Source organism: Flavobacterium profundi (assembly GCF_006491645.1).
Classification (GTDB): Bacteria; Bacteroidota; Bacteroidia; order Flavobacteriales; family Flavobacteriaceae; genus Flavobacterium; species Flavobacterium profundi.
Genome location: NZ_VDCZ01000014.1, coordinates 57,040 through 100,115, shown reverse-complemented (window position 1 = coordinate 100,115; position 43,076 = coordinate 57,040). Strand labels below are relative to the sequence as shown.

Below are 43,076 nucleotides of genomic sequence, written 5' to 3'. Positions count from 1 at the left end.
AACAACGAAAGAATTAAATCAAATCTAAACAAAATGAGCCCGATAAAATATCGAGCTCATTATTATCAAAATTAAGTTTAAATTTGTCTAACTTTTTGGGTGCAGTCTAATTTGAGACCTTTTTTGTTTATATGATTTTTTTAATGACCCTTAATTTATGCGTGTGTCTATTGGTTTCAGCATTGTAAATTCCTAAGTGGTCCAGTCTGTCAATTCTTACTTTTCCTGATGCATGTATGATATAATTGTCATCCATCATGATGCCTACATGGATAATATTTCCTTCCTCATTATCAAAAAAAGCTAAATCTCCAGGTTCACTTTCCTCAATGAAACTTAATGCTTCCCCTTGAGTGGCTTGTTCAGATGCATCTCTTAATATTTTGTACCCATTTAATTTATAAACCATTTGAGTAAAACCAGAGCAGTCAATACCAAAAGGTGTTTTTCCGCCCCATAAATAAGGAGCGTTTAAATACATGAAAGCAGTCTTTACTAAATTCGATTTGTCTTTAATGCCACAAATTTTTATTCCTTCAAAAGAATAATTTTCAGTATTAATTTGTTCGTTGTCTAGAAAAGAAAGACAGCTACCTAAAGGTATTGGAATTAATTGATTTTTTGGAGTAGAAATGTATTCTATTAAATCTCCATTTAAAACCATTGGAGATTGTTCAATAGAATGAAACTGTTTTTCAGAAATAGTTTGAAATTGTTTGTTGTCAATCCAGCCTATATAGTTGTCAAAAGCAGTCTCTATTTTCACCCATTTATCTAATTGCTCAATAATTGTAAAATGGTCTCCAAAAAGGAGTTGAGAAACCTGTTCGCTTCTGTCTGAGGGTTCTAATCGAAGAGGGATAATAGCTAGATTACAAATTCCAAACATTGATTTGCTAGTAAAATGAAATAAATTATGAGTTAGACAAATCTACAATTCCTAACTCATAATTCATAATTTAAATTTAAGCTCTTTCAATTACAATAGCAGAAGCACCACCACCACCATTACAAATTGCAGCAGCACCTAATTTTCCATTGTTTTGTTCTAATACATTGATTAAAGTAACAATGATTCGAGCTCCTGAACATCCTAAAGGATGACCTAAAGATACTGCTCCACCGTTAACATTTATTTTATCTTCTTTTAAGCCTAAAATTTTAGCATTGGCTAAACCAACTACTGAAAAGGCTTCATTAAATTCAAAATAATCAATCGCGTCAATAGTTACACCAGCTTTGTCTAAAGCAATAGGAAGCGCTTTTGCAGGAGCAGTAGTAAACCATTTTGGTTCTTGTGCAGCATCTGCATACGATTTAATGTAAGCAAGAGGTTTTAATCCTAAAGCATTCGCTTTTTCTTCACTCATTAATATTAATGCAGCAGCTCCATCGTTAATAGTTGATGCATTAGCAGCTGTAACAGTTCCTTCTTTTGTGAAAACCGCTGATAAACTAGGGATTTTATCTAATTTTACATTGGTATATTCTTCGTCTTTTGAAACAATTATAGCATCGCCACGTCTTTGAGGTACTTCAACAGGAACAATTTCAGTATTAAATTTACCAGCATCCCAAGCAGCTGCAGAACGTTGGTAGGATTGAATAGCAAACTGATCTTGCGCTTCTCTAGAAATATTATGTTCCGTAGCGCATAAATCGGCACATACACCCATCACATTATTATCATAAGCATCGGTAAGACCGTCTTTTTGCATGCCGTCTACTAAGGTTGTAGGGCCAAATTTCACACCGTTTCTCATGTGTACATAATGCGGAATTAAACTCATGTTTTCCATTCCACCTGCAACAACTACTTCAGCATCTCCACACATTATCGCTTGCGCACCTTGCATCACTGCTTTCATGCCACTAGCACAAACTTTATTAACCGTTGTACAAGGAACAGTATCTGGAATTCCAGCATAAATGGCAGCTTGTCTAGCAGGAGCTTGTCCATTTCCAGCCTGAACCACATTTCCCATTAATACTTCATCCACTTCTTTTGGGTCTAGATTAATTTTATTTAAAGCTCCTTTTATTGCAGTTGCTCCTAACTTTGTAGCTGGTACAGAAGATAAGGCACCCATAAAGCTACCAATAGGGGTTCTTACTGCAGCAACTATAACAACTTTTTTCATGATATGACTTTTTTAATTGAATTGCGAATTTACTATTTTTATTGATAAAAATTGCATTTTTTATAATTTTGAGTAGTAAAAAAATGAGCTTTACAAAGAATATGAAACTAGTTTGAAAAAATATTTTTTTTGTATCTATTTGAATTTTAGTAGTTTTAAAAAAAAATAAAAAAAAACACAAAAAAAAACTGAATAAATGTTGTAAATTAAGATAGGAAGGTATACATTTGCAACCGCAAAAAAGGTCAGTTCTTTGTAAGATTATTGGAGAGGTGCCGGAGTGGTAACGGAGCAGATTGCTAATCTGTCATCGGGTAACCGATGCCAGGGTTCGAGTCCCTGTCTCTCCGCTTTTTTTGTTTTCGGGGTGTAGCGTAGCCCGGTTATCGCGCCTGCTTTGGGAGCAGGAGGTCGCAGGTTCGAATCCTGCCACCCCGACTAAAAAAATAATGGTCTCGTAGCTCAGCTGGATAGAGCAACTGCCTTCTAAGCAGTAGGTCTCAGGTTCGAATCCTGACGGGATCACAAAAAAGCCTAGCAATCGCTAGGCTTTTTTGTTTGTATATAATTTGAATTTCTTTACTCAATACACTCTAGATTTTCAATAAAATAAAGACTGGGTTTAACTCTTTCATTTAAAATTTCCGATTGCAATTCATCTGAAATAATATAATCTTTAGATTCACCTGCATAATGCACTCTCATCACGGTTATCCTTGATTTTTTTAAGGACTCGTAATTGGTTTTGGTAAATAAGAAATAAGCATTAAGTATTCGAATATTGCTTTTTTCAGAATCAATATAAGTTAAATTAGAACAAACATCTTCTACAGCACTAATCAAACTAATGATTTTTCCGTCTTCTAATTGAAGAATAACTTTTGATTTGTTGTTAAAGCATCTAACGGGAATGAAATCCTGACTTTTTTGAATTTGTTGAAATTCTAAAGTAGGTATGCCGTTGTTATTGATTAATTTAAATTGAATAAATTCTTTGGAGTTACCAAAGACTTTCTCGTACATCAATTTTCCGTTGGTTGCTTTAATGTAGGTTGAATCTGTTTTTTCTTCAAAATCATAAATACAATCTTTTTTTTGACTGAAATGGAGTAGTGGTAAACATAAAAAAATATAAAGAATTCTTTTCATTGGTATTAAATTTTTGAACAAAGCAAAACTATTTTATTATTTTGAATATCGGTAGTAAAAAAAGCAAAAACTGAACCACCTTCTTTAATTTTATGTTTTTTTCTTATTTCATCTACTTTTATAGGAAAATTTCGAGTAGTAATATTCATTTTTTTATCCTGAAGATGGGTTTTAATTTCTTTTTTTTGAAATGGAATTATAGAATCGATTTGAAATGATCTGCCTGGAAATTCTTTAACAAAATCCGATGTATACAGATGCGAATGTGGGTGTAATTTATCGATTTCAAATAGTTGTGAAACAGCATTAAAGTTTCCTGATTTTAAAATAGCTACATTAGGCTCATATAAGTATTTTTTTGGAAGGGAATATGTTGCTTGGTAAGTTTCATTTAAAGAAGTTGTAACAATATTGATATCGTTTTTTTCGATATTTACTGCGTTAATATGGATTGCTCCAGTGTACTCTTTTTCAATTTCCCAAAGCAATTCTTTCACTTCATTTTCAAGTGCTATGATATGTATTTTTTTTACGAAATCTAATTCCGTTAAAGCAGAGTGAATGTCTAATAAAGGTGCGGTTTTGATTAAAATGTGATTGGAATAATTAAAATATTTGGGCAACAATACAGGAACATTGGGTTCGCAATCGTTTAATAAAAAAACTTTTCCTTTGGAATCATTTCTTCGAGAAGGATCTATGTATATCCAACTGAATTTACGGTCTAATTTTTCTAAAATGACGCTACTTTCGCCAATTTGACACGTACAATTTTCGATTTGTAATTGCTTGAAATTATGGCTTACAATTTGAGATAATTCAGTATTGATTTCGCAATGAATTACTTCTGTAAAAACTTTGGAAAAATAAAAATCATCTACTCCAAATCCTCCAGATAAATCGATTAAACTTTCTCCAGAAATAAGCGAGGCTTTATATGCAGCTGTTTTTTCGGAAGAAGTTTGTTCAATTGAAACTTTGGAAGGATATAGGATTTTTGCAGTAGCAAACCAAGTTGGTAACTTGAATTTCGCTTTCTGTTTGGCTACAATTTGATTTATGATTCGAATGTAATCAATATCAAAATTGTTTTTTTGTAACGCTAACTGATTGGTATCGCTATCTAAATTAGTATTGATAAAATTTTGAATATCTTCTTTTAATAAGATTTCTAAAGGATCATTCATTAAATATCTTTCGTTAAGGCTTTGATGATTCTATTGTCTGGTAAAAATTCTTTTCCAATTACTTTTAAAGCGGTATAAGTAGGCACTGCGATTATCATTCCGGTAATACCAAATAAAATTCCTGCACAAATGATGACTAAGAAAATTTCCAATGGATGCGATTTGGTGCTTTTTGAAAAAATAATAGGCTGACTCAAATTATTATCAATTAATTGAACCACAAGCATTCCGCAAATGACATATAAGGTGTTTGGTAAAGTGGTATGAACAAAATCGGTTCCAATACCACTAATCATTATTAAGAGCGAGGCTACAATTATTCCTAGAAGCGGACCTAAATAAGGTATAATGTTTAAAACGGCACACAAAAGAGCAATTATAAAAGCATTTTGAACGCCAAAAATTAAAAAGATAATAAGGTAAAGTATCAAAATAATGAATAATTGCAATAACAAACCTATAAAATAGCGAGAAAGTAAATGTTGGATTTTCTCCATAGAAGTCAATATTTTTAGTTTGTGATTTCTAGGAAGAACGAACTTAAAAATACGAAAGGCTTGCTCTTTTTCTTTCAATAAGAAGAAAGAAATGAAAAGAACAGAGGCAAGTCCCATTCCAAAATTGCCTACAGTGTTTATGATTCCATTGAAAATATCAGGAATAAAATTGAAATTAATTTTTGAAGATAGGGAAGATGAATCAAATAGTTGTTTTAGATTAATATGGTGTGATTCTAAATACACACTTATATTGGTAGTCATATCATTAAAACTTGTTTCTAGGGAATTGATATCTAATAACGAAAGATTCTCTCCTTGCGATAAAATTAGAGGAACAAATAATAAGATAAAGCAAATGATGAGTAAAAGAAAAAAAAGCAAAGTTGTAATTACCGCTAAAGTATTTCCAAATTTTAATTTGTTTTTTAGAAATTGAACTAAAGGATTGGCAATTAATGAAAAGACAACTGATATGATTAAATAAACGATTACAGTAGCTATTTTGTATAAAAGAAATAAAACAATGCTTATTCCAATCAGTATAAAAACTGTGCGTAATAATCCAATAGAAAGTTCTTTTGATGTCATGAACCAAAAATAAAAAAAACTCGCTAATTACTAGCGAGTTTTAAAATAAAATATTTTTTGTTTCTTATCTGAAAGAAGCTCTTGAACCTCCAACGTTAAAAATCGCTAACATTCTGCTTTTTTGGCCGTTAGAAAACATGTACATTCCTCTATCATCTGTATAATCCATATAGTTCATATACATTTCTAATGGTGTACCTGAACATGTAGATCTGTGACCTACAGGTGGTACTCCATAATTAGCTGTATTGTGAGTTGGAGTATCAGAAACTAGATCTGAACCACAAGTTGCGTCTCCCCAAATGTGACGTAAGTTCATCCAGTGACCTACTTCGTGAGTTGCAGTTCTACCTAAGTTGAATGGATACGTTGCAGTTCCTGTTGTTCCAGTGTATTTTGAATCTAAAACAACGCCATCAGTTGATGATGAACCACCAGGAAATTGTGCATAACCTAAAATTCCGCCACCAATTGTACATACCCAAATGTTTAATTTAGTAGTTGGTGAAGTCGGATCAATACCACCTCTTTTAGATTTTTTCATAGCGTCTCTTGTTCCCCAAGAAGATTTAGATGTTGATTTTCTGTTAATTGCGTCTAACACAAAACGGATTCCTACATTAGCACGTACACTTGAATACGGATTGTTTGCTGTGTTGAAGTCTGAATTTTGTGCGTTAAAATCTTTATTTAACACATCAATTTGTGATTGTAACTGAGCTGTAGAAATATTTTCAGCAGATGTACGATACAATACATTAAATACAACAGGTATTTCCATAACGCCATTTACGATTCTACCTTGACTAATCATTTCAGCAGTTTTAATCTCAATGTCCTTCATTCTTTGAGCTAATCCTGGATCTTCTTTTAATTGCCATTGTAAAACTTCATCAGATGCACAACCTCTGTGAGCTGTTACTGAAGCTTCTGGTGTTTCCGTTACCGAGTTATCTTCGTTATTACAAGAAAATAAAAGCATAGCTGCTGTAACTGTTAAAAAAATTTTTTTCATAATGTAAATTGTTTGGTTGTTAATATATTTACATTGCAATTATATAACATTAAATATTAATAATGTTATTTTTTTTATATAAAATTTTTACATATTATTTGTAAAAACTGTTAATAATGATAATTATATGTAATTTAAATCCTTATTTTTAAAGGGTTTTACGAATTCTGTAATTTGAATAAAAAGTTAATAAAATGCTAAAAAAAGATTATTTAAATATCATTTTTTTGAATAGTCTTTTACTTTGGTGAATGGTTTTTTTAAGAAAAATAATACATTTTTTTAAATTCGTTTACAGCATATATTCTTGATTAATTTTTTTATGAAAGGAATTGAAATAGATTTAAATAAAAAAAGCCATCAAATTTTTGATGGCTTTTAAATGATATTTATTTTGTTTTTATCTGAAAGAAGCTCTTGAACCTCCAACGTTAAAAATCGCTAACATTCTGCTTTTTTGACCGTTAGAAAACATGTACATTCCTCTATCATCTGTATAATCCATATAGTTCATATACATTTCTAAAGGTGTACCAGAACAAGTTGATCTATGACCTACAGCTGGAACTCCATAGTTTGCAGTATTGTGAGTTGGTGTATCAGAAACTAAATCTGAACCACAAGTAGCATCCCCCCAAATGTGACGTAAGTTCATCCAGTGACCCACTTCGTGAGTAGCAGTTCTACCTAAATTGAATGGATATGTAGCTGTACCTGTTGTACCAAAATATTTAGAATCTATAACAACTCCATCTGTAGAAGATGATCCACCTGGGAATTGTGCATATCCTAAAATTCCACCTCCAATTGTTGCAACCCAAAGGTTTAATTTTGTAGTTGGTGAAGTAGGAGCCATACCGCCATTAGCAGTTTTTTTACAAGCATCATTAGTACCCCAAGAAGTTTTAGTTGTTGATTTTCTGTAAATTGCATCTAATACAAAACGAATTCCTACATTAGCACGTACACTTGAATAAGGATTGTTTGCGGTATTGAAATCTGAGTTTTGCGCATTAAAATCTTTATTTAATACATCAATTTGAGATTGAATTTGAGATTGTGAAATGTTTTCAGCTGAAGTTCTGTATAAAACGTTAACTACTACTGGAATTTCAATTACTCCGTTTACAATTCTTCCTTGAGAAATAGCTTCTGCTGTTTGAACTTCAATATCTTTCATTCTTTGTGCTAATCCTGGATCATCCTTAAGTTGTCTTTGTAAAACTTCTTCAGAAGCACATCCTCTGTGGGCAGCTGCTGCAAGTTCTTTAGAAGTTGCTTCTCCATCAACGTTCTTGTCTTCATTTTGACAAGAAAAACCTAAAATTAGCACAGACGCTAATACAACGATTTTTTTCATAATTATTTGTTTGTTAAGTGTTAAGGTTATGTTATTTTTATAACAGCACAATATTATGTCAAAAAAAGTTTCGTTTTTCAAAAATATTTGATGTAGGGATATTGTTTTCTAAAAAAGATTTCTATATAATTGCAAAATCCTCAAATATAGTATTAAACTTTTGAGTATGTTTTAAAGGTTTTAGTATTTGAATGCGTAATTAATAATGTTAGCACCCATTTTTAGGGCTTTTTCTCTAACTTCTATGGGATCATTATGAATTTCAGGATTTTCCCAGCCATCACCTAAGTCGCATTCGTAAGTATATAAAAGAACTAATCTGTTTTCGATAAAGATTCCGAATGCTTGCGGTTTTTTATTATCGTGCTCATGAATTTTTGGTAAACCATTTGGAAAAGAGTAAGGACCTTGGAAAATAGCATGAGATATGGGAATTTCTTCTAAAGCTTTTTGTGGGAAAAGTTTCTTGATTTCTTTTCGGATATATTCATCCATGCCATAATTGTCATCGATATGAAGAAAGCCTCCTGAAATAAGGTAATTTCTTAAATTTTCAATTTCATTGGGTGAAAAAATAACATTACCATGTCCTGTCATATGTATAAAAGGGAAAGAAAAAATTTCAGAACTATTGGCTTCAACCGTAGCGATTTTGGGTGTAATTTTTGTATTGATGTTTTGATTGCAAAACTGAACTAAATTTGGTAGAGCGGTAGGATTTGCATACCAATCACCACCACCAGAATACTTTAAAACTGCTATTTCTTGAGCGGAGCTTAAATTAAAAAGAAGAAGTACTATAAATAAATATCGATTCATATTATTCGTTTATTAATGCTACAGTATGGCAAGCCGCTACAGCAGCAGTTTCTGTTCGTAATCTAGTATTTCCTAAGGTTACTGGAATAAAATTTTTAGATAAAGCTAAATCGATTTCATGTGTTGAAAAATCACCCTCAGGTCCAATTAAAATTAAAATATTTTCATTACCAACCACAACATCTTTAAATGCTTTTCTATCTTGTTCTTCGCAATGTGCAATACACTTTAATTGTGGATGGTTTTGCGATAAGAAGTCGGTAAAACGAATAGGTTCATGTATTTTTGGTAAATAATATTGTAAGGACTGTTTCATAGCAGCTTGAATTATTTTTTCAGCTCGATCCGTTTTAAAAACTTTTCGTTCCGAGTGATCACAGATAATGGGTGTTATCTCATCGATGCCTATTTCGGTAGCTTTTTCCAAAAACCACTCATAGCGATCGTTCATTTTAGTTGGAGCTACCGCAATATGAAGTTTGTATTTTTTGGCTTCAAAAAATTGTACTTCCTTTATTGCAATTTGACACTTTTTATCCGATGCAAGTGTAATTTCACCTGTAAAAAGAGATCCATTTCCATTAGATAGCTGAATGGTATCACCTTCTTTTTTTCTTAGAACTTTAACGATATGTTTACTTTCTTCTTTATCAAAAGTAAATAAAGTGTCTCCTTTTTGTATATTAGGATTATAAAATAATTGCATATTAGAATTCTATTCGTGCTTTAGAAACAATGTCATTGGTGTCAAAATTATTTTCAAGATAGTTATAATATCCTACAATTCCAATCATGGCAGCATTATCAGTAGTGTATTCAAATTTTGGAATATAGGTTTTCCATCCCCATTTGCTTTCTGTTTCTTTTAGAGTTTTACGAATACCACTATTTGCAGATACACCTCCACCAATAGCAATTTGCTTTATTCCAGTTTGTTGTACTGCTAATTTTAGTTTGTCTATTAAAATATTGATAATAGTATGCTGGATAGAAGCACAAATATCATTTCTATTTTCTTCAATAAAATTAGGGTTTACCGCTTGATTTTTTTGAATAAAATAAAGAATTTGAGTTTTTAAACCACTAAAACTAAAATCCAAGCCGTCCACTTTTGGTTTAGTAAACCTAAAAGCTTTCGGGTTTCCTTCTTGAGCATATTTATCAATTAAAGGTCCTCCTGGATAAGGTAAGCCTAATATTTTTGCTGATTTATCAAAAGCTTCCCCAACAGCATCATCTGTGGTTTCTCCTATAATTTTTAAATCGAAAAAACTATTTACTTGAACAATTTGGGTATGCCCACCACTTATGGTTAAAGCAAGAAAGGGAAAAGTCGGTTTATCAAAATTCTCTTCGTCAATAAAATGCGCTAAAATATGTGCTTTCATATGGTTCACCGCAATGAGAGGGATTTGTAAAGCCATACTCATAGATTTGGCAAAGGAACCTCCAACTAGTAAAGATCCCATTAATCCAGGACCTTGTGTGAAAGCAATACAATTTAGGTCATTTTTAGTAACGTTTGCTTTTTTTAGAGCGACATCTACAACAGGAACAATATTTTGCTGATGTGCTCTAGAAGCTAATTCTGGAACTACACCGCCATATTCTTCATGAATAGCTTGTCTGGCTACAATATTTGAGAGTACTTTATCGTTGCATAGTATAGCGGCTGAAGTATCATCACAAGAACTTTCAATAGCAAGAGTATATATGTTTTTTTTCATCTTAAAAAGGGCATGAAATTTGCATAAGGTCAATTGTAATTATCTTACAAAAATGATTATTTTTGTAGATTATTCCATAGTTTTTCTTTTTCGTGACAAATTTAAACAATTTATAGTATCAAAAAATTTAAAAAAATATTCCTCAGAACAATTCTGTTTTTACTGATTTTTATATTGGTATCTGGAATACTTTTATCTTTGCCATTTGTACAAACGGCTTTAGGTAGGTATGCAACCAATCAAGTCAACAAGGAATTTGGTACTGATATATCTATTGATAAGGTTACTTTAACCGCTTTTGGTTCTGTAAAACTAAAAGGAGTACTAGTAAGAGATCATCATAAAGATACCCTTTTTTTTATTAAAAGATTAAATACTTCTTTATTAAGTGTAAAAGAATTATACAATAACGGTCATCCTTATTTAGGTGCTGCAATTTTGGATGAACTCACTTTTAATTTAAAGCAATACAAAGGTGAAGATTTTACAAATATTGATAAATTCATTGAATCTTTCGACGATGGCAAGCCTTCAACAGGTAAATTTAGAATGAAGGCTACTAAATTGACTTTAGTGAATAGTAAATTGACCTATATAAATGAAAATTTGCAACAACCAAAAATTTTAGACTTCACACAATTAAATGGAAATATCAAAGATTTTTATATTAAAGGATCTGATGTAACTACTTTTATTGAAGCCTTAAATTTTAAAGATCATAGAGGTCTTTTTGTAAAAAACTTAACTGCAGCATTTACCTATACAAAAAAGAATATTTTACTAGAACAATTAAACTTGCTTACGCAAGAATCTTCTTTAAAAGGGAAAGTAGAACTAAGATATAAACGCACTGATTTTGCTGATTTTAATAATAAAGTAATTTTTGATGTTCAGATGGATGAAGCGATGATTGCTTCAAACGACTTAAATTATTTTTATAATGAATTTGGGAAAGATAATGTTTTTGATATCGACACACATTTGATAGGAACTTTAAACAATTTCACGACTCAAAATTTACATCTTAGAGATAGTAATGATTCGAATATTTCAGGTACCGTTCAGTTTAAAAATTTATTCAATAGGGAAGAGTCTTTTTATATTAAAGGTGAATTTAAAAAAATTAATTCCAATTATTACAATCTAACTGCCATTTTACCTAATATTTTAGGTAATAGTTTGCCGTCTTCTTTAGTGAAGTTAGGAAATGTAAATTTGGTTGGAGATGTTGAATTAACTTCAGATTATATCAATTCAGATGTTGCTATTAATTCTGTTTTAGGGACCATTATAACCAATTTATCTATTCAAGATTTATCTAACATCGACAATGCTACTTATCAAGGAAATGTCACGTTAAATGATTTTAATTTAGGAACTTTTATTAATGAGCCAGAAATTGGTGAAGTAACCTTAAATTTAGATGTCGAAGGACAAGGATTTAATGAAAAATATCTAAATACAAATGTAAAAGGGAAAGTCGATCAGTTTTACTATAATCACTATAATTATACTAACATTACTGTGGATGGTAAAATGAAAATGCCTTATTTTAAAGGATATTTTAATAGTAACGATCCTAATCTGCGTATGGATTTTGATGGTTTGGTCGATTTAAGTTCCAGAGTAAAGAATTATAACTTTAAAGCCAATGTGGATTATGCAGATTTACATGCTTTACAATTTTCTAAAATTGATTCCACTTCTATTTTTAAAGGGAAAGTTGAATTTTTAGCGAAAGGAAATACCTTAGATGATTTAGAAGGCGAACTTCAAGTTGAAAATGTATCGTATCAAAATGATAGAGATAGTTATTATTTTGAAGATTTTCAATTGAATTCTAGTTTTGATAAAAATCGTGTGCGCACAATAACCATTAATTCGAATGATATTATTAGTGGTAAAGTAGTAGGTAAATTTAAAATAAATGAAGTTAGAAAAATTGTAGAAAATGCTGTTGGTAGTTTGTATGCCAATTATTCTCCAAACAAACTTCAAAAAGGGCAGTTTTTAGATTTTAACTTCACTATTTATAATAAAATTGTTGACATTTTTGTGCCTGAAGTTTCCATATCTGAAAACACCAAAATTAGAGGTAAAATTAATGCCGATTTAGGAAAATTTGAATTTGATTTTTCTTCACCAAGTGTTTTGGCTTTTGGAAATTATTTTAAAAAGATAAAAATTGATATCGACAATAAGAATCCGTTATATAATACCTATATTGAAATGGATTCTATTCGTACGAAAAATTATAAAATATCAGATTTTAATTTGATTAATTTAACCATGAATGATACTCTTTTTGTTCGTTCTGAATTTAAGGGAGGTGCTAAATTAGAAGATAATTTTTCATTAAATATTTATCATACTATTGACGAAAATAAGCAATCGGTTATTGGTTTCAAGAAATCGGAAGTTAATTTCAAAGATTATTTATGGTTTATTAATGAAGAAGAGAATAACGATAATAAAATCATTTTTGATAAAAAATTCAAAGATTTTAAATTTCAAAAAATTAGATTATCTCATAACAATCAGAACATGGATTTTTATGGAGAGATGAAAGATTCTACCTATAAAGATTTCAATTTGACCTTTAATGATGTAGATTTAGACAAAGTCACGCCTTCTTTAGATAGTATTTCTTTAGATGGGAAGTTGAATGGTTTTATTAAATTTCAACAAGATAAAAATTACTATAAGCCGCTTTCTAATGTTCATATTGATAGTTTAAAAATAAATACCTATCCTGTTGGAGATATGTATTTATTAGTGGAAGGGAACGATGCGTTTAATGAATTTGATATTGATTCCTACATTGTTCAGAAAGGAACAGAACGATTTAACTTAAATGGAACCTTAAAATATCGAGACAATCAATCCACGTTGGATATGGAAGCTATTTTTAGCCGTTTCGATTTAGCTCCTTTTGGCTCTTTAATAGGAAATGTTATAACAGATGTACGTGGTGATGCTACAGGTAGTGCGACCATTAGAGGATTGGTTACAGATCCTGAAGTGGATGGTCGTTTGTATTTAAATGATGCGGGTTTAAAAGCTCCCTATTTAAATGTGGACTATGACTTTGAGAAGAACGCAATTGTTGATATAACAGAAAAAGAGTTTCTTTTTCGAAATATTGTCATTACCGATACACAATTTGATACGAAAGGTGTCTTAAGAGGGTCTGTAAAACATGATAAATTTTCAGACTGGGAATTGGATTTAGAAGTTCGTACCAATAACCTTTTGGCTTTAAATACGAAAGACTCTGAAGATGCGTATTATTATGGTACCGCTTTTTTAAATGGATCCGCAAGAATTAGTGGAAGAATAGAATCGCTATTGGTTACCGTAACTGGAGAATCTGAAAAAGGAACTTCCATTAAAATTCCAGTTCGTGATGCGGAAGATGTTGGTAAAAAACCCTATTATACTTTTATTAAAGAAGAAGATTTGCGTTCCAATAAAAATAATAGCATTGGTAATAATAAATACAATGGTTTAGAACTGAGTTTGGATTTTGATATAGATACCGATGCTTGGATTGAAGTAATTTTGGATCGCGAGTCGGGACATTCTATGAAAGGGAATGGTTATGGTTCAATGCGAATGGAAATTAATACTTTAGGAAAGTTTTTGATGTATGGTGACTTTCAAGTGCAAGAAGGAGAATATAATTTCAAAAAAGCTGGTTTAATTGATAAAAAGTTTGTGGTTAAAAAGGGTAGTACGATTCGCTGGGAAGGTGATCCACTTGGAGCAATTTTAAATTTGGAAGCGATTTATAAAACCCAAGCCAATCCATCAGTTTTAATTGAAAGTTCCTCTTTTAATACGAATCGAAAATTACCTACTGAAGTTTCTATCGTTATTAATGGTAGTTTAAGCAATCCTGAACCCGATTTTAATATCAATTTCCCTACAGTAAGTAGTGTTTTTAAAAGTGAAATCGATTATCGTTTGCAGAATAAAGATGTGCGTCAAAATCAAGCATTTGCCTTGTTGGCATTTGGTTCTTTTACTACACCTGAAAACGCGGGAAGTGTAGCTTATGGTTCTCTATTTGAAAAGGCGAGTTCTTTATTTAATGATATTATTTCCGATGAGGATTCTAAATTGCAAGTAGGTGTGAATTATGATCAAGCAGATAGAATCAATCAAATATCAGGTCGAGTAGGATTAACATTAAGTACTCAAATTAACGATAAGATTTCGATTAATGGAAAAGTCGGAGTTCCAGTTGGTGGTGTAACAGAATCTGTATTAGTTGGAGATGTAGAAGTACAATTACAATTAAACGAAGACGGCTCTTTACGTGCTCGAGTATTCAATAGAGAAAATGATATTAATTATAATATTGGTGAAGGAATTGGGTATACACAAGGTTTAGGACTTAGTTATTCCTTAGATTTTGATACATTCGGAGAAATGTTTCGAAAAATATTCACTAAAAATAAAGATAAAAACGCTACTTCATCTTCTAATGACGACATACCTGATTCAGAAGAATTATGGGATAAGTATTACTACATTAGAAAAAATAAAGAAATAGAAGATGAAAAAGAAAAAGAAAAAGAAAAGAATAAGGAATTAGAAAATGTTCCTGAAATAGAGTAATTCTTCAATTTTTATATTAAAAAACAAAAAGTTATTAACGAAAACGATTGAATTTTAGTATAAAATTTAATATTTGATAAAAATAGCCAAATATTCCATTTTCCTTTTTTAAATTTACGATAAATAATAAAAATAATGTTGCCAAATATTAAGAAAATAGGTGTGCTTACCTCTGGAGGAGATTCACCAGGAATGAATGCTGCCATTCGTTCAGTGGTAAGAACTTGTGCTTATCATAATGTAGAATGTATTGGTATTTACAGAGGGTACCAAGGAATGATTGAAGGTGATTTTAAAGAAATGGGACCTCGTTCGGTAAACAATATCGTTAACAAAGGCGGAACCATTTTAAAGTCGGCTCGTTCAAAAGAATTCATGACTGTGGAAGGTAGAAAGAAAGCCTATGAAAATTTAAAAAATGCAGGAGTAGAAGCTTTAGTAGTAATTGGAGGAGATGGTTCCTTTACTGGAGCAGAAGTATTCAATAAAGAATATGGTTTTCCAGTAATGGGAATTCCAGGAACCATTGATAACGACATTTTTGGAACGAGTCATACCTTAGGATATGATACAGCTTTAAATACAGTTGTTGAAGTTATTGATAAAATTAGAGATACTGCTATTTCACATAACCGATTATTTTTTGTGGAAGTAATGGGAAGAGATGCTGGTCATATCGCTTTAAACTCAGGAATTGGTGCTGGAGCTGAAGAGATTTTAATTCCAGAAGAAGATTTAGGATTAGATCGATTATTAGAATCTTTAAAAAGAAGTAAAGAATCTGGAAAATCTTCTAGTATAGTCGTGGTTGCTGAAGGTGATAAAATAGGTAAAACTGTTTTTGAATTAAAGGATTATGTGGAAGAAAACATGCCTGAATATGATGTTAGGGTATCGGTTTTAGGACACATGCAAAGAGGCGGTTCTCCTTCTTGTTTTGATCGTGTATTAGCTTCAAGATTAGGGGTGAAAGCTGTAGAGTCTATTTTAGAAGGTAAGTCAAACTTCATGGTAGGATTACTCAATGATAAAGTGGCATTAACACCTTTAGAACAAGCCATTAAAGGTCATACTGAAATAGATAAAGAATTACTTCGTGTATCGGATATTATGTCTACTTAAAGCAAGCAACAAATTAAACCAAAAAATAACGTATTTAAATTAAGAGTAAAAAATGTCAAAAGTAAAATTAGGAATTAACGGATTCGGTAGAATCGGTAGAATTGTTTTTAGAGAATCATTTAATAGAGATAATATAGAAGTTGTAGCCATTAACGATTTGTTAGATGTAGAGCATTTAGCTTATTTGTTAAAATATGACTCGGTTCATGGTCGTTTTAATGGAAAAGTAGAAGTGAAAGACGGTCAATTATATGTAAACGATAAATTTATTCGTGTTACAGCTGAAAGAGATCCAAAACTAATCCAATGGGATGATGCAAAGGTAGATGTTGATGTGGTAGCTGAGTGTACGGGTATTTTTACCACTTTAGAAACCGCTCAAGCTCATATTGATGGTGGTGCTAAAAAAGTAGTTATTTCTGCACCTTCGGCAGATGCACCTATGTTTGTAATGGGAGTAAACCATACGGAAGTAAAAGCTACAGATACTATTGTTTCTAATGCTTCTTGTACGACAAACTGTTTGGCTCCTTTAGCAAAAGTTATTCATGATAATTTTGGAATCGTAGAAGGATTAATGACTACAGTTCATGCTTCAACGGCTACACAAATGGTAGCTGATGGTCCCTCTAGAAAAGATTGGAGAGGTGGACGTGCTGCTTCAGTAAATATTATTCCATCTTCTACTGGTGCAGCAAAAGCGGTTGGAAAAGTAATTCCAGCTTTAAATGGAAAGCTTACAGGAATGTCTTTCCGTGTGCCTACAGTTGATGTTTCTGTTGTTGATTTAACGGTTAAATTAGCAAAAGAAACAACTTATGAAGAAATTTTAAAAGTACTTAAAAATGCTTCTGAAACTTCAATGAAAGGAATTTTAGGATATACAGAAGATGATGTAGTTTCTCAAGATTTTGTAGGTGATACTAGAACATCGGTTGTGGATGCTAAAGCTGGAATTGGGTTAAACTCGACTTTCTTTAAATTGGTTTCTTGGTACGATAATGAATATGGATATTCTTCTAAATTATTAGATTTATCAGTACACGTTATGTCTGTAAAATAATAGTATTATAAAAATCCTGCAGTACCTTTTGTAGTGCAGGATTTTTTATCTCATTGTAGGGCTACTATTAATCACCAAATACTTGTATTTGGACTTTTAACCAACCATACTAACCAAAACAAAATGAAATTACTTGTAGATAGTGGCTCCACTAAAGCCGATTGGATAGCTATAGATGATAACGGAAAAGTTATCTTTACTACCCAATCTTTAGGATTAAATCCTGAAGTATTGAGCAAAGAAGAAATTATTGCTCGTTTAGAAGATAAATTTGATATTTCTCATAATAAAGCAAAAGCATCTAATCTCTATTTTTATGGTGCTGGATGTGGAACCGATAGAATGAAAAACTTCTTGGCATCTGTATTTGAAGAATATTTTACAAATGCAAAAGTAACCGTTCATGAAGATACCTATGCTGCGGTTTATGCTACCACTCCTAAAAATGAAAAAGCCATTGTTTGTATTTTAGGTACAGGTTCCAACTGTAGTTATTTTGATGGGAAAGTGTTACATCAAAAAGTGCAATCTTTAGGTTATATTGCTATGGATGATTGTAGTGGCAATCGTTTTGGTAGACATTTAATCAGAGGATATTATTTCAATAAAATGCCTCAGGATATGGCAAAAGATTTTGAAAAAACTTTTAATGTAGATCCTGATTTTATCAAAAACAAATTATACAAAGAACCTAATCCAAATGCGTATTTAGCTACGTTTGCTAAATTTTTAATCAAGCATAAAGACAATGATTTTTGTAAACGATATATCAAAGAAGAATTAGAGGCTTTTATTGAAAATTATATCATGCAATTTGAAAACTATAAAGAAGTTCCGGTTCATTTTGTAGGTTCTATTGCTTTCTATTTAAGAGAAGAATTGAGTGAAAAATTGCAACAATATGATATTCAAGTGGGTAATATTCTTCGAAGACCAATAGATGGTTTAATTGCTTATCATATTTTAAATAAATAATACAGTCCCGATTCTTCGGGATTTTTTATATTTGCTCCTATGACAAAGAAATTTGAAATTGCGATTATCGCACATGATGGAAAAAAAGCAGATATGGTTCAGTTTGTAAATAAAAACAAAGCCATTTTACAAGCTGAAAATATTACGATAATTGCCACAGGAACAACGGGTGGAAAGGTAGCAACTATTGGTATAAAAGTTAAAAAAATGCTTTCTGGACCGTTAGGAGGTGATGCACAAATTGCAGCTAGAGTGGCTGAAGGAAAAACGAAAATGGTTTTGTTTTTTAAAGACCCAAATTCGAGTCATCCTCACGAACCTGATATTTCGATGCTCATTCGAATTTGTGATGTGCATAATGTACCATTAGCTACGAATGAAGCCACTGCTCAGTTGTTATTATATGGTTTGGATGAACTGAAATAAATTAGGTTGTAATGGGAAATTAATCCTTTTGAGGATTTTCCAATTTATAGTTGTTCGATTATTTGACTGTGTTTAAAGCGCAACCGTTTTGTATTTAGAAAAATAATCCAAAATCATTTGGTGTAAATCCTCAAAATTTATTTGTAACGCATTCGCAGAAATGCAAATAGGAGAACCATACGATTTATAGTTCATTTGCATGGTTTTTTTCTTCAAAATTTGCGTTTGTCTATTAATATAGCTTTCTGGATTTTTCGTTAGAATTAATACAAATTTTTGGTTTACTACTGTAGTAGTAGTAATGTCAACTATATCGTCCCAAAGAATTAGTCCACTTGAAACACCGCTCGAATTATCGATTATACCTTCTGAGGAAAGGGTTAAACCAATAGGATTTCCTTTCATTTTTTTGAGTATAACAATCGCAATAGCTCCAAAAAATAAAATGCTTACTACGCCTACAATTGTAACTAAAATAGGACTTCTTAAGGGGCCATGACTCAATTGTTCCGGTTGAAGTATAAACCATATTCCTAAGAGTACAAATAAAAGGCTACCTGCTAATGATAAAAGCATTTTCTTCTTGCTTAATGGGATTTCTGTTTTTTGCTCCATTTTTTATTTATAAAGATAAATTAATTTTAAAGGTAGAGGCAATTTCTTTTTGGAAATTGCCTCTTGTTGTATCAAGTTATTTATGACTTACTTTTTTAAATTTTTAGCTAAAAATCCTAAAGTAGCTTCATACATATCAATCGAATTTTCTTCCTTATGAAATCCGTGACCTTCATCGTATTTTACCATATAAGGTACTTCAAAGCCTTTGGCTCTTAAACCCGTTACAATTTGATCGGATTCTGCAATATTCACACGAGGGTCATTCGCACCTTGAATCACAAATAAAGGTTTTTTAATTTTGTCAATTTGGAAAACTGGAGATACTTCTTTAGCAATAGCGGCTTCTTTTGGATCTTCTAAATCATACCAAATCTCTTTTACAATTTCTTTATAAGGTTTCCAATATTCTGGAAACGAATCGAAGAAAGTGAAAATGTTAGAAACACCAACATAGTTTACACCGCAAGCATATAAATCGGGTGTTTTTACTAATCCCATTAAGGTTGCATAACCACCGTGGCTACCACCATAAATGGCAATTTTATCTTTGTCTACCCAACCTTGTTTGATAGCATACGCTACGCCATCTTCTACATCATCCATTAATTGTCTACCAATTTGCTTGAAACCAGCACGTAAAAAATCTTTTCCATAACCACCAGAAATTCTGAAGTTTACTTGTAAAGTAGCATAACCACGACTTGCAAATAATTGAGTTTCTGGATTAAAACCCCAAGAATCTCTTACTCCTTGTGGACCACCATGTGGATTTACAATTAAAGGTACTTTTTTTCCTTGTAAAGCTTCTTTGGGTAACGTAATGTATCCATAAATCGTTTTTCCATCTCTACTAGTAAATTTGATAGGTCTCATTTCTGCCATATCGGCTTCTTTAAGCTGTGGCATTAAATCGTATAAAAGTTTGAATTTTTTAGTTTTTGCATCGTATTGATAATACGTACCATATAATTTATCACTTTGAACAATGACTAAAAATTGTGTTTCATTATCATCTTTATCTACAATATAAGCTTCTTTATTTGGAAATTCTTTTTCCATTAAACCATAGATTTCTTTGTATAATTTACTTACAGGGATAATCTCGTTTTTTTCTCCTTCATACGAAAAATTATCAATTTCATAATTTCTTTTTCGAGATAAGTTCAAACCGCTTACATCAAATGTTGGGTTGGAAAAAACTTCTTTAATTATTTTTTTGGTAGCCAAATCGTATAAAACAATACGCGTCTTGTCGCTATCTAAATTGGTAAGTACATACGCTTCATCTTTGTTTTTTGAAGCATAATTGAAGCTGATAATTCCAAAGGTGTCGTCCCAATTTGTAGTCGTGTGTAATTTGAATTCTCCTGTTTTATTGTCTTTGTAATACAATTGGTTTTGTACACCATTTACTAATTTGCTATACCCTCTAAGATTTCCATCTTTGTCAAATTCATATCCTTGAATAGGATTGGCAATATCTTCATTTTTATACAATTGCTCTAAAGCTCCTGTAACAATATTCAATTTGAAAGGTTCAAAAACTTGTTTGTTGTTTTTGTTCATCAAAACGATAATGTAATCTTTTTGTTCTTTTAAGATATTTTGAATACTTGCTTGAACTCCATCAAAAGGGGTAAGGTCTTTTAAGTTGCTACCGTCTAAGTTTACCGCATACACATGATAATTTTCATCACCACCTTTATCCATTGCAAAAAATAAGCGTTCGTCATTGATCCAACCATAGCCGCGAACCAATTCTTCTTTTTCTTCAATGGCTCTTTGTACCTTTCCTGTTGCCAATTCTTTTACGTAAATATGACGTTTGTTGTTTTCGTCTTTTTCACGATACGACATGTATTTACCGTTTGGAGACAACTGGAAACCAGAAGCTTTTGGTCTTGCAAAATAATCAGATACGGAATATTTATAATTGCCTTTGTCATACGATTTTAATTGCTCCAATTCTTCCTTAGAAGAAGGTAAAGTTGTGTTGCCAGGTAATTTACTTTCAAAAGAAGTTAGTGTTAACGGTAAATTCATACCGGCTTGGTGAAATTCTCCTACAATTTCTTTATTTTTTAGTTCTCCTTTAAATTCAATGCCTAATGCAGCAGCTTTTAAGGTAATATGATTGTTGTTAACTTCTGTTTTATCAATTGGCACTCCAGATGCACCTTGCATAGGTACATCCATAGTGGTCGTGTAATTGTTGTCTTTTTGTGCCATATGAAAAATAACTTCTAGTTTCATTCCTTGCACATCTAGTGTTCCTTTCCAATCTCCAACAAACTGTTGGGCTTGTGTGGTAATACTCATAAGTAGTAAAATAATTAGATTTTTTGTTTTCATGTCTTAACGTTTTAGTTATAGAAAATCATTTGTTTTGATTTCTTTTTGGTAGTGATTGATGATTTATAAAGAAGATACTCTAGAAATAATCCTCTTTATTCATAAGACAAGATTTAACAAAAAATGTTACATGTTCGTTTTAAATATTGATTTAAATTTGATAAATAAGTTTTAGGTCTATTGGGTTTGTTAACATAAATAGGTTCTCTTGTTTAAAAATGTTTTACCAATTCCATTTATGAATAGAATTGCCCTTGTAATCTATTTTTTTTAAAATTACTGCTAATCTAAAATCAATTACTAGATTATTGTTTAAATACCCTCCATCAATTTCATGACAATTGGAATAATATGAATTATTAGCTCTTTTTGTGAAAAGTGATTCAGCTATTTCTATTTTATTATTTAGATTTTCATTATTCTCAAAAGCTTCTAAAATTTGAAAATAATTTGTATACGAATCGAATACTAATTTGTGTTTTTTACTCTTATTAATTTTATAAAAACTTGTTTCAATTTCAGGCTTAAAATTAGATGATTTAGATATCGAATTGAATAAATAATATTCAATATTATAGTGTTCATCTTTTGTTACTAATGGATTTATAACTAAATTACACTCTTGATTACATAGATAAGCAAAATAATTAGCAGTAATTATTAAAAATGGATTCTGAAATTTTTTATAATCTTCCAGTTCTTTTAATTTAGATAATTCTTTTTCAAAATGGGTTATTGCTTTTATTAGCTGTAATTTGGGATTTTGATTTATTCTCCATTCAATCAGACCAATCATTAAATTACAAATAAATATTTGTTCAATATTAAATATAGAAAGATAAAGTTTATCCTCAGTTAGGTTTTGACAGTATACTAAACCATTAGTAAAAATTTGCTCTTGTTCTTTATAAAATTCAATATGGTCTTGAGGAGTTTTCATTTTCCTAGTTTATATAAATTTTTATTATATTAAAAATATGATAAAGATAAAAAAGCGAATCTTTTGATTCGCCTTTCATTTTATTTATTTTCTTTTTTCAATCCATTCTCTTGCATTTACAAAAGCTTCTATCCATGGGGAAACTTGATCGTTTCTGTCTTTTGGATAATGTGCCCAGTTCCAAGGGAATGTTGAACGCTCAATATGAGGCATCATAACTAAATGTCTTCCTGTATTGTCACACAACATCGCTGCATTGTAATCAGAACCATTTGGATTAGCAGGATAGCCTTCGTAACCATATTTAGCTACAATATTATATTGGTCTTCATTATAGGGTAAATTGAATTTTCCTTCTCCATGTGAAATCCAAACACCTAGCGTACTACCAGCTAAAGTTTTTAACATCACCGAATTGTTTTCTTGTATGGTTACGGAAGTAAAGCCACTTTCATGTTTTTGCGATTCATTGTGTAGCATTTTACCATGAACTTCGTGCTCTGGATGAATTAATTCTAATTCCATCATTAATTGACAACCATTACAAATACCCACCGATAAAGTGTCTTCACGTTTAAAGAAGTTCTTTAAAGCGGTATTGGCTTTTTCATTGTATAAAAAGGCTCCAGCCCAACCTTTAGCACTTCCTAAAACGTCAGAATTTGAAAAGCCTCCAACAGCACCAATAAATTGAATGTCTTCTAAAGTTTCACGACCCGAAATTAAATCGGTCATGTGTACGTCTTTTACATCAAAACCAGCCAAATACATTGCATTTGCCATTTCACGTTCCGAATTGCTTCCTTTTTCACGAATAACCGCTGCTTTTGGTCTCTCGACTCCGCTCGAGATGACAGGAGCTAATCCTGTAAAATGACTTGGGAAAGTATACTGTAAAGGTTGGTTAGAGAAGTTTTCAAAACGCTCTAACGATTTTCCGTTTTTAGTTTGTTTTTGATCGAGTAGGAAAGAGGTTTCAAACCACATTTCTCTGTATTTATTGATGTCGAAAGTCAAAAATCCAAGGTCTAAAGTTCCGTTGTTAGTAACTTTTCCTAATTTAAAAATTTCGATACCTTCCATTGCTTTTTCGAAAGCAGAATCTTCATTGGCTTGTAAAACAATTCCAATATTTTCTGAGAACAATACTTTTACTACGTCTTTTTCGTTTAACGAACTCAAATCTAATGTGGCACCTAATTGAATATCAGCAAAGCACATTTCTAATAAAGTAGTAATCAAACCACCACTTCCTATGTCATGTCCAGCAACAATTAAATCAGCTTTTATAGCTTCTTGAATGGCATTGAAAGCTTTCTTGAAAAAGCTACTATCTATAATAGTAGGTGTTTCAGATCCAATTTTATTTTGTGTTTGAGCGAAGGAACTACCACCTAATTTAAAAGTATCTTGCGATAAATTGATATAGTAAACAGAACCTTTCTCTTTTTGAAATACAGGTTCTACTACTTTAGTGATGTCGTTACAATTCCCAACAGCAGAAATAATAACAGTACCAGGAGCAATAACTTCATCGTTTGGATATTTCTGTTTCATCGAAAGCGAATCTTTACCCGTTGGTATATTAATTCCTAATTCGATTGCAAATTGCGAACAGGCTTCCACAGCTTCATATAAACGGGCATCTTCTCCTTCATTTTTACAAGGCCACATCCAATTGGCAGACAAAGATACACTTTGTAAATTGTCTTTTAAAGGTGCAAAAACGATGTTTGATAACGCTTCCGCAATGGCATTTCTACTTCCTGCTTTTGGATCAATAATAGCAGCAATAGGAGCGTGACCTATTGAAGTTGCAATCCCTTCTTTTCCTTTATAATCTAAGGCCATTACACCTACATTATTTAACGGTAATTGCAAAGGTCCTGCGCATTGTTGTTTGGCAACTTTTCCTCCCACGCAACGATCTACTTTATTGGTTAACCAATCTTTACATGCAACCGCTTCTAACTTTAAGACTTCTTCAAGGTAAGCTAGTATGTTATCTTGCGAATAATCGATTTCAGTATAGTTTCTTTTTACAGTTGAATCGGTCATGATGGTTTTTGGTGAACTTCCGAAGAAATCTTCTAAAGCATAATCCATTGGTTTGGCACCTGTCGTTTTACTTTCAAAAGTAAAACGATGATCACCCGTTACATCACCCACTTGATACATTGGAGCACGTTCTCTTTCCGCAATGCGTTCCAAAGTTTCAATATTTTCTTTTCCAATAACCAATCCCATTCTTTCCTGAGATTCATTACCAATAATTTCTTTAGCCGATAAGGTAGGGTCACCAACAGGTAATTGATCTAAATCGATTAAACCACCTGTTTCTTCTACTAATTCAGATAAGCAGTTTAAGTGACCACCAGCTCCATGATCATGAATGGAAACAATAGGGTTGTTGTCACTTTCTACTAAACCTCGAATGGCATTGGCCGCTCTTTTTTGCATTTCAGGATTAGAACGTTGAATGGCATTTAATTCGATTCCTGAACTAAAAGCACCTGTATCTGCTGAAGAAACAGCTGCACCACCCATTCCAATTCTATAATTTTCGCCCCCTAAAATGACAATTTTATCACCGGTTTGCGGTTTCTTTTTAATAGCTTGATTGAGTTTACCATAACCAATTCCACCCGCTTGCATAATGACTTTGTCATAACCTAATTTGCGTGCTGTCACATTGAGCTGGTCGAAATGTTCTTCATGTTCGAACGTTAAAATAGAACCAGTAATTAATGGCTGACCAAATTTATTACCAAAGTCAGATGCTCCATTAGAAGCTTTAATCAAAATATCCATTGGAGTTTGATACAACCATTTTCTCTCAGTCATTCCGTTTTCATAACTTCTGTTATTGGTTAAACGAGAATAAGATGTCATATAAACAGCTGTTCCTGCTAAAGGAATTGAACCTTGGCCACCTGCCAATCGGTCACGAATTTCTCCTCCCGAACCTGTAGCTGCACCATTGAAAGGTTCTACAGTAGTAGGGAAATTATGGGTTTCTGCTTTTAAAGAAAGAACCGATTCAAACTCTTTTTTCTCATAAAAATCGGGTTTGTCTGCCGATTTAGGTGCAAATTGTTCCGCTTTTGGTCCTTTAATAAAAGCAACATTATCTTTATAAGCTGAAACAATATCATTCGGATTTTCAGCAGAAGTTTTTTTGATTAATTTGAATAAAGAAGTTTCTTTTTCCAATCCATCAATAATAAAGGTACCGTTAAAAATTTTATGACGGCAATGCTCCGAATTTGCTTGAGAAAAGGCAAATACTTCAGAATCGGTTAATTTTCTACCAATTTTTAGGGATAAGTTATTTAAATATTCAATTTCTTCATCATTTAAAGCCAAACCTTCCGTTTGATTGTATTGTGCAATATCCTCAATTTCTAAAATAGGGTCTGGCTGAATGTTGATAGTATAAATAGTTTGATTTAAACCCTCATATTTTTGAGATAACATGGGATCAAATTCGGTAAAGTCTGCATTAACTTTTTGAAATTCTTCAATTCTCAGGATCCCGTTGATACCCATATTTTGAGTAATTTCTACCGCATTGGTACTCCAAGGTGTAATCATAGTTGCTCTTGGTCCAACAAAAAAATCCGCAAGTACGGATTTTTCTATTTTATAGGTGTTGCCAAAAAGCCAATTTAATTTTGAAATGTTTTCTGCCGAAAGTTCGTTTTGCGTTTGTACCGCAAAAACAGTGTTACTTTCGTTTCCGAAGAAATGAATCATTGTGTTGTATTGTTTTATTCTTTGGTGTTCCTACTATGTTGGGTTCACCTCAGGAGTTGTTGTTGATGTTGCAAATTTATTTTAAAAAAATTGAAGTTCAAAGTATAATTTTACCAACTTAATAACAAAAAAACCTATCATCTGTTAATGATAGGTTTTGAACTTATTTCAACTGAAAATTATTCTACAATAATGCGTAACATTTTATGTGTATCTACATTCGAAATCATTACGTAATAAATTCCTTTTTGAAGATTGTCGATTTGTAATTGATTTTGTTTTTCAACCGATTTTTGATAAATTTTTTGGCCTAAAGTGGAATAAATTTCAACTAAAAATACAGCATTATTGGTATTAAAATCGATGGTAAAAGTACCTTTGTTAGGATTCGGATAGGCTTTAATATCGATTACATCTTCCTTTTCAGCTATTTCTTCTGACATTCTATTTCCCAAACCACCACAAGTATTGGTAGTATAAACATCCCAATCTGAACTGCTGTAAGAAGTTTTAGGAGCTGTAGCTGTCGCTTTTCTTCTTAAGGTTACATCCGCAGCAAAATTGGCTGAACCACCATTGAAATTACCAATAATATCAATTAGCACTCCATTTTTAAACAAGCCTACTGCATCATTTCCATTAAAAGTTAGTACGGTTGAGCTAGTAGATAAATTGGCATTTGAAGTACTGTAACAAGTAGAAGAAATAGAACTGTTTACGATAACAAATTTCCCATTATTAGCTAAAGTTCCAGATAGCGTTAAAGCAGAGCTCCATGAACCAGCACCATTCGTTTGTTTTTTTAACGAATAGCTAGATAAACTTTTTGATGTTCCTGTTTCGTTTTTGATTTCCAAGGCTTTATTATTTGAGGAGCCTTCGATATATTCAGATAAATACAAATCACTTCTAGTAGTAGTGCTTCCTCCACCAGTTGAGCCTCCACCAGTTGAACCTCCTGATGTACCACCCCAAATTGCATTTACATAGTTAGGATTATCAATAAAAGGATTTCTATTACCTTGTCTTGCATAAATAGCATTGTTTCGTTCTATTTCTCTAGAGCTAACTGGGTCTTGTGCATGCCATGCTAAAAGCATATTTAGAAAAGCCGTTGTAAAAACTTGATTACTCGTTCTATTGAACATAGCATAATTATAATTGGATACCGTATTTTCATAACGAGTGGCAAAATAAAAATACATTCTAGCAATATCACCTTTGAAAGCATCTACTGGTTCAAAAACAGTACCGGTATAGCCTGATACAGCACTTGTACCTAATTTACTTCCATTTCTTGTTGTTCTTGAAGCTGTAGCTACTTTACCATGTGGATAATTTGAACGAATTCCATTTACATATCCATCTGTAGGAGTAATGAAATGCGCATCTGAAACCATAGGAGAAGAAGAATTAAAAACCGATTGTGGGATCATATGCTCTCTATTATAGCAACTACCTTCACCTGAGTAAGTACCACATTGATTGGTTCCATAGCTATAGTTGTAAGGGTCTTTACCGTTTTGAATTTCAGAGTATAAGTCAAAAATAGTATTGTCATTTTCATTTTGATGATCTCTATCAGAAGTACTGTAGGTTGTCCATAAACCACTGTAACCTCTATCGGTATGATTCTTAATGATATTGTATAATTGGGTTTTTAGCGTATAACCAGATCCAGTTGCTGAAGAATAATAACCACTTGGTGCTTGGGCATGAGAAAGGAATGCAATAAAAAATGCAAAAAATAATACGTTAGTTTTTTTCATTGTTTGTTGTGTGTTAGTTACTTAGCAAATCTAAATACAAAAAACAAATCTAAAATTAACGTATTATTAATTTATTAACAGAGTTATTAATAATTTCTTAATATTTAAAAATAGTTTAATTGCTATTTTCTTTTTAAAATAGCCTCCATACTTTTGAATTCTTTTCCATCATAGTCAGTATCAAACATTTCCATTTTTTGGGTGTTTTTATCAATATAGGTAAAGATTTCTTTTATTTTTTTCTCTTTTCGGGTTAAGGGGTCAACTGTTTTACCTTCTAAGTTGATGGATTTAGTATCGCTATTAAAATGACCTTTCATTACTAAAATACCTGTTCCCATATTATCAATCCAAGTAGAAATGTATTCTTGACTGGTATTGTCATAAGCCAAAGTACTTTTGCCTTCAAAAGGAACTCCCATCATCATACCTTTATGTGTAGATTCTTGATATCTACCTCCTAAAATCATTTTATTTTCAACTCTAAAAGTTGCTTTAACGGGTTCACTTTTACGGGTTGCCCAAATGGTTAATTCTTCTTCCCAAACACCATTATCATTTGCCATGATTTCATGAGTTTTAGTAGGGGTCATGTGTTTTTCCCATGCTTTACTTACAGTTGCGGAGTCTGGTGGTAGTTCATTTTGTACAACAACTTCTGGTATTTCTAAATTGTATTCACCATCTGCTTTAGGTGTAATATCTTTGCAAGAATACAGGCATGAAAAGATAAGTAATAGTGGTAAAATTGCTCTCATAATGATAGTTATTTAGGGTTCTCTAACCAAATATACTAAAAAAAACGATTGCAATTAACATATGTTTAACAATTTATTTAAAAAACAGATAAATTGATTATTTATTAAGAAAAATTTTATTAATTATTGAATTGATAAGCGCCTATATCAGGATTGGAATTAGGAGGTGTAGGTCTCATTTGTCCTAAAATATCATTAAAATTGGGACTAAGATTTTGTCCTTTATTTATAGCTGCCGAAGTTTCTTCAATCTTCATATTATTTTCAGTTGGTTCCATAAACTTAGGATTATTGGTAGACGAATTGGTCGCAATTAAACAAGCATTATATCTAGAACTTGTAAATTGGTACAAAGGATTATTGGTAAACTGATTGCTTGTATCGTTAAATCGAATCAAACAATTATTGAATTGATAATTGAAGTTGGCATCAATTCCTTCTTTTTCAAAGACTAAGGCATAATTATTGGAACCATATAAAATACAATTTGTAAAGGTAGCATTGGTTAATGCAAATTCCGGAGCACCGTTATAGTCATCAATATATACTGCGCTTTGACTAGGAGAAGACCAATAATTTCCGAAAGTACAATGTGTAAATTGATAGTTTCCACCAAATGTACAAGCAATTCCTGCTTCTCCACAATTATTGGTAACCATATTATTTCCAGAAATATAACCCGTACGTGCCAAAAGTCCAACGTTACTACAATTATAAATCTGTACATTGTTTAAGGTTAGGTTTTCAAAGCCTTCATTGCCTGTTGCTAATAGTCCAACAGTAGCATTTTTTATAGTTGCATAGTCTATTGAATTGTTTAAACTGCCTAGAGTAAACCAAATTGTTCCCCATTGACCTGGAATTTCTGAGAATTCAGGCTCTAAACGATCTCCTTCAAAAATAACTTCATTTTCTAAACTTTCAGTTGTAGATAAAGCGCCATTAACTTGTAAAGAGGCATCGTCAGCAACTATTAATCCAGATTCAGCATGAAAATGAATACGCGCACCAGCGTCTACAATAAGTGTTTTTGTATTGGGTACAACAGCATAACCATATATTACATAGGGTTTAGTATTTGTCCAATGTAATTCATCACCATTAATTGGATCGGTCTCTGATAAAATACTAGCCTTAATCGTAATTGGATTTCCTTCTTCATCCATTCCTAAACTAATATTTTCATAAGTATAAGTGTTATCAGGATTTTGGGTTCTTTCAGGATAGATAAAATATGCATCTTGAATTAAGGTAACCAATTCAACTTTTTGAAAATTGCCATCTGTTCCAAACTGAATTTGATCCGTATATAAAAAATCGGTTGGGTTTGCATCGGCTACATCTGAAGTAACTGAGACGAAAACATATAAACTATCATTGGCTAATAACTCTACATTTTCAAATATTTTTCCTGGCATTCCATCTACCATTAAGCGGTAATTCGAATTTTCGCCTTTTCCTAACTGTATTTTTGGAATAGCAATATTTTTATCTGTATTGTTATATACTTTTAGAGTGTAGGTACTGGAGCCAATATTGGTAAAAACAGTATCTAAATATATGGTGTCTTTTGAGAATAAAAGATTACCTACATTAGGTTCAAAATCAAAATCATTTCTACAAGAAAATAAAGTCACAAATAATACAATGAATAGATAATAATAGTTTTTCATCGAATAGAAGATATTAGCATTTTTTTTGATTTGTAAATGTACTATTTTTAAAACAATAACGAAATTAATCTTGTTTTCTTATGCTACTCAAAAAAGGATAAATTCGTATTTTTGTAGAAATTACATATTATGTTTAATAAAGAAGAAATACTTAAAGTTTGTACAAAATTATCTCAAAACACGTTAATGCAAACTTTAGAAATAGAATATATAGATGCTGGTGAAGATTTTTTAAAAGCTAAAATGCCAGTTAACCCAAGAGTACACCAACCTATGGGATTATTGCATGGTGGTGCTTCAGTTGCGCTAGCAGAAAGTGTTGGAAGTGCCGCTTCTATTATGTTTATCGATCCAGAAAAATTTGAAGTACGAGGCATTGAAATTAGTGCCAATCATTTAAAGAGCAAGAGAGAAGGTACTGTGTTTGCTACTGCAAGAATTATTCACAAAGGAAGAAGTATTCATTTATGGGAAATAAAGATTGTAGATGAAAATGATGCTTTAATTTCTTTATGTAAACTAACCAATATGGTTTTACCAAGAAGAAAAATGTAATGCAGCAAATTATTACTAAAGCGAAAAGTAGCTATCAAGAAAGAGAACCTTTTGTGCTTTTTGCCAAACCCAACCAATCTGTTTTACACGCTTATTTTCAAAAAGATGCCGTTTTGTATACTTTTGAAAATCAGGAAGGCTTTGTGTTTTCAGCTTTTAACTCAAAGGATTCATTTATCATTCCTTATGAAAAAAGCGAAGCGTATACATGTGAAATTCAACCTTTGTTTTTAGATGCTGAAAGTACTGAAATGGAATCTTTTCCTATAAGTGAAAGTAGTTGTTTTGAAAGATTAGTTGAGCAAGCAGTACAAAGCATCAACCAAAATGAATTTTCAAAAGTGGTGCTTTCTAGAAAAGTATCTTATGAAGTAGGTGTTGATTTTATAAGTTCTTATTTGCAATTAGTTTCTAGCTATGTTTCGGCTTTTCGTTATCTTTTCTATCATCCAAAAATTGGAATGTGGATGGGAGCTTCACCAGAACAATTAGTCCAAATTAACGGAAATGAATTGCAAACCGTAGCTTTGGCTGGAACCCAACTTTACCAAGAAAATTTATTTTGGGAAGAGAAAGAAAAGCAAGAACAACAATTTGTTACCGATTATATCATTGGTAAATTAAATCCCTTAGTGGAAAAAATCAATGTATCTTTACCGTTTACCGTTCAAGCAGGTCGTTTGGCACACATTAAAACGTTTATTGATGCTCAATTAAAGATTTCGCAAAAGGCAATCGAAGCGGTAAAAGTTTTGCATCCCACTCCTGCAGTTTGTGGTTTGCCCAAAGAACCAGCGTTAGCATTCATTTTGGCAAATGAAAAATATGACAGAAAATTTTATTCTGGTTTTTTAGGGGAATGGAATAGAGAGAAAAGCAATTTATTTGTAAATTTAAGATGCGCAGAAATTGAAGAAAATAGCATTCATTTTTATGTTGGATGTGGTATTACTAAAGATAGTATTCCAGAAAAAGAATTTGTAGAAACTGAGAATAAATTAGGGACTATTCAAAGAATAATTAAGTTAAAAATTAAAAATTAAAAATTAAAAATGTAGATTTTTATTTCACTATAATATAATTGAAAAATAGAAATATGAAATTAGATATTTTAGCTTTTGGAGCACATCCTGATGATGTAGAATTAGGTTGTTCTGGAACTATTGCAAAAGAAATTTCACTTGGAAAAAAAGTAGGAATTATCGATTTAACCCGAGGCGAATTAGGTACTAGAGGTTCAGCAGAAATCAGAGACAGAGAAGCACAAGAAGCGGCAAATATTTTAGGAGTTTCGGTACGAGAAAATCTAGGTTTTAGAGATGGTTTTTTTGTGAATGATGAATTTCATCAATTAGAAATCATAAAGATGATTCGTAAATACCAACCCGAAATTATTTTGTGTAATGCTATCGAAGATAGACATATTGATCATGGAAAAGGAAGTAAATTAGTGAGTGACGCTTGTTTTTTGTCGGGTTTAATTAAAATAGAAACAGAATTGGATGGAGTGGTTCAAAAGGCTTGGAGACCCAAAGTAGTATATCATTATATCCAATGGAAAAATATTGAGCCTGATTTTGCGGTTGATATTACAGGATTTATAGATATTAAAATGGAAAGTGTATTAGCTTATGGCACCCAATTTTATGATCCTAATTCTAAAGAACCCGTTACGCCAATTACCTCAAAAAACTTTTTAGATTCTATAAAATATAGAGCGCAAGACCTTGGAAGACTTATTGGTGTTGAATATGCTGAAGGATTTACGGTGGAAAGATATTTGGCTGTCAATAGTTTAGGAGATTTAATATAAAAAAGTTTAATTTTTTTTTGTCAGATTTGAGGAAACTACTATATTTGCACTCGCAAATGAGGCTAGGCTTATTCTCAATTCAAAATAAGAAGTGTTTAGGTTTCAAATGCATAACAAACGGTGATTGTAGCTCAGTTGGTTAGAGCGTCGGATTGTGGTTCCGAAGGTCGCGGGTTCGAGACCCGTCTTTCACCCTAAATTGCAAAAGTGTTGAAGTAATTCAACACTTTTTTTAGTTTATAGCAATTTGAATAATCATTACGACTCCTATAAGCAAGATTAAAACTAAAGAGGTTTGTTTGAATCGTTCTTGCGGTATGAATTGCAAAATGTATTTTCCAATATAAGTACCAATCAATCCAATTACAAATAAAAAGGGAACATAGATTAGATCATGTTGGTGTATGAATCCGTTTTTGAAATAAACAATAGTTCGCGTAAAATCAATAGCAAAATCAATAGCTGCTGAGGTGGCAATAAAAACGGTTTTTTCTAAATTAAAAGCGGCCATTGTGATACCTCTAATAGCTCCACCAGTTCCTAACAAACCTGCTGTAAAACCAGATAAAGCACCTCCAGTAATGGATTGTTTTGGTTCGGGTTGAATGACTAATTCTTTTTTTATTAGAAACAGTAAACTAAAAGCTATTAAAAAAACAGCTAGAATGATCTTTAAGATATAAGAATCTAGATAATTGGATAAGATACCTCCAAGAATAACAAAAAGAACAGAAGGAACACCAATGTATAACAATAATTTTTTGTCCAATCCTTTTCGGAAAAGTGCCATTTTACTGATGTTACTTGATAAGTGAAAAATAGCGGTTAAACCTAATACGGTTTGGAAATCAAAGAAAAAACTGGATAGCGGTACAAAGAACACAGAAGAACCAAAACCACCTATGGTTCCAATAATCTCTGCTAGTAGTGCAAAAAACAAAAAGAGATAACTGATTCTATCAAACATAGCTTCTTTTTTTCAAATATAAATAAAAAAAACTCCTAATAGTAGGAGTTTTTTAAGGTGTTTTTAGGATTGCATCATTATAATTTGTGCATGTTTTGTGAAAGCGTCTCAATAAATTTACTAATAGGACCTTTTACCATCATAGCCATCATTGGATTAAAATCTCCTTCAAAAAGTAACTGTACTTCTGTTTTATTTGCATCCAATGCATTCAAATTACCAGTTAATGTAAAAGGCAATTTACTTGATGCCGCTCCTAACACAATTTTAGAATGAGGTGTAGCTTCTTTTTTTACTAATTTAATTTCGGGCATTCCTTTCAATCCAAATTCAAAACAATTCTCATCAATCACTTCAAATTTAGCTATGTTCTCTGGCATTAATTTTTCAAAATTCTTAACGTCAGTCAAGGCATTAAAGATATATTCAGCCGATTTGTCAACTACTACTTTTGTACTCTCTAAATTCATTATTTGGTATTTTATTTTAACTATTTGTATTCCAGTTTGCTGGATTTTTTCTCCATTCTTGTAAGGTAGCAATTTCTTCTTGATCTACGTATTTTCTGTTAACTGCTTCATGAATTAAATTCTCATAATTGCTTAACGTATATAAAGTTACATTGGCTTCCTTAAAACGTTCTACAGAAAGATCAAATCCATAGGTAAAAATAGCAGCCATTCCTTTAATATTTGCACCTTCATTACGAAGCGCTTCGACCGCTTGTAAACTACTACCTCCCGTACTGATTAAATCTTCAACAACTACTACATTTTGTCCTTTTTCTAAGAAACCTTCCACTTGATTTTGTCTTCCGTGTTTTTTGGGTTCTGGACGAACATAAACAAAAGGGAGACCTAAAGCTTCAGCAACGAGTATTCCCACGCCAATTGCTCCTGTTGCTACACCTGCAATAACGTCAGGTTTGCCAAATTTTTCTTCAATATTTTTAGCAAATTCATCTCTTATGAAGTTTCTAATTGCTGGAAATGAGAGGATTATTCGGTTGTCACAATAAATAGGAGATTGCCATCCTGAAGCCCATGTAAAAGGATTTTTAGAATTTAATTTAATTGCGTTTATTTGTAAAAGCAATTCGGCAGTTTTTTCGGCTGTGTTGGTATTAAAAATCATATTGCAAATGTATAAAGTTTTTGTAAACGATAAGGCACTTTTTTTGACAAATGAAGTTCAAAAAGAGACAAATTTTAAAATTTTTTTGTTAGAAAGCATCGATATTAAAAAGCTCATCATAAAACTTTTTCAAAATAAAATTGAAAATGCCTTTTTATATCATCCAGATGAAAAGCTAATAATGAAAACTTTAAAAGCAAAAATTCCTGTGGTTAAAGCAGGAGGTGGTTTAGTTTATAACGAAGAAGGGAAGGTCTTGTTTATCTACAGGAATGGAAAATGGGATTTACCAAAAGGAGGAACGGAAAAGAACGAAACGATGGAAGAAACAGCCATGAGAGAAGTGGAAGAGGAAACAGGGGTTTCGGGTTTATCCATTTCTAAGAAACTTCAGAAAACGTATCATGTATTTAAAAGAAACGGAAGATATAAACTCAAACAAACGTATTGGTACGAAATGAAATCTACTTTTAAAGGAATACCTCAAGGTCAAGAAGATGAAGGAATTGAAAAAGTAGTTTGGGTTTCCCCAAATGAAATTCCGAAACTATTAGAAAACTCCTACGAAAATATCAAATTACTATTTGAATAGTAATCCTTGTGAAAATTTTTTAATCCATATTTATATTCTGTAAACTTTCACTAAAATCGTGTAAGACGTTTCTGTACTGTTTTTTGGACATTTGTATAAACATTAAAAAACAATTGACATGGAAACGAAAAAAAACATCGAAATTTTAAACGAATTAATTTCATTTTTAGAAGACGGTAGAGTAGGTTATACCAATGCTGCCGAAAACTGCGAAGACAGTAAATTAAAAACAGAATTCTTAGGGATTGCTAGAGACCGTTCTTTAATGGTAGTGCAATTGCAAGATGAAGTAAACCGATTAGGAAAATCTACAGATGCTACTGATGGCCCGTTAGGAGCTATTCATAGAGCATGGATTGATTTTAAAGCAATGGTAACCGGTCATGATAATGAAGCCATTATTGAGGCGTGTTTAACTGGAGAAAATGCAGCTCAAGAAAAATTTAAAGATGCATTAAAAGAAAAAAGTTTAACTCCAGAATTATTTGCGATTATTTCTGCTCAATTATTATCGATTGAAAAAGCAATGGCTAAGATTAAAGCGTATAAAAACATTTCTATATAAATTACAAACACAACTATCCATTGAAAAAGGCTTGCATTTGCAAGCCTTTTTTATGTTATTTTAGAAGTATTTCCTAAAATAAAGTTATTTAATTCTATAGATAGGATATTGCAAATGCGCTTTTTCATAATATTCTGAATTTCTGTAAATCCAATCTAATTGCGCTTCTCCACTTGCAGCAAAATCTTTATCCATCATTTTTTTAGCATCAAATTCGGCTTTTAACTTGGCACTTTTATCCAATAATTCTTTGGCTAAATCTTCAAATACATAAGCAGAAAAATATTCTTTTTGTTGTAAAATGGCATCGAAGAAATTCCAATTGAAATAGCTATCAACGGCTTCGGGTTCTAATGTTTCTAACAAGTATTTAACTCCTTTTTGTTGGGTTTTAATTAAAAAATCGCCTTTTTTGAATGACATTTTTTCAAAACTTTTAATTGCCACCGTATTGTAATGACCATAATGTCCTTCATAAGGTCTTTTGGCTGTTTCATAAGATGCAATTGTATAACTTTCGACTAAAATAGTGGTATCATTTTCAATGGAACGCATTTCAATTTCGTTTAATTTCAATAGCTCTAAAATGGGCCATTGCGATTTCGGAACTATATAATAAGAAGGAATTGTAGTTTCTTTAGTCGCTTTATAATCGTTATAAAAGTTAATTTTTTTGGTAAAAGGTTGTTTTCTGTCATAATACAACCTGTTTTTACCAGTTACTTCACTGGTTTTATAATTGCCTTGGTAGCCTTTAAACTCCATTTTGGTAACCTTAGAAGAATCCAATTCCCATTGTAAAGGATATTTCATGCCTACCGTATAATTTTTAAGATTTTCGGTTTTTAATTTCTTAATCTTTAAAAAGTTTTTGTCTACATAGTTAATGGTACTCAACATGTATTCATACGTAACTGCAACACGATCTTTGTAAGGTTTTAGCATATGGGTTTCTGGGACCGAACCTAACGCATTGAACAATGTGGTATAACCTGTAGCATATCTAGGTGAATCCATAAATTGAGAAAAACCACCATCTGGTGTATCGCCATGAATGTTTACATAGGGAGTGCTTTCAATCTTTTTCTTTTTTAAATCTTTCATGATTTCTGGATGCATTTCATTTTTGTAAAACTCTCCTAGTTTTCCACCTAAACGTTGATGTTGTGTAGCGATACAGGTAAAAGTGTATTGGTAATCGGCACCGTTAGAAACATGATTGTCAATAAACATATCGGGATTTACTTCGTGAAAAATTTCCTGAAAACTTCTAGAATTTCTGGAATCTGATTTGATAAAATCTCTATTTAAGTCAAAATTTCTCGCATTTCCTCTAAAACCATATGCTTCTGGACCGTTTTGATTGGCTCTTGAATAGGAATTCCTATTTAAACTTCCGCCAATATTATAAATAGGAATGGCTACAATAATCGTGTTTTTTGGAACTTTTATTTTGGCTGTAGCCAAATCACGAAATAATAGCATGGTGGCATCAATTCCATCTGGTTCACCTGGATGAATGCCGTTGTTGATTAAAATAACGCCTTTATTCTGACTGTAATCGAAATTTTTATTTTCTGAAAAAGTGATTATGTGTAAAGGTTCTCCAGCATCGGTTAAGCCCATCGCATCCATTTGAATGGTTTGAAACTGATTGGCTAATTGTGTATAATACGCAATACATTCTTCATAAGTGGTAGATTGGTTTCCGTTTCCTTTTTCAAAAGGGGTTTTTAAATCTTGGGAAAAAACAAAAGTGGAAAATAGTAGGAGTAGTGTTAGTTTTTTCATGTAGGTTGTTTTAGTTTCTCAAATGTAATAAAAAAAGAAACAGCTATTAAATACCCATCAAAATTCGTAATTCAAAATTCTAAAACTATCTTTGCCAAATGAATCACAATTCTTTATCTGATACGCTACTTTTGAATTTAGGAATTCAAGAGTTAAATTCCATGCAAGAAGCGGCTCAAACAGCTATCTTGAATGATCCTAATGTGTTGTTACTTTCACCAACAGGCTCTGGAAAAACGCTAGCTTTTTTGCTACCAATCTATCAAATGTTAGAAGTTGATAAAAAAGGAGTACAAGCTTTAATTTTAGTCCCTTCTCGTGAGTTAGGATTGCAAATCGAACAGGTTTGGAAAAAAATGAATACGGCTTTTAAAGCTAATGTTTGTTATGGCGGACATTCGTTTGAAATCGAATTGAAAAATTTGAGTACGCCACCTGCACTACTCATTGGTACACCAGGAAGAATTGCCGATCATCTAGATAGGGAAAGTTTTGATACGAAGAACATACAAACCTTTGTTTTAGATGAATTTGATAAATCGTTGCAATTAGGCTTTCATGAAGAGATGTCTTATATCATCAAACGATTGCCCAAAATTAACAAGCGTATATTAGTGTCTGCAACTGCTGCGGTAGAAATACCAAAGTTCACAGGAGTAAATTATCCAACCGTACTCGATTTTACGGAAGAAGAAAAAATAAATGAGAATTTAGCTACTCGTATCGTTGTATCGCCTTCTAAAGATAAAGTAGAAACACTATTCCAATTAATTTGCTCCTTACAATCGGAAGCAGCAATTATTTTTTGCAATCATAGAGAAGCAGTCGAAAGGGTGTATGATTGGTTAACAAAAAAAGGAATTATAGCAACTTTTTATCATGGGGGTTTAAATCAAGACGAACGAGAAAGAGCTTTAATTCAGTTTCGAAATAAAAGTGTTTCGTATTTAATAACTACCGATTTAGGAGCTCGTGGTTTGGATATTCCAGAAATGAAACACGTGATTCATTATCATTTGCCAGTAAAGGAAGAAGATTTTATTCATAGAAACGGGCGAACTGCTCGTATGTTGGCCACTGGAACGGCTTATGTTTTGGTTACTGAAGCCGAGAAAAAAGTAGACTATTTTGATTATGACGGTTTTGTTTTGGATGTCTCCAAAGCGAAAAAGTTACCAGAAGATCCTCTTTTTCAAACCCTATATATAAGTGGTGGCAAGAAAAATAAATTGAATAAAGTTGATATCGTTGGTTTTTTATCTCAAAAAGCAAATTTGGGTAAAGAAGATATTGGTTTAATTGAAGTGAAAGATTTTATCTCTTTTGCTGCCATACGTTCCAATAAGATTCAACCAACTTTATTAAAAATAAAAGACCAAAAAATAAAAGGGAAGAAGTACAAAATTGAAGTGGCACGATCTGTTGTGAAAAGAGAGTAGGAAAGAGGAAAGAGGAAAGAGGAAAGAGGAGGTGTGTTATTCTACTTTTTGTATACGTCAGTTCGAGTGTTTTTTATGAAATGAAATGGAATAAAAAATGTATCGAGAACTCATATAAAAATAAAATGCTTAATTTCTCTACTTTTCTATTTAACGTCAGTTCGAGTGTTTTTTATGAAGTGTAATGGAATAAACTTCTCGATACGCTTCGCACTCGAAGTGACGTGTATCGAGAACTCTTAAAATAATAATTTATCAAAATAACCCTATTTAAATTGAAACCTGAAACCTGTCCTTTATGTCATTCAACGGCTACGGTTTTTTGTACAAAACCCAAGCATCTGTTTTATAAATGCAGTCAGTGTGACGGTATTTTCAGACCTAAACATACTTATTTTGATAGAGATACAGAAAAGCAACATTACGAACAACACGAAAATGATGTGAATGATTTGGGATACCAAAATTTTGTATGGCCGATAGTTGAAGCAATTATAAAAGATTTTACAACAACACATAAAGGCTTGGATTTTGGTTCTGGAACTGGACCTGTTATTTCAAAACTACTCACAGAAAAAGACTATTCGGTAGTAAATTATGATCTTTTTTTTGAAAATATTCCAGAAAGACTATTGCAGCAATATGATTTTATTTCCTGTTGTGAAGTGATGGAGCATTTTCATCACCCTTTACAAGAGTTTGAATTATTGCATTCTATGTTATTCCCTCATGGAAAACTATATTGTAAAACCGAAGTGTATCGTAATCAATCGCCTTTTGAAAATTGGTATTACAAAAATGATTTAACGCATGTGTTTATCTATCAAGAAGCTACGTTACATTGGTTACAAAAGAAAGTACCATTCAAGAAACTTGACATTAGAGATAAGATTATAGTTTTTGAAAAATAAAATTAGATACTTCTTTGAACTATAAAAAGTAGGGTGTAAACTTACTTTCGGATGATTATTCTATCATTTAGAATTCCAGAATCAGTTTGAATTTTTAAAAAATATACACCTTCGTTTAATTCGCTTAAATCGATATGATCTTTTGATACTGTATTTATTTTTTTTACTAAACTCCCTACATGATCAAAAACTGTAATTTGATTGATAGTTGCGTCCTTAATAGTATATTCTAGTTTTCCATTTGTAGGGTTTGGAAAAAGTAAAAATTGGATTTTATTACTTTCAAATTGAGTTGCTGACAAATACGTTTCAGATGTGGTTTGATTATCAGTATTAGCATAATAATCACAAGTAACTTGAGAACTTGAAAGAATGATATGCACGTTGATGGTGTAATTTCCTTCTGTGGTAATTGGAATAAAAAAATCATTATCAAAATAGAGTATGGGTAATGTATTATCAAACCAATAACAAACATCTAAATCGATTACATTTCCATTAATTGTATAACTGTTGCTTAAATAGCCCGAACCAGTTCCAGAAACCGTCTTAACATTTACATTAATTCCTCCAGTCATATTCCTAGTATTTAATTCAGTAATTAAAATGTTTTGACTAAAGGAAGTAAGAGTTGCAATAAAAAAAGATAAAAGGAGTATAATTTTTTTCATAATGTACCTATTAAAAAAAGAAAATCAAATGTAATCAAAATGAAGTACAAATGGTTGATAAAGTATATTTTGTTTAGTTCTGTATATTCTTTTATTAATTTAGTATATAACTAAAAAATGTATGACTAATTTATTTTCCTGGAACCACTTTATACGTTGGGTCTTCCAAAATATTAACATCAATAATCGCAGCTGCATTTTTAAGTAATTCCACACAGTCGTTGCTTAAATGTTTTAAATGAACGGTTTTTCCCACGGCTGCATAACGCTCCGTAATTTTATTTACTGCATCAATCGCACTCATATCGGTAATTTTACTTTCAGCAAAATCGATAATCACTTCGGTTGGGTCGTTTTGTACATCAAATTTTTCAGCAAAAGCGGTAGTAGAACCAAAAAATAAAGGTCCGTACAACTCATAATGTTTCACACCTGCTTCATCTATATATTTACGCGCACGAATGCGTTTGGCACTTTCCCAAGCAAATACTAAAGCAGAAATAATCACTCCGATTAAAACAGCTAAAGCTAAATTGTGTAAGAATATGGTAATTAAGGTTACTACTAGCATTACAAAAATATCTGGTTTTGGCATTTTGGTAAACGCTTTAAAACTGGCCCATTCAAATGTTCCAATAGCAACCATAATCATGACACCCGTTAAAGCAGCCATAGGTAATAATTCGATTACAGGAGCACCCACTAAAATGATTGCCAAAATAGTTAATGCGGCAATAATTCCAGATAATCTCGCTCTTGAACCCGAAGATAAGTTGACCAATGTTTGTGCGATCATAGGACAACCGCCCATGCCAAAGAAAAAACCATTGGCAATATTCGCAGTACCTTGTGCGAGGCATTCTCTATTACTGTTTCCTTTGGTGCCTGTAATTTCATCTACTAAATTTAAGGTTAAAAGACCTTCCGTTAAACCTACTGCAGCCATAATTAAACCATAGGGAAGTATAATTTTAAAGGTCTCAAAAGTAAAAGGAATTTGAGGAATATGAAAAGGAGGCAAGCTACCACTTACAGAAGCAATATCCACCACTTGTTTGGTATCGATGTTAAAAAGTAATACAATTCCAAAAACAATTAGAATAGCAACTAATGAAGCAGGAATTGCTTTTGTGATTTTTGGAAAAAGTAAGATAATGGCAATGGTTAAAGCCACTAAACCAGCCATTATAAATAAAGGAGTACCGCTCAACCATTCCGATTGTCCGTTTACCAAAGTTTTAAATTGTTCTAATTGAGAAAGGAAGATGATAACGGCTAACCCATTTACAAAACCATACATTACAGGTTGTGGTACCAAACGGATGAATTTTCCTAATTTTAGCAATCCAACAATGATTTGTATGACACCAGCAATAGCAACCGCACCAAAAACATATTCTAAGCCGTGGGTTTTCATTAAAGCAATCAATACAATAACAGTTGCACCAGCACCACCTGAAATTAAACCAGGACGACCACCAAAAATAGCAGTTATGATTCCCATAATAAAAGCACCATATAAACCTACAAGAGGAGGAAAACCTGCTAGAATTGCAAAAGATAACGATTCTGGAATCATGGTCATAGCAACCGTTAAACCCGCTAGAACTTCCGTTTTATAATCTACTTTTTGTTTGAAATCGAATAAATTGAGTACTTTTTGCATGCTAATTTTGGCTTTTAGAATAAAAATGCAAAAGTAGTACTTCAAAAGAAAGAAACCTAACCCTTTTTTTAGCTTTGTACCAAACTTGATTTGTAGTAAACCTAATTAAGTTATGCTTAAACCAAACTTAATTCATAATAAGCCTAATTAAGTTATGCTTAAACCAAACTTAATTCATAATAAGCCTAATTAAGTTATGCTTAAACCAAACTTGATTTGTAGTAAACCTAATTAAGTTATGTTTAAAACAAACTTAATGCATAATAAGCCTGATTAAGTTATGCTTAAACTAAACTTAACTTGTAGTAAACCTAATTAATTATTTATTTGCCATTACCGCTTCTGGAACCAATCGGGTGATATCACCACCATTTCGTAACACATCACGAACAATACTCGATGAAATATAGG

At 31.8% G+C, this 43,076-nt stretch carries 36 protein-coding genes and 4 tRNA genes (1 of these 40 running past the window's edge); 16 read left to right on the top strand and 24 right to left on the bottom strand.

Features of this window, described 5'->3' with window-relative positions:
• Positions 1 to 127: 127 nt before the first annotated feature.
• Both FHG05_RS16190 and FHG05_RS16185 read right to left on the bottom strand, forming a co-directional pair.
• Positions 128 to 889 (bottom strand): C40 family peptidase, encoded by a 762-nt coding sequence (locus tag FHG05_RS16190; RefSeq protein WP_140999152.1) that lies wholly within the window; start codon positions 887 to 889, stop codon positions 128 to 130.
• Between the two features lie 76 nt (positions 890 to 965).
• On the bottom strand, positions 966 to 2,144 hold the full coding sequence (locus tag FHG05_RS16185) for an acetyl-CoA C-acyltransferase (RefSeq protein WP_181369188.1): 1,179 nt from the start codon (positions 2,142 to 2,144) through the stop codon (positions 966 to 968).
• A gap of 263 nt (positions 2,145 to 2,407) precedes the next feature.
• Here FHG05_RS16185 and FHG05_RS16180 point away from each other — a divergent pair.
• From FHG05_RS16180 to FHG05_RS16170, 3 genes are all read left to right on the top strand, one after another.
• A tRNA-Ser gene (locus FHG05_RS16180) sits at positions 2,408 to 2,491 on the top strand.
• 13 nt (positions 2,492 to 2,504) lie between these two features.
• Positions 2,505 to 2,579, top strand: a tRNA-Pro gene (locus FHG05_RS16175).
• 13 nt (positions 2,580 to 2,592) lie between these two features.
• Positions 2,593 to 2,666 (top strand) — tRNA-Arg (locus tag FHG05_RS16170).
• Positions 2,667 to 2,720: 54 nt separating this feature from the next.
• On the opposite strand, the gene FHG05_RS16165 is transcribed toward FHG05_RS16170, so the two are convergent.
• From FHG05_RS16165 to tsaD, 8 genes are all read right to left on the bottom strand, one after another.
• The gene (locus FHG05_RS16165; protein ID WP_140999150.1) at positions 2,721 to 3,290 is read right to left on the bottom strand and encodes a hypothetical protein; all 570 of its coding nucleotides are present in this window, start codon (positions 3,288 to 3,290) and stop codon (positions 2,721 to 2,723) included.
• 5 nt (positions 3,291 to 3,295) lie between these two features.
• Positions 3,296 to 4,477 carry a THUMP-like domain-containing protein gene (locus FHG05_RS16160; RefSeq protein WP_140999149.1) on the bottom strand — a complete coding sequence of 394 codons (1,182 nt, stop codon included), beginning with the start codon at positions 4,475 to 4,477 and terminating at the stop codon, positions 3,296 to 3,298.
• Positions 4,477 to 5,565 (bottom strand): AI-2E family transporter, encoded by a 1,089-nt coding sequence (locus FHG05_RS16155; RefSeq protein ID WP_140999148.1) that lies wholly within the window; start codon positions 5,563 to 5,565, stop codon positions 4,477 to 4,479. Before FHG05_RS16155 ends, FHG05_RS16160 begins: the two co-directional genes overlap by 1 nt.
• Before the next feature lie 64 nt (positions 5,566 to 5,629).
• Complete coding sequence (locus tag FHG05_RS16150) at positions 5,630 to 6,580, bottom strand: zinc metalloprotease (protein WP_140999147.1); 951 nt, start codon at positions 6,578 to 6,580, stop codon at positions 5,630 to 5,632.
• Between the two features lie 400 nt (positions 6,581 to 6,980).
• Complete coding sequence (locus tag FHG05_RS16145) at positions 6,981 to 7,940, bottom strand: zinc metalloprotease (RefSeq protein ID WP_140999146.1); 960 nt, start codon at positions 7,938 to 7,940, stop codon at positions 6,981 to 6,983.
• Between the two features lie 180 nt (positions 7,941 to 8,120).
• Complete coding sequence (locus FHG05_RS16140) at positions 8,121 to 8,759, bottom strand: DUF4159 domain-containing protein (protein WP_140999145.1); 639 nt, start codon at positions 8,757 to 8,759, stop codon at positions 8,121 to 8,123.
• A gap of 1 nt (position 8,760) precedes the next feature.
• Positions 8,761 to 9,465, bottom strand: coding sequence for a 16S rRNA (uracil(1498)-N(3))-methyltransferase (locus FHG05_RS16135; RefSeq protein ID WP_140999144.1), 705 nt, complete (start codon positions 9,463 to 9,465; stop codon positions 8,761 to 8,763).
• A gap of 1 nt (position 9,466) precedes the next feature.
• Positions 9,467 to 10,486, bottom strand: coding sequence for a tRNA (adenosine(37)-N6)-threonylcarbamoyltransferase complex transferase subunit TsaD (gene tsaD, locus FHG05_RS16130; RefSeq protein WP_140999143.1), 1,020 nt, complete (start codon positions 10,484 to 10,486; stop codon positions 9,467 to 9,469).
• 198 nt (positions 10,487 to 10,684) lie between these two features.
• On the opposite strand from tsaD, the gene FHG05_RS16125 reads away from it, so the two are divergent.
• The 5 genes from FHG05_RS16125 (at position 10,685) to FHG05_RS16105 (ending at position 18,695) form a co-directional block, all read left to right on the top strand.
• On the top strand, positions 10,685 to 15,109 hold the full coding sequence (locus FHG05_RS16125; protein ID WP_232338106.1) for a translocation/assembly module TamB domain-containing protein: 4,425 nt from the start codon (positions 10,685 to 10,687) through the stop codon (positions 15,107 to 15,109).
• Between the two features lie 135 nt (positions 15,110 to 15,244).
• Positions 15,245 to 16,231 (top strand): 6-phosphofructokinase, encoded by a 987-nt coding sequence (pfkA, locus tag FHG05_RS16120; protein WP_140999141.1) that lies wholly within the window; start codon positions 15,245 to 15,247, stop codon positions 16,229 to 16,231.
• A gap of 52 nt (positions 16,232 to 16,283) precedes the next feature.
• A complete protein-coding gene (gap, locus tag FHG05_RS16115) occupies positions 16,284 to 17,294 on the top strand; it encodes a type I glyceraldehyde-3-phosphate dehydrogenase (RefSeq protein ID WP_140999140.1) in 1,011 nt (336 codons plus the stop codon).
• Between the two features lie 123 nt (positions 17,295 to 17,417).
• On the top strand, positions 17,418 to 18,269 hold the full coding sequence (locus FHG05_RS16110; RefSeq protein WP_140999139.1) for a BadF/BadG/BcrA/BcrD ATPase family protein: 852 nt from the start codon (positions 17,418 to 17,420) through the stop codon (positions 18,267 to 18,269).
• Positions 18,270 to 18,308: 39 nt separating this feature from the next.
• A complete protein-coding gene (locus FHG05_RS16105) occupies positions 18,309 to 18,695 on the top strand; it encodes a methylglyoxal synthase (RefSeq protein WP_140999138.1) in 387 nt (128 codons plus the stop codon).
• 72 nt (positions 18,696 to 18,767) lie between these two features.
• Here the strand turns inward: FHG05_RS16105 and FHG05_RS16100 are convergent, their stop codons facing one another.
• The 7 genes from FHG05_RS16100 to FHG05_RS16070 all read right to left on the bottom strand — a co-directional run bounded on the left by FHG05_RS16100 (position 18,768) and on the right by FHG05_RS16070 (position 30,561).
• The gene (locus FHG05_RS16100; RefSeq protein ID WP_140999137.1) at positions 18,768 to 19,310 is read right to left on the bottom strand and encodes an STM3941 family protein; all 543 of its coding nucleotides are present in this window, start codon (positions 19,308 to 19,310) and stop codon (positions 18,768 to 18,770) included.
• Positions 19,311 to 19,397: 87 nt separating this feature from the next.
• The gene (locus tag FHG05_RS16095; RefSeq protein ID WP_140999136.1) at positions 19,398 to 21,665 is read right to left on the bottom strand and encodes an alpha/beta hydrolase family protein; all 2,268 of its coding nucleotides are present in this window, start codon (positions 21,663 to 21,665) and stop codon (positions 19,398 to 19,400) included.
• A gap of 223 nt (positions 21,666 to 21,888) precedes the next feature.
• Positions 21,889 to 22,605, bottom strand: coding sequence for a hypothetical protein (locus FHG05_RS16090; RefSeq protein WP_140999135.1), 717 nt, complete (start codon positions 22,603 to 22,605; stop codon positions 21,889 to 21,891).
• Between the two features lie 84 nt (positions 22,606 to 22,689).
• Positions 22,690 to 26,361 (bottom strand): phosphoribosylformylglycinamidine synthase, encoded by a 3,672-nt coding sequence (gene purL / locus FHG05_RS16085; RefSeq protein WP_140999134.1) that lies wholly within the window; start codon positions 26,359 to 26,361, stop codon positions 22,690 to 22,692.
• Positions 26,362 to 26,540: 179 nt separating this feature from the next.
• A complete protein-coding gene (locus FHG05_RS16080) occupies positions 26,541 to 28,130 on the bottom strand; it encodes an endonuclease (RefSeq protein ID WP_140999133.1) in 1,590 nt (529 codons plus the stop codon).
• A 122-nt stretch (positions 28,131 to 28,252) separates the two neighbouring features.
• Positions 28,253 to 28,888, bottom strand: a complete 636-nt coding sequence (locus FHG05_RS16075) for a DUF1579 domain-containing protein (RefSeq protein ID WP_140999132.1) — start codon at positions 28,886 to 28,888, stop codon at positions 28,253 to 28,255.
• A 119-nt stretch (positions 28,889 to 29,007) separates the two neighbouring features.
• Complete coding sequence (locus FHG05_RS16070; protein WP_140999131.1) at positions 29,008 to 30,561, bottom strand: choice-of-anchor Q domain-containing protein; 1,554 nt, start codon at positions 30,559 to 30,561, stop codon at positions 29,008 to 29,010.
• A 129-nt stretch (positions 30,562 to 30,690) separates the two neighbouring features.
• Here FHG05_RS16070 and FHG05_RS16065 point away from each other — a divergent pair, with 129 nt between their 5' ends.
• The 4 genes from FHG05_RS16065 (at position 30,691) to FHG05_RS16050 (ending at position 33,124) form a co-directional block, all read left to right on the top strand.
• Positions 30,691 to 31,116, top strand: coding sequence for a PaaI family thioesterase (locus FHG05_RS16065; protein WP_157504288.1), 426 nt, complete (start codon positions 30,691 to 30,693; stop codon positions 31,114 to 31,116).
• Entirely contained in the window at positions 31,116 to 32,159 is a 1,044-nt protein-coding gene (locus FHG05_RS16060) for an isochorismate synthase (RefSeq protein ID WP_140999129.1), read from the top strand. Before FHG05_RS16065 ends, FHG05_RS16060 begins: the two co-directional genes overlap by 1 nt.
• 53 nt (positions 32,160 to 32,212) lie before the next feature.
• Positions 32,213 to 32,929: a bacillithiol biosynthesis deacetylase BshB1 gene (gene bshB1, locus FHG05_RS16055; protein ID WP_140999128.1), complete on the top strand. Its 717-nt coding sequence runs from the start codon at positions 32,213 to 32,215 to the stop codon at positions 32,927 to 32,929.
• A 119-nt stretch (positions 32,930 to 33,048) separates the two neighbouring features.
• Positions 33,049 to 33,124: transfer RNA gene (locus FHG05_RS16050), tRNA-His, on the top strand.
• Between the two features lie 37 nt (positions 33,125 to 33,161).
• Here FHG05_RS16050 and FHG05_RS16045 read toward each other — a convergent pair.
• From FHG05_RS16045 to pyrE, 3 genes are all read right to left on the bottom strand, one after another.
• Positions 33,162 to 33,896 (bottom strand): sulfite exporter TauE/SafE family protein, encoded by a 735-nt coding sequence (locus FHG05_RS16045; protein ID WP_140999127.1) that lies wholly within the window; start codon positions 33,894 to 33,896, stop codon positions 33,162 to 33,164.
• 77 nt (positions 33,897 to 33,973) lie between these two features.
• Positions 33,974 to 34,366 (bottom strand): SRPBCC family protein, encoded by a 393-nt coding sequence (locus FHG05_RS16040; RefSeq protein ID WP_140999126.1) that lies wholly within the window; start codon positions 34,364 to 34,366, stop codon positions 33,974 to 33,976.
• 16 nt (positions 34,367 to 34,382) lie between these two features.
• Positions 34,383 to 35,030, bottom strand: coding sequence for an orotate phosphoribosyltransferase (gene pyrE, locus FHG05_RS16035; protein ID WP_140999125.1), 648 nt, complete (start codon positions 35,028 to 35,030; stop codon positions 34,383 to 34,385).
• A 7-nt stretch (positions 35,031 to 35,037) separates the two neighbouring features.
• Here pyrE and FHG05_RS16030 point away from each other — a divergent pair, with 7 nt between their 5' ends.
• Together FHG05_RS16030 and FHG05_RS16025 are read left to right on the top strand one after the other, a co-directional pair.
• Positions 35,038 to 35,622, top strand: coding sequence for an NUDIX hydrolase (locus tag FHG05_RS16030; protein WP_140999124.1), 585 nt, complete (start codon positions 35,038 to 35,040; stop codon positions 35,620 to 35,622).
• Positions 35,623 to 35,740: 118 nt separating this feature from the next.
• On the top strand, positions 35,741 to 36,187 hold the full coding sequence (locus FHG05_RS16025; protein WP_140999123.1) for a ferritin-like domain-containing protein: 447 nt from the start codon (positions 35,741 to 35,743) through the stop codon (positions 36,185 to 36,187).
• Positions 36,188 to 36,271: 84 nt separating this feature from the next.
• Here the strand turns inward: FHG05_RS16025 and FHG05_RS16020 are convergent, their stop codons facing one another.
• The gene (locus FHG05_RS16020) at positions 36,272 to 37,978 is read right to left on the bottom strand and encodes a M14 family metallopeptidase (protein ID WP_140999122.1); all 1,707 of its coding nucleotides are present in this window, start codon (positions 37,976 to 37,978) and stop codon (positions 36,272 to 36,274) included.
• A 98-nt stretch (positions 37,979 to 38,076) separates the two neighbouring features.
• Here FHG05_RS16020 and FHG05_RS16015 point away from each other — a divergent pair, with 98 nt between their 5' ends.
• Together FHG05_RS16015 and FHG05_RS16010 are read left to right on the top strand one after the other, a co-directional pair.
• Positions 38,077 to 39,417: a DEAD/DEAH box helicase gene (locus FHG05_RS16015; RefSeq protein ID WP_140999121.1), complete on the top strand. Its 1,341-nt coding sequence runs from the start codon at positions 38,077 to 38,079 to the stop codon at positions 39,415 to 39,417.
• Between the two features lie 275 nt (positions 39,418 to 39,692).
• A complete protein-coding gene (locus tag FHG05_RS16010) occupies positions 39,693 to 40,328 on the top strand; it encodes a class I SAM-dependent methyltransferase (protein ID WP_140999120.1) in 636 nt (211 codons plus the stop codon).
• Positions 40,329 to 40,369: 41 nt separating this feature from the next.
• Here the strand turns inward: FHG05_RS16010 and FHG05_RS16005 are convergent, their stop codons facing one another.
• The 3 genes from FHG05_RS16005 to coaD form a co-directional block, all read right to left on the bottom strand.
• A complete protein-coding gene (locus tag FHG05_RS16005; protein WP_140999119.1) occupies positions 40,370 to 40,999 on the bottom strand; it encodes a T9SS type A sorting domain-containing protein in 630 nt (209 codons plus the stop codon).
• A 130-nt stretch (positions 41,000 to 41,129) separates the two neighbouring features.
• Positions 41,130 to 42,665 (bottom strand): SulP family inorganic anion transporter, encoded by a 1,536-nt coding sequence (locus FHG05_RS16000; protein WP_140999118.1) that lies wholly within the window; start codon positions 42,663 to 42,665, stop codon positions 41,130 to 41,132.
• Between the two features lie 319 nt (positions 42,666 to 42,984).
• On the bottom strand, positions 42,985 to 43,076 hold the end of the coding sequence (gene coaD / locus FHG05_RS15995; RefSeq protein WP_130736234.1) for a pantetheine-phosphate adenylyltransferase. Its footprint extends 367 nt past the window's final position; 92 of the gene's 459 nt are visible here — the last part of the coding sequence; its start codon lies beyond the right edge, outside the window; its stop codon occupies positions 42,985 to 42,987.

Excerpts from the sequence above, each read along its gene's own strand:
- FHG05_RS16190 (WP_140999152.1), bottom strand. The coding sequence starts at position 889 with ATGTTTGGAATTTGTAATCTAGCTATTATCCCTCTTCGATTAGAACCC.
- FHG05_RS16080 (WP_140999133.1), bottom strand. The coding sequence starts at position 28,130 with ATGAAAAAAACTAACGTATTATTTTTTGCATTTTTTATTGCATTCCTT.
- tsaD (WP_140999143.1), bottom strand. The coding sequence starts at position 10,486 with ATGAAAAAAAACATATATACTCTTGCTATTGAAAGTTCTTGTGATGAT.
- FHG05_RS16025 (WP_140999123.1), top strand. The coding sequence starts at position 35,741 with ATGGAAACGAAAAAAAACATCGAAATTTTAAACGAATTAATTTCATTT.
- FHG05_RS16040 (WP_140999126.1), bottom strand. The coding sequence starts at position 34,366 with ATGAATTTAGAGAGTACAAAAGTAGTAGTTGACAAATCGGCTGAATAT.
- FHG05_RS16095 (WP_140999136.1), bottom strand. The coding sequence starts at position 21,665 with ATGAAAACAAAAAATCTAATTATTTTACTACTTATGAGTATTACCACA.
- FHG05_RS16075 (WP_140999132.1), bottom strand. The coding sequence starts at position 28,888 with ATGAGAGCAATTTTACCACTATTACTTATCTTTTCATGCCTGTATTCT.
- FHG05_RS16155 (WP_140999148.1), bottom strand. The coding sequence starts at position 5,565 with ATGACATCAAAAGAACTTTCTATTGGATTATTACGCACAGTTTTTATA.
- FHG05_RS16110 (WP_140999139.1), top strand. The coding sequence starts at position 17,418 with ATGAAATTACTTGTAGATAGTGGCTCCACTAAAGCCGATTGGATAGCT.
- pfkA (WP_140999141.1), top strand. The coding sequence starts at position 15,245 with ATGTTGCCAAATATTAAGAAAATAGGTGTGCTTACCTCTGGAGGAGAT.
- gap (WP_140999140.1), top strand. The coding sequence starts at position 16,284 with ATGTCAAAAGTAAAATTAGGAATTAACGGATTCGGTAGAATCGGTAGA.
- FHG05_RS16060 (WP_140999129.1), top strand. The coding sequence starts at position 31,116 with ATGCAGCAAATTATTACTAAAGCGAAAAGTAGCTATCAAGAAAGAGAA.
- FHG05_RS16105 (WP_140999138.1), top strand. The coding sequence starts at position 18,309 with ATGACAAAGAAATTTGAAATTGCGATTATCGCACATGATGGAAAAAAA.
- FHG05_RS16165 (WP_140999150.1), bottom strand. The coding sequence starts at position 3,290 with ATGAAAAGAATTCTTTATATTTTTTTATGTTTACCACTACTCCATTTC.
- FHG05_RS16005 (WP_140999119.1), bottom strand. The coding sequence starts at position 40,999 with ATGAAAAAAATTATACTCCTTTTATCTTTTTTTATTGCAACTCTTACT.
- FHG05_RS16015 (WP_140999121.1), top strand. The coding sequence starts at position 38,077 with ATGAATCACAATTCTTTATCTGATACGCTACTTTTGAATTTAGGAATT.
- FHG05_RS16140 (WP_140999145.1), bottom strand. The coding sequence starts at position 8,759 with ATGAATCGATATTTATTTATAGTACTTCTTCTTTTTAATTTAAGCTCC.
- FHG05_RS16030 (WP_140999124.1), top strand. The coding sequence starts at position 35,038 with ATGTATAAAGTTTTTGTAAACGATAAGGCACTTTTTTTGACAAATGAA.
- FHG05_RS16045 (WP_140999127.1), bottom strand. The coding sequence starts at position 33,896 with ATGTTTGATAGAATCAGTTATCTCTTTTTGTTTTTTGCACTACTAGCA.
- bshB1 (WP_140999128.1), top strand. The coding sequence starts at position 32,213 with ATGAAATTAGATATTTTAGCTTTTGGAGCACATCCTGATGATGTAGAA.
- purL (WP_140999134.1), bottom strand. The coding sequence starts at position 26,361 with ATGATTCATTTCTTCGGAAACGAAAGTAACACTGTTTTTGCGGTACAA.
- FHG05_RS16065 (WP_157504288.1), top strand. The coding sequence starts at position 30,691 with ATGTTTAATAAAGAAGAAATACTTAAAGTTTGTACAAAATTATCTCAA.
- FHG05_RS16150 (WP_140999147.1), bottom strand. The coding sequence starts at position 6,580 with ATGAAAAAAATTTTTTTAACAGTTACAGCAGCTATGCTTTTATTTTCT.
- FHG05_RS16160 (WP_140999149.1), bottom strand. The coding sequence starts at position 4,477 with ATGAATGATCCTTTAGAAATCTTATTAAAAGAAGATATTCAAAATTTT.
- FHG05_RS16100 (WP_140999137.1), bottom strand. The coding sequence starts at position 19,310 with ATGGAGCAAAAAACAGAAATCCCATTAAGCAAGAAGAAAATGCTTTTA.
- FHG05_RS16135 (WP_140999144.1), bottom strand. The coding sequence starts at position 9,465 with ATGCAATTATTTTATAATCCTAATATACAAAAAGGAGACACTTTATTT.
- FHG05_RS16020 (WP_140999122.1), bottom strand. The coding sequence starts at position 37,978 with ATGAAAAAACTAACACTACTCCTACTATTTTCCACTTTTGTTTTTTCC.
- pyrE (WP_140999125.1), bottom strand. The coding sequence starts at position 35,030 with ATGATTTTTAATACCAACACAGCCGAAAAAACTGCCGAATTGCTTTTA.
- FHG05_RS16070 (WP_140999131.1), bottom strand. The coding sequence starts at position 30,561 with ATGAAAAACTATTATTATCTATTCATTGTATTATTTGTGACTTTATTT.
- FHG05_RS16090 (WP_140999135.1), bottom strand. The coding sequence starts at position 22,605 with ATGAAAACTCCTCAAGACCATATTGAATTTTATAAAGAACAAGAGCAA.
- FHG05_RS16000 (WP_140999118.1), bottom strand. The coding sequence starts at position 42,665 with ATGCAAAAAGTACTCAATTTATTCGATTTCAAACAAAAAGTAGATTAT.
- FHG05_RS16145 (WP_140999146.1), bottom strand. The coding sequence starts at position 7,940 with ATGAAAAAAATCGTTGTATTAGCGTCTGTGCTAATTTTAGGTTTTTCT.